At 37.8% G+C, this 43296-nt stretch carries 31 protein-coding genes and 3 tRNA genes; 17 read left to right on the top strand and 17 right to left on the bottom strand.

Annotated features, from left to right (window positions below; genetic code table 11):
* Positions 1 to 59: 59 nt before the first annotated feature.
* The 8 genes from XM47_RS04850 (at position 60) to XM47_RS04815 (ending at position 7376) form a co-directional block, all read left to right on the top strand.
* A tRNA-Glu gene (locus XM47_RS04850) sits at positions 60 to 135 on the top strand.
* Positions 136 to 194: 59 nt separating this feature from the next.
* A tRNA-Glu gene (locus XM47_RS04845) sits at positions 195 to 270 on the top strand.
* 59 nt (positions 271 to 329) lie between these two features.
* A tRNA-Glu gene (locus XM47_RS04840) sits at positions 330 to 405 on the top strand.
* 127 nt (positions 406 to 532) lie between these two features.
* Positions 533 to 3301 (top strand): ATP-binding protein, encoded by a 2769-nt coding sequence (locus tag XM47_RS04835; RefSeq protein WP_048690345.1) that lies wholly within the window; start codon positions 533 to 535, stop codon positions 3299 to 3301.
* A gap of 109 nt (positions 3302 to 3410) precedes the next feature.
* Positions 3411 to 3998: a GspH/FimT family pseudopilin gene (locus XM47_RS04830; protein WP_048690344.1), complete on the top strand. Its 588-nt coding sequence runs from the start codon at positions 3411 to 3413 to the stop codon at positions 3996 to 3998.
* Positions 3999 to 4092: 94 nt separating this feature from the next.
* Positions 4093 to 4668, top strand: coding sequence for a GspH/FimT family protein (locus XM47_RS04825; RefSeq protein WP_048690340.1), 576 nt, complete (start codon positions 4093 to 4095; stop codon positions 4666 to 4668).
* 201 nt (positions 4669 to 4869) lie between these two features.
* Positions 4870 to 6021, top strand: coding sequence for a methionine adenosyltransferase (gene metK, locus XM47_RS04820; RefSeq protein ID WP_048690338.1), 1152 nt, complete (start codon positions 4870 to 4872; stop codon positions 6019 to 6021).
* A 164-nt stretch (positions 6022 to 6185) separates the two neighbouring features.
* Positions 6186 to 7376, top strand: coding sequence for a pyridoxal-phosphate-dependent aminotransferase family protein (locus tag XM47_RS04815; RefSeq protein ID WP_048690337.1), 1191 nt, complete (start codon positions 6186 to 6188; stop codon positions 7374 to 7376).
* 19 nt (positions 7377 to 7395) lie between these two features.
* Here the strand turns inward: XM47_RS04815 and XM47_RS04810 are convergent, their stop codons facing one another.
* Positions 7396 to 7941: a SprT-like domain-containing protein gene (locus XM47_RS04810; RefSeq protein ID WP_048690336.1), complete on the bottom strand. Its 546-nt coding sequence runs from the start codon at positions 7939 to 7941 to the stop codon at positions 7396 to 7398.
* A 30-nt stretch (positions 7942 to 7971) separates the two neighbouring features.
* Between XM47_RS04810 and XM47_RS04805 the strand changes: the two genes are divergently transcribed.
* Positions 7972 to 8379, top strand: a complete 408-nt coding sequence (locus tag XM47_RS04805; RefSeq protein ID WP_048690335.1) for a hypothetical protein — start codon at positions 7972 to 7974, stop codon at positions 8377 to 8379.
* 24 nt (positions 8380 to 8403) lie between these two features.
* Here XM47_RS04805 and XM47_RS04800 read toward each other — a convergent pair whose 3' ends face one another.
* On the bottom strand, positions 8404 to 9123 hold the full coding sequence (locus XM47_RS04800; RefSeq protein WP_048690332.1) for a SapC family protein: 720 nt from the start codon (positions 9121 to 9123) through the stop codon (positions 8404 to 8406).
* A 347-nt stretch (positions 9124 to 9470) separates the two neighbouring features.
* Between XM47_RS04800 and XM47_RS04795 the strand changes: the two genes are divergently transcribed.
* Both XM47_RS04795 and mutH read left to right on the top strand, forming a co-directional pair.
* Complete coding sequence (locus tag XM47_RS04795; protein WP_149865450.1) at positions 9471 to 10310, top strand: putative RNA methyltransferase; 840 nt, start codon at positions 9471 to 9473, stop codon at positions 10308 to 10310.
* Positions 10307 to 10981: a DNA mismatch repair endonuclease MutH gene (gene mutH / locus XM47_RS04790; RefSeq protein WP_149865449.1), complete on the top strand. Its 675-nt coding sequence runs from the start codon at positions 10307 to 10309 to the stop codon at positions 10979 to 10981. Before XM47_RS04795 ends, mutH begins: the two co-directional genes overlap by 4 nt.
* Here the strand turns inward: mutH and XM47_RS04785 are convergent.
* The 9 genes from XM47_RS04785 to XM47_RS04745 form a co-directional block, all read right to left on the bottom strand.
* Positions 10978 to 12129, bottom strand: coding sequence for an HDOD domain-containing protein (locus XM47_RS04785; protein ID WP_048690329.1), 1152 nt, complete (start codon positions 12127 to 12129; stop codon positions 10978 to 10980). The two genes, mutH and XM47_RS04785, sit on opposite strands and share 4 nt — an antisense overlap.
* Before the next feature lie 88 nt (positions 12130 to 12217).
* Positions 12218 to 12799, bottom strand: coding sequence for an anthranilate synthase component II (locus XM47_RS04780; RefSeq protein WP_048690327.1), 582 nt, complete (start codon positions 12797 to 12799; stop codon positions 12218 to 12220).
* A 15-nt stretch (positions 12800 to 12814) separates the two neighbouring features.
* A complete protein-coding gene (locus tag XM47_RS04775; RefSeq protein ID WP_048690325.1) occupies positions 12815 to 14437 on the bottom strand; it encodes an ABC transporter ATP-binding protein in 1623 nt (540 codons plus the stop codon).
* Positions 14437 to 15462 (bottom strand): ABC transporter permease, encoded by a 1026-nt coding sequence (locus XM47_RS04770; RefSeq protein WP_048690323.1) that lies wholly within the window; start codon positions 15460 to 15462, stop codon positions 14437 to 14439. Before XM47_RS04770 ends, XM47_RS04775 begins: the two co-directional genes overlap by 1 nt.
* 3 nt (positions 15463 to 15465) lie before the next feature.
* The gene (locus tag XM47_RS04765) at positions 15466 to 16563 is read right to left on the bottom strand and encodes a microcin C ABC transporter permease YejB (RefSeq protein WP_048690321.1); all 1098 of its coding nucleotides are present in this window, start codon (positions 16561 to 16563) and stop codon (positions 15466 to 15468) included.
* Between the two features lie 21 nt (positions 16564 to 16584).
* Entirely contained in the window at positions 16585 to 18420 is a 1836-nt protein-coding gene (locus tag XM47_RS04760; RefSeq protein ID WP_077066476.1) for an extracellular solute-binding protein, read from the bottom strand.
* A 192-nt stretch (positions 18421 to 18612) separates the two neighbouring features.
* On the bottom strand, positions 18613 to 20397 hold the full coding sequence (locus XM47_RS04755) for a sulfatase (protein ID WP_048690319.1): 1785 nt from the start codon (positions 20395 to 20397) through the stop codon (positions 18613 to 18615).
* Between the two features lie 312 nt (positions 20398 to 20709).
* Complete coding sequence (gene recA, locus XM47_RS04750) at positions 20710 to 21741, bottom strand: recombinase RecA (RefSeq protein ID WP_048690318.1); 1032 nt, start codon at positions 21739 to 21741, stop codon at positions 20710 to 20712.
* Positions 21742 to 21816: 75 nt separating this feature from the next.
* Positions 21817 to 22350 carry a CinA family protein gene (locus tag XM47_RS04745; protein ID WP_048690316.1) on the bottom strand — a complete coding sequence of 178 codons (534 nt, stop codon included), beginning with the start codon at positions 22348 to 22350 and terminating at the stop codon, positions 21817 to 21819.
* Positions 22351 to 22376: 26 nt separating this feature from the next.
* Between XM47_RS04745 and mutS the strand changes: the two genes are divergently transcribed.
* From mutS to XM47_RS04720, 5 genes are all read left to right on the top strand, one after another.
* Positions 22377 to 25007, top strand: a complete 2631-nt coding sequence (gene mutS / locus XM47_RS04740; protein WP_048690314.1) for a DNA mismatch repair protein MutS — start codon at positions 22377 to 22379, stop codon at positions 25005 to 25007.
* 135 nt (positions 25008 to 25142) lie between these two features.
* Entirely contained in the window at positions 25143 to 25553 is a 411-nt protein-coding gene (locus tag XM47_RS04735; protein WP_048690312.1) for a MerR family transcriptional regulator, read from the top strand.
* A gap of 1 nt (position 25554) precedes the next feature.
* Positions 25555 to 26784 (top strand): permease, encoded by a 1230-nt coding sequence (locus XM47_RS04730; RefSeq protein WP_048690310.1) that lies wholly within the window; start codon positions 25555 to 25557, stop codon positions 26782 to 26784.
* Between the two features lie 169 nt (positions 26785 to 26953).
* Positions 26954 to 27811, top strand: coding sequence for a bifunctional methylenetetrahydrofolate dehydrogenase/methenyltetrahydrofolate cyclohydrolase FolD (gene folD / locus XM47_RS04725; RefSeq protein WP_048690308.1), 858 nt, complete (start codon positions 26954 to 26956; stop codon positions 27809 to 27811).
* A gap of 248 nt (positions 27812 to 28059) precedes the next feature.
* The gene (locus tag XM47_RS04720; protein WP_048690306.1) at positions 28060 to 29547 is read left to right on the top strand and encodes a sensor domain-containing diguanylate cyclase; all 1488 of its coding nucleotides are present in this window, start codon (positions 28060 to 28062) and stop codon (positions 29545 to 29547) included.
* Here XM47_RS04720 and XM47_RS04715 read toward each other — a convergent pair.
* The 4 genes from XM47_RS04715 to XM47_RS04700 all read right to left on the bottom strand — a co-directional run bounded on the left by XM47_RS04715 (position 29544) and on the right by XM47_RS04700 (position 38922).
* On the bottom strand, positions 29544 to 30272 hold the full coding sequence (locus XM47_RS04715) for a glutathione peroxidase (RefSeq protein WP_048690304.1): 729 nt from the start codon (positions 30270 to 30272) through the stop codon (positions 29544 to 29546). The two genes, XM47_RS04720 and XM47_RS04715, sit on opposite strands and share 4 nt — an antisense overlap.
* Positions 30273 to 30458: 186 nt before the next feature.
* A complete protein-coding gene (locus XM47_RS04710; protein WP_048690303.1) occupies positions 30459 to 37352 on the bottom strand; it encodes a glycoside hydrolase family 30 protein in 6894 nt (2297 codons plus the stop codon).
* Positions 37353 to 37558: 206 nt separating this feature from the next.
* On the bottom strand, positions 37559 to 38071 hold the full coding sequence (locus XM47_RS04705; RefSeq protein WP_048690301.1) for a hypothetical protein: 513 nt from the start codon (positions 38069 to 38071) through the stop codon (positions 37559 to 37561).
* Positions 38072 to 38115: 44 nt separating this feature from the next.
* Entirely contained in the window at positions 38116 to 38922 is an 807-nt protein-coding gene (locus XM47_RS04700) for an NAD(P)H-binding protein (protein WP_048690299.1), read from the bottom strand.
* A gap of 255 nt (positions 38923 to 39177) precedes the next feature.
* Here XM47_RS04700 and XM47_RS04695 point away from each other — a divergent pair, with 255 nt between their 5' ends.
* On the top strand, positions 39178 to 39990 hold the full coding sequence (locus tag XM47_RS04695) for a hypothetical protein (protein WP_048690297.1): 813 nt from the start codon (positions 39178 to 39180) through the stop codon (positions 39988 to 39990).
* Between the two features lie 154 nt (positions 39991 to 40144).
* Here the strand turns inward: XM47_RS04695 and prsT are convergent, their stop codons facing one another.
* Positions 40145 to 42916 carry an XrtA/PEP-CTERM system TPR-repeat protein PrsT gene (gene prsT / locus XM47_RS04690; RefSeq protein ID WP_048690296.1) on the bottom strand — a complete coding sequence of 924 codons (2772 nt, stop codon included), beginning with the start codon at positions 42914 to 42916 and terminating at the stop codon, positions 40145 to 40147.
* Between the two features lie 88 nt (positions 42917 to 43004).
* Positions 43005 to 43289, bottom strand: coding sequence for a putative quinol monooxygenase (locus XM47_RS04685; protein ID WP_048690293.1), 285 nt, complete (start codon positions 43287 to 43289; stop codon positions 43005 to 43007).
* Positions 43290 to 43296: the final 7 nt, after the last annotated feature.

Below are 43296 nucleotides of genomic sequence, written 5' to 3'. Positions count from 1 at the left end.
TTCTTTATGCATATAGCCTTGAGTGCATATAGTCTTATTTTTTGAGATTGCTTTACAGCGTCCCGTTCGTCTAGAGGCCTAGGACACCGCCCTTTCACGGCGGTAACAGGGGTTCGAATCCCCTACGGGACGCCATTCTTTATGCATATAGCCTTGAGTGCATATAGTCTTATTTTTTGAGATTGCTTTACAGCGTCCCGTTCGTCTAGAGGCCTAGGACACCGCCCTTTCACGGCGGTAACAGGGGTTCGAATCCCCTACGGGACGCCATTCTTTATGCATATAGCCTTGAGTGCATATAGTCTTATTTTTTGAGATTGCTTTACAGCGTCCCGTTCGTCTAGAGGCCTAGGACACCGCCCTTTCACGGCGGTAACAGGGGTTCGAATCCCCTACGGGACGCCATTTCTCTTACTACACATTAATTTGTAGTCTTACCAGAAATATCTTACAAAACTCACAGCAATCACCTTATGTAACACCCTAATTATTTTGCTATAACTAAATAACTACTTTTCTTGTTAAGTTAGTTATGAATATTAAGACACGGATTTTACTAGTTGTTTTCTTGTTGGAATTATTTGGTTATGGCTTATTAATTACAGTTAATCAAAATACTTCTTCAAAAGCCTTATCTGATATTAAGAATAAGCAAATACATGCAACTTTTGATGCCGGCTTACAAAAATTAAACAATCAAACAAAGGTATTAGAGCAACAAGTCCTATCTGTTAGTAACATAGGTCAGCAATTCTATCGTCAATTAAGTCTCTTTCCTAAAGAACAACTCACCCAACAGCTACAAATACAATTAATACAATTGTTTGAACAATATTCCGATGCTATTGGTGGAGGTATTTGGTTTGAACCGAATATCATTCAGCAACATAAATTTTTTGGCCCTTACGTATTTCGTGAGAATAATCAGGTCAAATTTAGCTGGGATTTAAGCACCCAAGCTTATGATTATCATAATCAATCTTGGTATCAGCTAGCACTACCTTCAGGTTGGCCAAGGAGTATACAAAGACCACAAAATATTTATTGGACAGAGCCCTATAAAGACGAAGCGGGTTCTGAGCAATTAATGATGACAGTCGATAGTTTTATTTGGGATGATAAAAAAACCATTATTGGCTTGGCAACAGTAGATTGGGCATTAACTGAAATCACTGATTTTTTTAGCCAAATAAAAGTTACCCCAAAATCAAACAGTTTTTTAATCGATGGTCACAGTGGAAAAATCATATTCTCTTCAGCAAACCCTGAGCTGACGATGAAGCAAGCGAGTGAAACAGACTGGGGAAAAATAGCTCTAACAGAAACCCTGCCGAACGAATTGAATATGATAGATCTGACAGAGCAACCAACATCAGACAAGGTTGCCTTCGCAATAACCTCTTCTGGCATTATATTTGGCGTTACCATTCCGTATACCGACTTAGTTGCCGAAACAAAATATGCCGAGCAACAAAATTTATGGTTAGGTATTTTAATTTCAGCAACGTTTATAGCTTTAGTCAGCTTGTCGTTACAGCAAATATTTAAACCTTTTAATCGCATTATCTCTTTGGTTAAAGATTCAATCAAAACAGACTACAGAACTGATGAACTAACCGTTTCCACAATAAAATACAGCGGAAAAAATGAATTCAGTCCATTAATTAAAGCTTTAAATAAACTATTTAATGAATTTAAAAATTACACCAAGCAAATTGAACAAAAAAATAAAAATTTAATATTAAATAAAAAAGAAATTACCAACTTAAACGAAGATTTACATTCCAAGGTTGAAGAGCTTACCGAATTACATAACGAGCTAGAAAACAATAGCGATAGATTAACCAGACAAAATTTAGCACTCAATATAGCGATAAAAAAAGCGAACAATGCTGTTGAGTCAAAGAGTAACTTCCTCGCTTTAATGAGCCACGAAATAAGAACACCACTAAATGGCATTTTAGGTATGGTTTCTTTGTTAAAAGCATCAAGCTTAGATAAAAATCAATCAGACTCTATCAGCGTGATTGAGCAGTCTGGTAATACATTATTAACTATAATCGACGACATTCTTGATATTTCTAAAATTGAAGCGGGTAAATTACACTTGTCGAGCCATAAATTCGATTTCGAAGAAGTGTGCTATCAATGTTTAGAGCTCATTCAAGCTAGAATGCTACAACAAGAAAAGTCGATTGATATTATTTTCGATTACCCTATTTCACAAACTTTTGAGCTGTATGCTGACGATGTTCGGCTGAGACAAATCCTACTAAACCTGCTTGGCAATGCGCTTAAATTTACACACCAAGGTAATATTACGTTAAAGGTAGATATTACCAATACCTTAAGAGTTGAAGTAATTGATACCGGAATTGGTATTGAAATCCAAAATCAAGCGAACCTTTTCGATACTTTCAGCCAAGCCGACCAAATGATAAGTAAAAAATACGGTGGTACTGGCTTAGGTTTGGCAATATGTAAAAAATTGATTTCTCAAATGCAAGGTGATATCGGAGTAATAAGTGCGATTAACCATGGCTCAACATTTTGGTTTGAAATCCCAATAACAAGCATTAACAGTCAACTAATCGAAACACCTAAAACACATAATAAGTTAATTATCAGAGCTAATAATCACGCGCTTAAAGAAACTTTAATGATAAATTTAAAATCTCATTTGCTAGTTAGCTCTGCAGATTCGCTATCACCCACCCAAGATACCAGCATTCTCAACATAGATAGCACGGCAACAGAAGCACAATTACAAATATCAAACGATACCGAGCTCTCACTGAAAAAGCCAATTCGTCCTCGTGAAATCATTAATAAATTAATCACAGCGGGTATAAGTACGAGTGTCACACCAAATACAAATACGACAACTGAGAATCTAAGCTATAGTCCAATTTTTGGCCATGTCTTAGTCGTTGAAGATAATCTAATTAACTTAGCGATTTGCCAAAACATGCTTGAAAAATTTGGTTTATCTCATGATTTTGCTATTAATGGAAAGGTGGCAGTAGAGAAAGCAGAAAACAATCATTATGACTTAATTTTGATGGACTGCAGAATGCCTGAATTAGATGGTTTTCAAGCAACCAAATTAATTCGAAAACTGCCTCATTTAGATAAGATCCCAATCTTGGCACTTTCTGCGAATGTCTTGGCAGAGGACGTAGAAAAATGTTTACTCGCAGGGATGAACGAACACATAGCAAAACCTATTACTCTAAGCATATTATATGAGAGGCTTTCGAACTATTTATCTAAGCAAAAAGATGTCATAAAACTCGCTTAAATAACTAAGATGTGAGAGCTATCGCACTAAATAGTTTAGAGGTCTGACGAAAGTGAATTTATTTGCCATAATGTAAAATACTGATATTTATAAATAGAGCATTAAAATAATGAAACTCATAACCGTTGTTCAGCAAGGTTTTACCTTGCTTGAGTTAATGATTGCATTAGCTTTAATTGGAATTGGATTAACATTAGGCTTACCAGCATTACAGCAAACTTTATTAGAAAGCAGAGTCAACAATGCCATATTGAGCTTAAATAAAGACATAATTACCGCTAGAAGTTATGCCGTAAGCTATGAAACAACTGTGACTTTATGTCACCTAAATACTAGTAATGAATGTGATAACCTTTGGTCAAATGGCTATACAGGCTTTATTGATGAAAATGCAGATCAAATTTTTGATAGTGCGACTGATGAAAAGTTGTTTGTGAGAGGCGCTGTGAGCACAGGTGATATCTTACAGTTTTCAGATGGAAATTCGCTGCAATATCAATTTGATGGCACAATTTCGACTACTTTTGCAGTATCTGAAATAGGTACCTTTAGATACTGCCCGGGTATTGATAATGCAATTTACTACTCAAGAGCAATTATCATCAATCAAAGTGGTCGGCCAAGGCCATCTTCAGATATAGACAATGACAGCATGGATGAAACAAGTGGTGATAACGACCATATAATTTGTAACTAGCATTGCTCCAACAGCTGAGGTCTATTTAAGCTTTTACGAAACTACTATTAGAAATAATAAAAAGATAAACGGACACTAATGATTAAGGATGATCATGACAAATAAAATATACTCAAAAGTAGGCTTCACTCTATTAGAATTAATTTTCATCTTATTGATTGCTTCATTAACCCTAACCCTTGGTATACCTAAGCTGCAAGGCGTCTTGATTGAACACAGGGTAGACAACGCAATTTATAAAATCAGTAAAGACATTGTCCTGTCCCGAAACTACGCAATTCAGTACAACACTCGAGTCACCATGTGCCATTTATCAACAACCAATGACTGTGATAAAGATTGGCAAAATGGCTATAGCATATTCTCTGATGTAAATGGAGACCAGCACTACAATGCCGCAGAGGATACATTAATTCTCATTAAGAATAACTTCCCCAGCTCTGATATTTTAATTTTTAGTGGTGGGAAAGCATTAAAATACGGACCAGATGGCTTGCTCAATGGCCAAAGTGGAACATTTCGTTACTGCACAAATACTTCAGAATCAGAGTACTTTTCCAGAGCAGTAGTGATCAATTTAACTGGCAGGCCAAGAGTTTCTAAAGATTTAAATGGTGATGGCAAAGATCAACTAAATAGCAACTCGGAAAGCATTAGCTGTGAAACATAAAAACGCTTTAGATGTTTAGACGTCTAGACGTAAAGACTTGCAAAAACTCAAATAATCACTAAACTTAGCCGAAATAATCATTAAATTTTGGCTTATATATACTTCTATTCAGCCTAATTTAACTATGAAACCCAATTTTTCAAGATATATTCCAAGTACTTAGCGGCTTTATATCGAGCGATAAAATAGAGAGAGTAAACCATGACACAACATGTTTTCACATCTGAATCAGTTTCAGAAGGACATCCGGATAAAATTGCAGATCAAATATCTGATGCTGTATTGGATGCTATTTTAGAGCAAGATCCGCATGCTCGAGTTGCATGTGAGACCTATGTAAAAACCGGTATGGTTATGGTTGGTGGTGAAGTAACAACCTCAGCCTGGGTAGATATTGAAGAAATCACGCGCAAAACTGTACGCGAAATTGGTTACACTCACTCAGATATGGGTTTCGATGCCGATTCTTGTGCAGTACTAAATACAATAGGTAAGCAATCTCCTGATATCAACCAAGGTGTTGACCGTTCTAGACCTGAAGATCAAGGCGCTGGAGATCAAGGACTGATGTTTGGTTACGCGAGTAATGAAACCGACGTATTAATGCCTGCACCAATTACTTACTCGCACCGCTTAGTTAAACGCCAAGCAGAAGTACGTAAAAATGGTACCTTACCTTGGTTACGTCCAGATGCGAAAAGCCAAGTTACGTTTGTCTACGAAAATGGCAAGCCTGTTGGCGTTGACGCTGTTGTTTTATCAACTCAACACTGCGATAGTATTTCAACAGCTGATTTGCGTGAAGCGGTTATGGAAGAAATCATTAAGCCAGTTTTACCGGCAAGCTTTTTAACCGATAAAACAAAATACTTCATTAACCCAACTGGCCGCTTTGTAATTGGTGGACCTATGGGTGATTGTGGTTTAACTGGTCGTAAGATCATCGTAGATACATACGGCGGTATGGCTCGACATGGTGGCGGCGCATTCTCAGGTAAAGATCCATCTAAGGTAGATAGATCTGCTGCATACGCAGGCCGATATGTTGCTAAAAATATAGTTGCGGCAGGTCTAGCAGAACGTTGTGAAATACAAGTGTCATATGCTATTGGTGTAGCTGAGCCAACTTCAATCAGTATTGAAACTTTTGGTACAGGTAAAGTAAGCAACGCTCGTTTAGTTGAACTCGTTCGTGAGCATTTTGAACTTAGACCATACGGCTTAATCAAAATGTTAGATTTAGAACGTCCAATTTACCAACCAACAGCAGCCTATGGTCACTTTGGCCGTGAAGAGTTCCCTTGGGAAGCAACAGATAAAGCCGAGCTGTTAAAAGCAGCAGCTAACATCTAAAACTCGCTTCTGTTGAAAAAGGCCAGCTTACTGGCCTTTTTGCTATCTAGGCTTTGTCATACTACTCTTTTTAAGATATTTTTATCCCTTGCTTGGGTTATTTATAGCTTTATATTTAACTATCAGCCAAAATTAACTAACACTTTCTGTATAGGAATACATTTTTGCGCATCTCAGTTCCAGAATTAGTCTCATTAGACGAAATCCTACCTTCCGAGCCATTACTAATGATGGGAGCTGGTCCTGTACCTATACCAAATCAAGTTGGACGAGCTAACTCTATCGTTATTAATCACCTAGGTGAGACAATGGGTAAGATAATCGAGCAAGTTAAAAGCATGTCTCGCTATGTATTTCAAACCCAATCCAAATGGATTTTAGGGGTGGCTGGCCCAGGTTCAGCGGCAATGGAAATGGCCATCACAAATTTAATTTGGGAAAACACCAAAGTATTAAGTATATGCAATGGTTTTTTCAGTGGTCGGTTAGCCGAAATGGCGACTCGAGTTGGTGCCGATGTGACCCGATATGAAATACCGGAGGGACTGGCTGCAGATCCGGATTCAGTCAAAGCCTACATAGAAAAATATCGGCCCGAAGTCATCACCCTAGTACAAGGTGAAACATCGAATACAGTCTGTAATAAGCAATTAAGGCAAATAGCAGAAATAGCACAAGCATATGGCTGTTATATTATAGTGGATGCCGTTTGTACTTTAAGTACCATGCCATTAAATATGGATGAATGGAAAATAGACGCTGTCATTACAGGTGGTCAAAAAGGTTTGTCGTCGATTCCTGGTGTATCTTTAATCGCTTTTTCCGAGAGAGCACATCACAGAATTCATTCAAGACCAAAACCACCAGCCCAATGGTGTTTAGATGCCAAACTGGCCGAAGGCTTTTGGCACCATAATGCATATCATTACACCGCGCCTGTTTCGGGTATATTAGCAATACACGAAGCTTTGGCATTAATCTGTAACGAAACCCTAGAGGCTAGGTTTGAGCGCCACCTACGCTGCTCTAAGGCGTTACAACATGGTATAGAAGCTTTAGGCTTAAAGCTTTTTGTTCAGGAAGCATCTAGATTAAATTCAGTAATCGGGATAAATGTACCAAATGGTATAGCGCAAAAAGCGCTATGTGCGCATATTTCAAATCGTTACCGTGTCGAAATCTCAGGATCATTCGGCTTAGACATTGTTCGCATTGGCCAAATGGGTGAACAAAGCCGTGCACATCACTTGTTTAGAACCTTACATGCGTTTGGTTGTGCGATTAGAGATTTAGGTGGTGATATTGACTTGCCAACGGGTATGGCTGAACTAGAAAGAGGCCTACAAAGATTTTAGTGTTAATGCACAAAATCATTTACTGATACAAACTGAGCTCATGCAATTTAAGTTCGCCAGAATGGTAACGGCTGAGCTCTTGATTACAAACTAAATACAGGCAATTTAAACTGCTTTTATCTGAAGCGATATACCTGCCTTTAAGTTTTATCTTTTTATGATATTGCTTACCCAACACTTTCAAAGCACTTTGCTGAACACAAACCAAGCTATATTTATACTCCATAGCCAAACTTTGCTTATATCTTGCGTTAGGGCTAGCACCAAGTTTAGTCGCCCAATACTGCCATAACAGACCATGTCCGTGTTCCCCCTTGGAATAGGCGATGGCATGCGCAATTTCATGCTTTAAAGTATCCAATTGAATTGATATTGGGTTGTGCTCTAAAATAAGCTCCGAAATATTAATCTGCTGTTTACCATAATGACAACTCCCCATAACGCGCTTAGTTCGAGTAAATCTAAGCTGGTAAGCAGATAAGTGAGGAAATTCGTCTTGATAAGTGCAAATAAGTTGCTCAAACTCTAGACTTATCTGGTGTTTTTTCTCACTAAGACTTAACATTTACACATATTCAAATTTAATTAGTTGGCCATGAAAAAAATTGTTCAGAGCATTTTAGAATCATCTAACCCAGAATTGCAACAAAAGCAGAAAGAAGCTCTACTCGCAATCGCAACTTTGTTTAGCCAAGTTGATGGCAAAATAAGATTAAGTGAGCAAGATTATATCGATATCTGGCTAAATGGCTTGGAGTGGAATGGTAAATTTGATCGGCAAACCACACACAAACTAATTATTACCCAAAGTCGAACTGCAATTGAAAATAACAATATTGAGAAATACTTAATATCGTTAATCGATCAATTATCAGATAGAGTATACCAAGACTTTGTCATTACTTTTGCTAAATACGTTAGTGAAATAGATGGGGAAGTTGCAACTGAAGAAAAAGAATTATTAGCCCTACTGACTAAGCTACTAAATTATGATGAACACTAAAAAGTGTTCATCATATTGTGCAAATTAAGCTGCTGTTTTAGTTTCTTGCAATAAACGGAATAAGCCATCCATTTGCTGCATAGAAGTTAGAATTGCATATGCAACCGGTAAGTAACCACGCTTACGCATTTCTAAGAAATCTTCATCTGACAGCTCGTTAAATTTAGCTTCATCAAATGCATAGAAGCTGCCCATATTAACTCTTTCACCTTCTTGATTGTTATAACCAACTGTACGAGGTAAAAGTAATTCTTTTTCTGCTAAAAATTTAACAAAAGCACGGCTTGCTGCTTCTCGGTCTAAATAAGAATTCATAAACTCTTTAACTTGCTTGATGATTTCAGTTTCTTCACCGTTTTCATCAAACAAAGGGTCGCCTTCTTCTGTATTGAACATTTCAGCTTCTTCGTCCATACAAACAACCATATTTTCATCATCGCCATTTACAGATGCTGCAGCAAATGGGTAACGACGAATAGATGCAGGTACATAGGTAGCAGTCCATCTGCCGTCTTGAATTAATAAGTTTTCTTCTTTGCGTAAACCTAATAGTGCAAGTGGATGAAATTCACCAGACTCTTCATTTTTATGGAAAATAATTGGGAAACTAGCTGAAGCTTGAGGAAACTCATGAGCTAAAAGAGGTGCAACATGAACAGTTTTAGCGAAATCGTAATTTGGTGCTCTTTTTAATTTGATGTCTTTATGAGCGCTTGAGTTGATTGGAACCAATTTTTTGAACATCTGGTTTCTCCAGTTAATATTTATAGTTGTAATCTAAATGCACCCAATATCTTACAAGTGGCTACACAATTAAAACAAAGATATGCATTTAATCAAACAATTCAAGGGGGAGATTAATAAAAAGTTAAAAATAATTTCTTCAACGACAATAAATATCTCAGCCAAGCCATCATTTTTAAGTAAACTAAATCAATATAAACTCTCTCCTTGTTATATTTATACCTTATTTACTCTTCATTCCAAACCAAGGTGTAGATTTACCGGCGACTGTAATTTTTAATCTGACTTTTGAGAATTAACTAGATTCATTTACAATAGACTTCCTTATTATCGATAAAGCCTAGCCTGTGTCTAAAAATCTTATGCTCAACTGCCCTATTGATGGCCTAATTCTGGAATGCGATAACAATAGCTTAAAATGCGCCCATGGCCACAGCTATGATAAAGCGAAACAAGGCTACATAAATTTACTCACAGTACAGAACAAACGTTCTAAATCGCCTGGCGATAGCAAAGAAATGGTTGCTGCACGACAATCATTTTTAGCCTCAAATATTTACAAGCCAATCAGTGAAAAGATAAACCAAGTTGCTTTATCTCACACTGAAACATTAGCGACAAATATTCTAGATGCTGGGTGTGGTGAAGGCTATTACTTAACTCAATTAGAACAAGCGGCAAAAAAAGAAGAATTAGAGACGAATTTACTTGGATTAGATATTTCGAAATTTGCAATCCAAGCCGCAGCTAAAAAGTCCAAAAATATTCAGTGGCTTGTAGCTTCAAATAGACAAATTCCAATTGCAGATCAGAGTTTAGATTTAATTTTATGCATTTTCGGCTTTCCGGTATTTTCTGAATTTAAGCAAAAGTTAACAACGAACGGGAAAATATTACTGGTAGAAAGTGCTGAAAATCACTTAATTGAATTACGAGAACTAATTTACCCAGAAATCAAACCTTACCAACAGAATAATTATCAAGAAGCGTTAGATCTTGGGTTAACTTGGGGTAAATCTGATACGCTTAGTTACCAAGTTGAATTGAACAAGGAGCAACTTGCTGAATTACTCATCATGACACCTCATATACACAGAGCCAATAGAGAGAAATTAGAGCAAGTGAAAAAGTTAGATAAATTAGCCCTGACCATAAATGTCAATTTTAGACTGCTACAAATAAAATGATCAAACCTTTACCACCGCAATCAGAGCTAGAATTATTCGAGAGAGCTCAAGCAATATCAGGCTTGAGCCTGGCTCAGCTTGCCCAAGCAGCCGGTGTAGACGTACCGAAAAACCTTAATAGAGATAAAGGCTGGACAGGACAATTATTAGAATGGCATTTGGGGGCTGATGCGGGTTCAAAGCCAGTGCCTGATTTTGAGGATTTAGGGATAGAATTAAAAACTATACCGATAGATATTCACGGAAAGCCTCTAGAAACAACCTATGTTTGTGTTGCCCCGTTAACGAACATCACGGGACAAACCTGGCAATCAAGTCCAATTAGAATAAAGTTAAATCGAGTTTTGTGGATCCCTATTTTAGCTGAACGCCAAATTCCAGTGACAGATAGAATAATAGGCTACCCAATACTCTGGTCACCATCAGAAGAAGAAGATAGGAATCTACAGGCTGACTGGGAAGAGCTGATGGATATGATAGCTTTAGGTAGAGTCAATCAAATCACAGCGAAAACGGGTGAATACCTGCAAATAAGGCCCAAAGCAGCGCACAGCCGCATTAAAACAGCAGGGATAGGACATGATGGTAAAATGGTAGAAACGCTGCCAAAAGGTTTTTACTTAAAAAAGAATTTTACCCAGAAAATTTTATTAAATATTGTTAACTCTTAATGTTGTTCAATTCTCAAATTCAGTCTTAATAAACTTAATTTATTTAGTTCACTGATTTCTGTACTCGTCAGTAAATTTTCTTTAAAGTAAATTTTCGCTTCATGTTTAGCGATTAAAGAGTGTTTTTGCAACATTTTGTAACGTGAATAGCTCACACCTTGAGCAAGTGTTCTGGTGAGTGGGTCATAATCTTTAAACGGAGTGCCACTTGAAAACTGCTCTAATGCATCAACAAATCTAAGCCGCTTTAAGTTAAACCTATCAACAAGTTTGGCGCTTAATTTTGCACTGTGCTCCAACATTATATTTCTTAGCGTAGCTGGATCAGGCTCCAGCTCAACCAAAGCATCGTGTTCAGTTTTATCTCGACTTTCTCTTGCTTCTAATAATTGACGCTTCCATTCATTATCAAAACTTCTCAGATATATTCTGACTAATGCTGATTTTCCTAAATCATGAAACATACCGGCACAAAAAGCTGAAGTGGTATCTTGCTCATTAAGTTGCGCCAATTTACGACATGATATTGCTGCACCTATACCTGATTCCCACAGTTTTCTTTTCATTAACCTAAAAGGCTCTGTACTATGAGGGATCCATTTGCGCAACGCAAAACTTGGCACGACTAGCTTTAAATTTTCAATGCCGATATAACTTAAAGCTGTTTTTACCTTATCCACTTTAATATCACTTTCAGGCTTACGGTAAACAGGTAAATTAACGAACTTTAGCATATCGGCCCCCATCCATGGCAAGGTGGAGATTAATGGCTCAATCCGGCCGATAGAGGCGGCTCTGACAGATAAGATATCAAGAATAGCAGGAACAGCATCATGAATGGCAATCACATCATTATAAATAGTTTCTATATCATCCAGCTGTTCAGAGACAAGTTCTACCACTTTTTTATTGAGCTTTTCTGATTTAGCCTGCTTTAAACTCTCTTTAGCGATAACTTCAGCATCGCGTTGCTCTTTTGCTTCTTGCTCAATATCAAGTAATAAACGAGTTTCTTCATTAGTTTCTTGGCTAAAAACGTCTGCTAGATTTGGAATATTTAAACTATTGTGCTGGCGAGCGAAATCGTAACTTAACAATAAGTCATGAAATCGAGCATCAATTAAATCGGAATACCTATCTTGCGGCATTAATAAAATAAACCAGAGAGTTGAAAGTGTTACCCAAGTTTAGCTCAAGCAAAATAGAACTCCAATTGATATAAAATGAACTCGTTAACTAGTCGAGCTTTATGTTAATAAAGTTAGCTAAAATTTTATGACCAAACTCAGACATAATTGATTCAGGATGAAACTGCACCCCATATAAGCCTTGGGTTTGAGATTCAAGCGCCATTAATATCTTCTCAACACCTTCGTAGCACCAAGCCGTAGCAGTTAAATTTTCGGGCAAGTTTTTAGTTTCAACCACTAATGAGTGGTAACGAGTCACTAAAAAATCTCTGGATATTTCATTAAACAGGCCTTTGCCTTTATGTTCGATCAACGCAGTTTTACCATGCATAGCTTTTGGTGCTTTAATAATTTTTCCACCAAAGGCTTGAGCAATACATTGATGACCTAAGCAAACACCCAATATAGGCGTTTTTCCAGCGAAGTGTTTAATAACATCAACCGAAATTCCAGCTTCGTTTGGCGTACAGGGGCCAGGTGAAATACAAATATGACTCGGGGCAAGCGCTTCAATTTGTTGAATATTAATTTCATCATTGCGCACCACTTTTACTTCGACACCCACTTCTTCAAAGTAGTGAGCCAAATTAAAAGTAAAAGAATCGTAATTATCTATTAATAACAACATTGATGATTATTTTCTCTAATTTAAAAAAGCAGTCTTAATTAGGGTTTGAGTATACTCATGTTTTGCTTGAGTGAACACAGTTTCGCAATCCCCAAATTCAATAAGTTTACCTGCTTTCATCACCATAACTTGATCACAAATCGCTTTTACAACTTTAAGGTCATGACTAATAAATAAATAACTTAAATTATTTTCTTTCTGAAGCTTTTGTAATAAAGCTAAAACTTGAAATTGCACTGTCCTATCTAACGAGGACGTAGGTTCATCCAATATAATAAACGTAGGCTTCATAACCAAGGCTCGCGCCAGTGCTATTCTCTGCCTTTGACCACCAGAAAATTCGTGTGGGTAGCGGTTTCTAAATTCGGGATCAAGCTCAACTGATTTCATAGCATCAATCACGGCTTGCTCACGCTCTGTTTTAGTCCCTATATTATTAATTTCGAGTCCTTCCGCAATAATCTCACTAACCAACATCCGAGGACTTAAACTGCCGAAAGGGTCTTGAAACACAAATTGAATATCACGTCTTAGATTTTTCAGCTGCAGCTTATCTAACTGAGCAATTTGTTCTGCTAAAAATTCGATATTCCCTTCGCTATCAATTAATTGAGCAATAGCTTTGGATAAAGTAGTTTTACCGCTACCACTTTCACCAACAACACCCATGCAAGAGCCTGATCGCATTTTAAAACTAATACCATCTACCGCTTTAACGTGATCAACAACTCGGCGGAAAAAGCCTTTCTCGACCGGAAACCAGACTTTTAAATCATCAACATTAAGCACAGTTTCACTACTTTGGTTAAACGCACAAAATTGATCTGAAGGCTCTGCATTAATAAGCTTTTGGGTATAAATATGCTGAGGAGCAGCAAATAATTGCTCGGTATGATTTACTTCTACTAATCGGCCAAATTCCATTACCGCCACTCGTTCAGCGTAAGATTTTACTATGGTTAAATCATGACTAATTAATAACACTGCCATATTGGTTTCTTGTTGCAATGCTTTAATTAAATCTAATATTTGCGCCTGTATCGTCACATCTAATGCAGTGGTAGGTTCATCTGCGATTAATAACTCTGGCTCGTTAATCATAGCCATGGCGATCATAATTCTTTGCTTTTCGCCGCCCGAGAATTGGTGTGGGTAATCGGCTAAGCGAGCTTCAGCATTGCGGATACCCACTTTATTTAACCATTGCAAAATAAGGGGACGACTTTGCTTTAAGCTTTTACCTTGATGAATCGATAGGGTTTCACTTAATTGTTTTTCAATCGTGTGTAATGGGTTTAACGACATCATGGGCTCTTGAAAAATAACCCCGACCTTATTCCCTCGCCATTGTCTTAATTGTGCTTGGCTCGCACTCAGTACAGATTCACCACTTAATGAAATATCACCTGAGAGATACTCAACAGGAGGCTCTTTTAACAGCCTCAAAATAGACATAGCTGTTACTGACTTACCGCTACCACTTTCACCGACTAATGCCAGCATTTCACCTTGGCGAATATCAAGCGAAACATCATGCACTACATGATTTAACTTATCACCTTGGCGAAAGCCAATATTCAATTTGTCGATGCTAACGACACTGCTTTTTTCAACTGTATTTGCTTGAGAATTTGTCATTAATAACTCGTCCTAGGATCAAACGCATCACGAACGCCTTCACCAATAAACACTAACAACATTAAAATAACCCCCAACGAACCAAATGCGGTGAAACCTAACCAAGGTGCTTGTATATTTGCTTTACCTTGAGCTAATAACTCACCTAATGACGGTGAACCTGGCGGTAAACCAAAGCCTAAAAAGTCAAGCGAGGTTAAAATAGTCACAGATCCAGAAAGCGCAAATGGTAAAGTTGCCATAGTTGCCACCATAGCATTGGGTAAAATATGTTTAAACATGAGTCTACTATCAGACATGCCCATAGCTTTGGCTGCTGTGACATATTCTAAATTTCGACTACGTAAAAATTCGGCTCTGACAACTCCAACAAACCCCATCCAGCCAAATAGCATAGTGATAAATATCAACCAAGTGACATTAGGTGTAATGAAGTTAACCAATATGATCAGCATAAAGAGTTGAGGCATACCGCCCCAAATTTCCATAAATCTCTGCAATAACAAATCAACCCAGCCACCATAAAACCCCTGGATAGCACCTAAACTAATCCCGATAATGGCCGACGCAATTGTGACGGCAAAACCAAATAGAATGCTTAATCTAAAGCCATAAATAACACGCGCAACTACATCTCGTCCTTTATCGTCTGTACCTAAGATATTTTCATCCGTTGGTGGACTGGGCGCTGGTGAAGGCAAGTCATAATTAATTGTTGAATAACTAAATGGAATTAAGGGCCAATAAATATCCCCGCCGGCTTCAGAAATCAGCTCTTGGATATATTCATCTCTATAATCCGCCTCAAATTCAAACTCGCCACCAAAATCGGTTTCCGCATAATCTTTTACAATCGGGAAATAGAGCTCCCCCTGATAAGTCACTAAAATAGGTTTATCATTCGCTATAATTTCTGCGCATAAGCACAATACAAATAACAAACTAAATATCCAAAATGACCAATATCCACGTTTATTAGCTTTAAACCTAAGTAACCTTTGTTGATTTATTTGACTTAATTTCATCAATTACCTCGACTCAAAATCTATACGAGGATCAATCACCATATACATAACATCGCTTAAAATATTGAGTAACAGCCCAACGAGTGTGAATACATATAGGGTAGCGAAAATAACCGGATAATCTCGCTGTACTGTGGTTTCATAAAATAACAAACCTAAACCATCGAGAGAGAAGATAATTTCAATAATCAGCGAGCTACCAAAGAAAACCCCAACTAGCGTTGCAGGCAGGCCAGATACAATAATTAACATAGCATTTCTAAAAACATGCTTATACAAAATTGCTTTTTCAGTTAATCCTTTTGCTCTCGCTGTCATTACGTATTGACGGTTTATTTCGTCTAAAAATAGATTTTTAGTCAACATAGTCAAACCAGCAAAAGCACCAATAACGGAAGCAATAATAGGCAGTGTCATGTGCCAAAAATAATCGACTATTTTGCCACCTAGCGAAAGCTCATCCCAATTGTCCGAAGTCAAACCTCGAAGTGGGAACCAATCAAAAAAGCTACCACCAGCAAACAAAATGACCAAAACAACAGCGAATAAAAAGGCTGGAATAGAACTCGCCGCTAAAATCACTGTGGTTGTCCAAACGTCAAATTTGCCACTGTGTTTAATTGCTTTTTTTATACCCAAAGGGATAGAAACTAAATAGATAATCAAAGTCGCCCACAATCCCAAAGAAATTGAGACAGGTAGGCGCTCAACAATTAACTCAAAAACGCCTTTACCGCGAAACAAGCTTTCGCCAAAATTAAAAGTCGCATAATCAGTAATCATGTTCCAAAAGCGCTCGCCAATCGGTTTATCAAAACCAAAGCGCTTTTCAATTTCAGCAATTTCTTCTTCGGTTAAACCATGCCCACCTCTATATTGAGCGTTGGCTTCAGCAGTATCGAGTTGGTTCCCAACTTGGTCAGAAGCGCCGCCACCTAAACGCTCCTGCATAATATTCATATCGCCTAAGCCTGCTTGGTTCGCGATATATTGATCGACAGGGCCGCCTGGGGCTAACTGGATAATAAAAAAGTTAATTGCAATTATTGCAAAAAAGGTCGGTACAACTAATAAAAGCCGCCTAAAAATATATGCAATCATAGTTTTCTAATTAGTATTCGCTTAGTTTTTCTTAATCGTGCTGGCTTTGGTTTCATCGTACCACCAAGTGTCTGCACCTAAATCATACTTAGGAACCGTGTTTGGTCGAGAAAACTTATTCCAATATGCGACGCGGTATTTAGACAAATGCCATTGAGGGATAGAATAGTAATTCCACAATAAAATACGGTCAAACGCTCGAGCATATTGGGTTAATTGCACTTCATCTTGTTGTAGCTCAGCGATTTTATCAACTAGGTTATCTATCATAGGATCGTTTGCCCCAACCCAGTTATAAGTAGAATTTAAATAACTGGTATGCCACTGAATTTTAAGTGACTCTGTCGGATAGCCAGCAAATGCTCGGCTGATCATGTCAAAATCACGCTCGCGCACTCGATTAATGTACTGAGAAGAGTCAGATACCAGACGAATATTCATTTTTCCGCCAATTTTCTCAATATTTTGTTGAAATGGTACGGCCACCCTCTCAGTTGAAGCACGGAACAATAGCAATTCAAACTCAAACTGTTTACCATTTTTATCAACTAGTTTTTTGTCTTTAAGTTGATAGCCAGCTTGCTTAAACAGTCTAAGCGCACTACGAATTTGGTTACGAATATTACCTGAACCATCGGTTTTAGATAATTCAAAAGCTTGGCTAAATAACTCAGCAGGTAATTTATCTTTATACTGATTTAAAATATCCAGCTCCTGACCTTTAGGTAAACCAGATGAGGCATAATCCGTATTCATAAAATAGCTATAATTGCGCTGGTAATCACCATAGAAGAAATTTTTATTCGTCCATTCAAAATCAAACAAGTAACTTAGTGCCAATCTAACTCTTCGGTCTTGAAACTGAGGTTTTTGCACGTTAAACACAAAGGCGCTATTACCAGTTGGGACTTGATGTGAAATTTCTTCTTTTACAATATTGCCATTTTCAAAGTTGCCGCCCTTGTATTGGGTAACCCAATTTTTAGCCACATTTTCTTGTTTGAAGTCATATTCCCCTTTCTTAAAAGCTTCAAGCAAAACCGTTTCATCAAGGTAATAATCAATTTTTTCAAATTCAAAATTTAATCGACCTGCATTAGTTGGGTGCTTAACCGCCCAATAATTTGGATCTATCTGATAAGTAATTTGCTTGCCCATTTGGTAATCAAATACCTTGTATGGTCCGCTTCCTAGAGGTGGACTTTTAAAAGGTTCAGAAAAATCTTTATCTTGATAATAATGCTGAGGGAAAATTGTTGTATCCGCTAACGCAACCATTAACGCCTTGTCTTTTTTAGGCAAGGTGAACTTGACTCGGCTATCATCTAAAGCTTTTACCGTTACGCCTTCAAAATATTTTTTAAATTGAGGAACACCTTGGGTGTAAAAAAGATTAAAACTAAATTCAACATCGTGCGCAGTGATCGCTTTTCCGTCTTGAAATTTTGCCTTAGGGTTTATGTGAAAAATTGCCCAGCCATAGTCCGTTGGGTATTCAATATATTCAGCAATTAAGCCATATAAGACTTGGATTTCATCGTCATTCGATGTCATCAAGCTATCAAATAACCCGTCGATTCCTGAAGGAGAACTACCTCTTTGCGCGTACCGGTTAAAGTTATCAAAAGTACCTTGAGTTGCGGTTTTAATCGTTCCGCCTTTAGGTGCATTAGGATTAACATAATCCCAATGTTTAAAATCAGCTGGATACTTAGCTTCACCGCGCATAGCAATAGCATGTGATTTAATGATTTTAACTTGGTTTTGAGAAGAGTTTGTCGCTGAACTATGAAATGAAAAAAAAGTAGATAAGCTAATTAAGCAAGTAAAAAGCAAGTGTGTTCGCTTTGACATCATAAAAAACCCTAACGATGATTAATTTTTATTAGACCCCATTAATATCGACTTATGATTTCATTTGCAATCGAAAAGTTCAATAAATTCAATTTGAATGATTCTTTTTAAATATTTTTTTGAATGATAAAAACAACAAAGCTCAGCCTATTATGCTGAGCTTTAAAACATAAAGAATAACTTCAGTGACTCAAACTAACAGGGATCTGGCACAATTTCTGGGTTATTAGATACCTTTTTGCCTGCATCCGCAAAATCTGGTCGGACTTGATATACATAATTGACACCACTTGTGACAGTATCATCTATATATTTCACCGTATCTTTGTCGACAGTAACTAAATTGCCATAACTAGCTTCGCCAACGACTTTACGTCTTATGATGTAGGCAATTTCGCCTGATTTATCACTCCAGCTTAACTCTATGCTACACCCAAATTTTTTTGCAGTTAAATCTGTAATATTTTCTACTATGACAGGCTCTATTTCCCCTCCCGTATCACTATCTCCAGTGCCGACTGTATCAAACCCAGGGATCCCATCTTCCTTGGCATTAACCCAAGCCGCAAGTTCTGCCTTTAACTCTGCGGTTATCGTTTCGTAACCAAGTTTTCCGTATAAATTTGTCCATTCATTGGGATCGTTCACTATGTCATAAAGCTGACTTTGATTGCCGTTATCGACCAAACGCCATTGGTTGGTTTTAATGATTAATGTGCCGTTGTAACGAATCACAATAGGCTTAGTCCAATTGGGATCATTTGGCTCAGCGAGCAATGGCGATAAGCTATTACCATTCACATGTGCAGGTATAGCTAAATTAGCTGCGTCAGCCAGAGTTGGGTATAGATCTAACATGCTAACGACCTTGCGGCTAATTTCGCCATTACCTTTAGCATCAGGATCTTTCACTATCATAGTGGTTCGATTTGCTTGGTCGTGCAGTGCAAATTTCCCCCAATGTTCTTTTTCACCTAATGCCCAACCATGATCACCTGTAAATACAACAAGCGTATTATCAGCGTACGGACTGGCTTCTAACGCATCGAGTATTAGGCCAACGTTATAATCTGCATATGACATATTAGCTAAGTAAGCTCGGATCCCTTCTTTCCAAACATTTTGTTGCTTAATTTCAGCAAAAATATGCGAGCCGTTTTTATTCGGAATATCATCCAAATCATTCGCCAAGTAACCTTGTGGTAAAGGTAAATCGTCGGGGTTATACATATCAAAGAATTGTTTAGGCGCATTCCATGGTAAATGCGGTCTGAATAAACCAAGGGCAAAAAAGAAAGGCTTATCACTATGTTCTGAATTAGCATAGTTTTTGATTTTTTCTGCAAAATGCAAAGCGAGTTTAGTATCATTGGCATCTTCTACTGCTGCATCTGATCCACTCCATTTAACTAACCCGCGTGTATCTGCTTGAGATTGCCACAGATAATGAGATCCCCCTGGCGCCCCTGTGCCTTGTGTATACAAATCTGACCAATTGTTTGGGTCTGTATCATCTGCGCCCATTTTACCTGGATGATATAACTTACCGCCACCATATACATAATAACCATTATCTTTAAAAAATTGGTTCATAGTTACAACATTTTCATGACCTGGAATATCTCGAATAAAAGCATGGCTGTTGCCATCAAGATCTGTATTCGTTGGGCTTAACCCTGACCATAAAGCTTGCCTTGATGGTTCACATACAGGTGAAGCAGAAGAAGCATCAGCAAATAACACACCTTGGTTAGCTAATTTATTTATATTAGGCGTAATAGCTTGATCATAGTAACCAATAGCGGGTAGCCAGTGATTAAAATCATCCGCCATGATAAATAATACATTTTTAGGCTTGGTTGACGTTTCAGGCACAGGGGTTGAAGATTTTGGCTCTTCAGAAAAATCCAGTTTGCTGTCTGCACAAGCTTGTATCATCAACAAACTAACAGTCACTACACTTAGCGTTATTTTATTCATTATTTTGCCTAGCTCATTATTAAATTATCTAGGTAAAATAAACCGCCTTTATCCAAGAGCAAAGGTAATAACTAGAAACTTAACACTTTGTAACATCAAGCAATATTTATTTACCTAACTCAGTGTTTTTGTATCTAAATCGACTTCACTTAGCCAATTCTAAATCTTTATAAAATCATTCAGCTTTGAGTTTTCTCCCAACAAATTGATCATTTAATTTACTCAAAAGATCAACAGCCCCTAGTTCAGAAACAAAAAAACCAGCAAATATGCTGGTTTTTGGCTTTAGTTCGATGAACTTATTACAAGATATTATTCTTCCACTGGCGCAACTAACTCTTCAGTATCAGGCACAGCTTTAAGTAATAAGCGATCTCGAATGATAGATTCAATTTCATCTGCAATAGCTTGGTTTTCAGTTAAGAACTTCATAGAGTTCGCTTTACCTTGACCAATCTTATCACCATTGTAGCTATACCAAGCACCCGCTTTATCAACCAAGCCCTCTTTAACACCTAGGTCTAGTAACTCACCTTGCTTAGAAATCCCGTTACCATATAAAATTTGGAATTCCGCTTGTTTAAATGGCGGTGCAACTTTGTTTTTAACCACTTTAACTCGGGTTTCGTTACCAGTAACTTCATCACCATCTTTAACTGCACCTGTACGACGTATATCTAAACGAACAGAAGCATAGAATTTAAGTGCATTACCACCTGTTGTGGTTTCAGGGTTACCAAACATAACACCAATTTTCATACGAATTTGGTTAATGAAGATACACATGGTATTCGATTTTTTCAGATTTGCCGTTAGCTTACGTAATGCTTGTGACATTAAACGCGCTTGTAAACCAACGTGCGTATCACCCATTTCGCCTTCAATCTCGGCTTTAGGCGTTAATGCAGCAACAGAATCGACAACAATCAAATCAACTGCACCTGAACGAACTAACATGTCGCAAATTTCTAGTGCTTGCTCACCTGTATCAGGCTGAGAAACTAATAGCTCATCAATATTCACGCCAAGCTTCTCTGCATAAACAGGGTCTAGCGCATGCTCTGCATCGATGAAAGCACAGGTTTTACCCATTTTTTGTGCTTGTGCAACTGTCTCTAGAGTTAAGGTTGTTTTACCAGATGACTCAGGACCAAAAATTTCAATAACACGACCACAAGGTAAACCACCTATACCTAGTGCGATATCTAATGACAAAGAACCAGTAGAAATGCTTTCAATATCAAGCGCTCGGTTATCACCTAGCTTCATGATAGAACCTTTACCAAATTGACGTTCAATTTGACCTAATGCCGCACCTAAGGCTTTTTGCTTGTTATCGTTCATAGTTATTCCGTTCAAAGTCGTATTTGTTAAGTTGATTTAAAGTATACTGTTTACTCATACAGTATCAAGATTTTTTTAAATTATTTTTTGTTCAGAGTTATTTGCAATTTCAATCGCTTTTTCCAACGCATATGAGATGGCCTGATCTCTAACCTGCTTTCTATCACCAGAAAATACATGATGACTTGTTAGTACTTGGCTTTCTGAATTTGAAATTGAATTTACTGGATTAAATAAAAAACCAAAGTGAACTAAACCTACTGGTTTATCTGGGGTTGCACCGCCTGGTCCAGCGATACCACTCGTTACTATCGCTAAGTTAGCCCCACTATTTTTATATACTCCTTGTGCCATTTCAGCTACGGTTTGTGAACTAACTGCGCCAAATTGTTCTAGCGTACCTGCTGAGACCCCCAGTTGAGTTTGCTTTGCTTGATTACTGTATGTAACCCAGCTCTGATTAAAATATGCTGAGCTGCCAGCAATTTCAGTGATAGCATAAGCAATTCCGCCTCCGGTACAAGATTCTGCGGTTGCAATTGTTAGGTGGTTTCGCGTTAAAATAGCCCCTAACATTTTTGATTGATTTTCAATTTTTGACCAAAGCATATTTTCTTTTTTGAGTTTCCTAATTTATGACATCAGATATTTATTCAGAACAACAACGAAGTCAACACACACCTATGATGCAGCAATATCTGAGATTAAAGTCAGATTATAAAGATATTTTATTATTTTATCGCATGGGCGATTTTTATGAGTTGTTTTTTGATGACGCCAAAAAGGCATCTGAGTTAGTGGATATTTCCCTCACTCACAGAGGAAAAACCGCAGGCAAGCCAATCCCAATGGCTGGTGTACCATACCATGCAGTTGACACCTATTTAGCGAAATTAGTGCAGCTCGGCGAATCCGTTGCTATTTGTGAACAAATAGGCGATCCAGCAACCAGCAAAGGGCCAGTAGAAAGAAAAGTGGTTCGGGTTTTAACCCCAGCAACCATTACAGAAGAATCACTATTAGAAGAAAGGCGCGATAATATTTTAATGGCGGTTTGCCAAGCGTCTGCTAACAAGAGTTCTGGTAAACAAACGGCTCAATTTGGTGCTGCGACTTTAGACATAACATCAGGTCGATTTGAAGTCGTTGAACTAGCAAGCAGTGAAGCATTACAGGCGTTTTTGCAGCAAACCCAACCAGCAGAGCTTCTCTACCCTGAAAGTTTTGCCTCATATAACTTAATCAGTGACATCAAAGCAATTAAACACAGACCAGATTGGGACTTTGAACCCGACACAGCGCTACGCCAACTTTGTAAGCAATTTAATACCCAAGATTTAATGGGCTATGGCATAGCATCAAACAATATTGCCATTGCCGCTGCTGGGGCAATTTTACAATATGTCCAAGATACACAAAAAGCGGCTGTGCCACATTTACGTGGTTTAAAAACTATTCAATTGGAAGACAAATTATTTTTAGATGCGATTTCAATCCGAAATTTAGAATTGTGCCAAACTTTATCCGGAGTTAAAGGCCATTCACTATTGTCAGTTTTAGACAAAACGGCAACGCCTATGGCAAGCCGATTACTCCAGCGCTGGTTAGTTCAACCTACGTTAAATACCCAGGTACTAACCGCAAGGCAAGATATAGTCGAAAGTATTTTGAATACCGATTTACATACTGAGCTAAAAGCAGAACTCAAACAAATTGGCGACATAGAACGCATTATTTCACGTATTGCCATTCGCTCAGCGCGGCCTAGAGATTTTTCAAGGCTTAGAAATGCCCTATTTATTTTACCAAGCCTAAAACAATGTTTATTAAGTTCTAACGAACCTACGCTTGATTTAATGCAGCAGAAACTACATTTATTTTCAGATATAGCGCAGCACCTTGAAAAAGCCATTGTCGAGAACCCGCCAGTGATTGTCAGAGATGGTGGCGTATTGGCAGAAGGTTATAGCCCAGAATTAGATGAGCTGAGACGTTTAAGTAAAGGCGCAAGCGATATACTGGATCAAATAGAAGCTCGCGAAAAAGAACGAACCGGCATACCGACTCTGAAAGTAGGTTATAACAAGGTACATGGCTTTTTTATTGAAATAAGCCGAGCACAATCAGATAAAGCACCGGTTGAATATATTCGTCGTCAAACACTTAAAAATGCAGAACGATTCATTACGCCAGAATTAAAAGAATTAGAAGATAAAGTTCTGAGCGCACAAAGCAAAGCACTCGCTTTAGAAAAACAACTTTATGAAGCTTTATTTGATTTATTCGATCCGCAAATTGCAGAACTTCAATTACTAGCGGATGAAATATCTCAGCTAGACGTACTCAATAACTTTGCTGAACGTGCAGATACCCTAGGCTATAACAAGCCTGAGTTTAGCAATGAAATTGGTATTCATATTTCGGCAGGTCGTCATCCGGTTGTTGAAAATTTAACGGACGCTCCGTTTATTGCAAACCCAGTCGAGTTAAACCAGCAAAGAAAAATGCTGGTTATTACAGGGCCAAATATGGGTGGTAAATCCACCTATATGCGCCAAACCGCATTAATTACCATTATGGCTTATATTGGCTGCTATGTACCTGCTGACAGTGCCACACTTGGTCCTGTTGACCGTATATTTACTCGAATTGGCGCTTCTGATGACCTTGCCAGTGGACGCTCAACATTTATGGTTGAAATGACAGAAACGGCAAATATTTTAAATAACGCCACCGAAAAAAGCCTGGTTTTGATGGATGAAATAGGCCGCGGCACCAGCACTTATGATGGTTTATCTCTTGCTTGGGCTTGTGCTGAAAATCTAGCTTCCCAGCTAAAATCACAAACCTTATTTGCTACCCATTACTTTGAATTAACTAGCATGGCTGAGCAATTTAATAACGTGGCTAATGTGCATCTAGATGCGTTAGAGCATGGCGACAACATCACCTTTATGCATGCAGTACAAGAAGGCGCAGCAAATCGTTCTTTTGGTTTACAAGTTGCGTCTTTAGCAGGTGTACCTGTTTCTGTTATTCATAAAGCCAAACGTAAATTAGCCGAATTAGAAATGGGCTCTGTACCAGTTGGCTCAACAGAACATGCTGGAATAAATACAGAAAAAGCACAACCTCAAATTGATTGGCTAAGCGCAAACCACCCGCTAGTTGAAGAAATGCAAAGCTGCGATCCGGACAGTTTAACCCCAAGACAAGCGTTAGATTATTTATATCAATTAAAAAAATTAGCGACTGAGTGTCAATAACCTTAATTCGAGATAAATAAATTAAGCTATGTTTACAAGAAATTATCATAAGCTCACAAGTAAAGCTTGACCTGTGAGTAGCTACCAGCTTTATAGTGGTTTATAACAATATAAAGCTGGTACAAAGGGGCATGCATGACTGTTTCAGAATTAGCAAATTATTGGTTAATCAAGCCTGATACGATTAGATACTATGTCAAAATTGGTTTACTAAAACCAAGTAAAAATCCGCACAATGGCTATAAACTTTTTTCGGAACAAGAACAAAATAAATTAGGGTTTATTTTGCAAGCCAAATCGCTGGGCTTTACTTTATCCGATATTAAGCAGATTATAAATCAAGCAGACTCTGGGCTTTCTCCTTGCCCACAAGTTAAAGAAATTATGGCTAAGCGCTTATCCGAAACTGAAGCTAAGCTGAAAAAAATGCAAGCTGACTTTTTACATATGAAACAAGCCTTAGATAGTTGGCAAGAACAAGCAGATTGCCAACCAAGCGGTGAACAAATTTGTCATTTAATTCAAAACTCTTTCGTGGAGAAATAAAATGAATAAGTGCTGCGGAGACAATCAAACAAGCGAAACTGAATCAGTTTCTAACTGTACGAGTTCGGCCAAAAAGATAACATCGTGCTGCCATCCTACATTTGAGGTTAGCCAAGCTAGCCAAACATCTGCCGTAAAGGCCAAAACTTCATGCTGTGGTCAAGACGCTGAGGCGACAAATCAGAATAATGCTTCTTGTTGCCCGACAAACAATAAAAATAGAATTGATTGGCTGCTATGGGGTAGCGCCATATTTGTGAGTGTCACTTACCTTATATATTTAACCCAAGACATTAGTCCATTTACTCTACCCACTTGGCTCATAACAATGGCAGATACGTCTTTTGAAATGTTTAATGCTATGTGGTGGGGTGTCATTTTAGGGGTTGTGTTAGTTGGTTGGCTCAATCGAATTCCTCGCGAAATGATTATTTCCGTGCTGGGTAAAGGCCATACTAAAAAAGGTATTTTTAGGGCGACACTGGCCGGTGTGTTACTAGATTTGTGTAATCATGGCATTTTAATGGTGGCCATGAAATTATATGAGCGAGGAGCAAGCTTAGGCCAAGTAATGGCATTTTTGATTGCGAGTCCATGGAACTCTTTTACCCTAACTTTAATTTTAATCGGTCTAGTTGGGCTAAAATTAACCTTACTATTTATTGTTTTTTCTATGTTAATCGCATGGCTGTCTGGCTTTATTTTCGACTTGTTAGAGGCCAAAGGTAAATTGCCTTTAAACCCAAATATGCTAGATATAGCACAAGACTATCAACTCTCAACCGAATTTAAACAACTCACCCGCAATGCTGATTACTCCCTAAAATCCATTTATCATTTAATCTTAGATGGGTTATCTGGCGCCGTTATGGTTATCCGTTGGATTCTATTTGGTGTCGTCATGGTGTGTTTGATTCGCGCTTTCGTCCCTATGGATGTTTTTCAAACTTGGTTTGGTGCAAGTTCTGCTGGTTTATTACTTACCCTAGTGGCTGCAACCATAATCGAGGTTTGCTCTGAAGGCTCAACCCCAATTGCAGCGGATTTGGTCAATAGAGCTAATGCACCCGGTAATGCTTTTACTTTTTTAATGGCAGGCGCATCAACTGATTATACTGAAATAATGGCAATAAAAGACACAATGAAAAGCTGGAAAATAGCGCTATTCTTACCTTTGGTAACTGTGCCTCAAATATTATTGTTAGCTTGGTTATTAAACCAATATGCTTAGGCGTGTTTAGAGCTAAAGACAAGGGATTAGCTAACGTTTCATCCCGAGTTCGAGCTAAATATTTTCGTATCCACTTTAAGATTATAAAATTAGCACTTTATAATCTTAAATTTCATGCGACAATATAACTAATTTCGATGATTGCCCGTTTAGATTTAGAGAACCTTGCATGACAGCACAAATTATTGATGGCAAGCAAATTGCCTTAGAAATTAGACAAACCGTTAAATCAGCTGTAGCTGAACGAACTGCTTCAGGTAAAAAAGCACCTGGTTTAGCCGTTGTACTTGTTGGCGCCGATCCGGCTTCTCAAGTCTATGTTGGCAGCAAGCGAAAGGCCTGTGAAGAAGTTGGTTTTGTTTCCAAATCTTACGATTTACCTGCAGACACAGATCAACAAACGCTCATTGAATTAATCGATAAGCTAAATGCAGATAAAGAAATTGACGGCATTTTAGTGCAACTTCCTTTGCCTGAAGGCTTAGACAGCACGATTGTTATTGAGCGAATTGCACCAGAAAAAGATGTCGATGGCTTCCACCCATACAACATTGGCCGTTTAGCGCAAAGAATTCCAACCCTAAGACCTTGCACACCTAAAGGCATAGTCACTTTAATTGAAAGTACTGGGCAAAATTTACATGGCTTAGAAGCAGTTGTAGTTGGCGCATCAAACATAGTCGGTCGCCCTATGTCTTTAGAGCTACTACTAGCTGGATGTACAACAACAGTGACTCATAGATTTACCAAAGATTTAGAAAGCCATGTACGTAGAGCCGATTTGCTCGTCGTCGCAGTCGGTAAACCAGGCTTTATACCTGGGGACTGGATTAAACCAGGTGCAATCGTGATCGATGTGGGTATTAATAGATTAGACAATGGTAAATTAGTTGGTGATGTTGAATATGCTACAGCAGCTGAAAAAGCGTCATTTATTACGCCTGTTCCAGGTGGTGTTGGCCCTATGACAGTTGCAACATTAATCTCCAATACTTTACAAGCCTGTGAAGATATGGAAAAAGCCTAAAACGCTAATATATTCGCAGCTTTCATCGCACTGAAAGCTGCTAATTCACATATTAATTTGTTTTAAATCAAACTTTAAACTTTCAACTACCCAATCTATCAAACAAGGTCTACACTAATATTTACTCCTAAATACGGATGAGAGTAATCATGATTAAAAAGTTAGTAAAAACGGATTTTAGCCACCTATTTATAATTTACACAAGTATCCTCTTACTCTGCATTGTTGCGTTTTGCATTGGCATCAGCATGCTAGCGACAAGTGCAATTCAAAATAAAAAACAAGATTTTATTGAGTTCGCTAATGCTCAATATTTACATGCAGCCTCAACTATGAAGAAGCAGAATGCGATTTTAAATGGTTTAACAGCTTATCTTGATACTCAAGAGCAGCTTACGCTTGAAGAATTAAAAGTTTATTCAGATAAAATTTTAATAAGACACCCTGAAGTTTACCAAATCCAATTTGCTCACTTTTTTCCAAACAGTCTGTTAAATACGCAGGAAACCTTATACCAAGAACAAAATTCCAATTTTGAGGTGAAAATTTTCGATCCAACCCAAGGCTTAATCAAAGCACCAAAAGATATGCCTTGGTATGTACCTATTGTGTATGTTGCAGCCAGAGAAAAAATTCCAGTTGAGCAAACTGGATTAGATTTAAAAACCATCCCCTTTATATATGAGGCTATAGAGCAAGCAATAAAATTAGAGAACCGTTCAGCGCTCAGTATCCCATTTGAAAATTTTGAAGGCGATCAAGTGATTGTCATGATGCAACAATCAGAGGGCTTAACCCAAAGCGACGAAATATTTTTTGCATTTATCATTGTAGATACTCAAATACTACTCAACCAAACCCAGTACAAAAAATTTCCAACCAATGTAGCAATTTACTTAGGTGAAGAAATTACTGAGGACTCATTACTCTTAACCAAACAACAACCTAATAACGAGTCTAAGCATTTCTTATCATTCAACCTGCCAAGCTTTAACTACCATAGAGACTTTATCCTAGGTGATAAGCAAATAAATGTAGAATTTAGTTACCAGCTTGATCCAAGCATATTCGATTATCGCTTATTTGGTTTATTTATTGGCTTGTTTGTAATCTTAATGATTGCCTTTATCGGCATGTTTTTTAATAGACTCAAAGTGGAAAAATTAAAAGCGAGTCAATCTCAAGAGCTCTACCAATTAGCAAATTTTGACAATGTCACTCAACTTGCGAATCGAAATTATTTTTTTAATGCCTTTAGCCATGCGCTAAATATTGCCAGTCGTCATAAAGATCGAAAAGTATGGCTGTTATATCTAGATTTAGATGGCTTTAAAGCCATAAATGATAATATAGGTCACGATGCTGGTGACGAGATTTTAAAGCAAGTTTCAGCTGAGTTACTAAAGATAACCAGAAAAGGAGATACGGTTGCTAGGCTCGGCGGCGATGAATTTACAATCGTTCTTGAAAACAGGACTGATCAAGCAGAAATCACTCCGTTAATAGATAGAATTAGAGACTCGATTGGAGCTATCTCCCACTATAAAACGATTCAAATCGACTTAGGTGTCAGTATTGGCATTGCTGAATTTTCTAAGGATGGAAATACGATCACTCAATTAATGAATGTGGCCGATCAAAGAATGTACAGAGACAAAAGGCTAAGAAAATCATCAGCCAATAACGATGAGATACCGCACCCAAATCAGTTGAGTGCGGTTAAAAGTATCAGTTAAGCAAAGTAAGCTTCTAAATCGTCGCTACCACCTATGTGCTTGCCATCAATAAACACTTGAGGCACTGTCTCTCTACCGGTAACGGCTTTTAAGCTAGTTAAACCTATATCATCGTTGAACGAAATTTCCTCGTATTGATAACCTTTCTCTGTCAACAAAGCTTTGGCTTTAGCGCAGAAAGGACAACCTGGTTTAGTAAACAAAGAAACGGATTTAGGCGCACTCGCTTCTGGGTTTATGTAGTTAAGCATAGTGTCAGCGTCAGAAACCTCAAACGGGTCACCTTCTACTTCTGGCTCGATAAACATTTTATCAATGACACCATTTTTAACTAACATAGAATAACGCCAGCTTCGCTTACCAAATCCTAAATCTGATTTATCAACTAGCATGCCCATTTTTTCATTAAATTCGCCATTGCCGTCAGGTATTAAGGTTAGATTTTCGGCTTCTTGATCTTTCGCCCAAGCGTTCATAACAAAAGTATCATTAACTGACATACAAACAATTTCATCAACACCATTTTGTTTGAATACACCCGCTAACTGATTAAACCTAGGTAAGTGTGTTGATGAACAAGTTGGAGTAAAAGCACCTGGTAAAGAAAAAACAATAACAGTCTTATCTTTAAATATTTCGTCTGTCGTAATTTTCGAGAATCCTGCATCAGTTATTACAGGGAACTCAACATTTGGAACCGGCTGACCAGATTTATCTTGCAACATAAATAACCTCTTTGGAATTAATAGAATAATTTAACTAGGTTTAGTATTGACCAAATTTTGCAAGATGAGAAATGGCTCTATTAGATATAGACAATCTATTTTTTAGATTAAACCTGATATACAGGCTTTGGTGTGCCATGCAGGCATAAAAAATAGATTGTCTAAATGTTTTACAAAGGATTAAGTTTATTCGTCTACTGTAAAATCAAAATTATTGTTTTGTCTAAAGTAAGTTATATCTAGCAAGCCTGGATGAGCCGATAAACCAAGCAACATAGGCATTAACCCTAGCATTTCAATTTGTTCACTACGCCAACTCGTATCATCAACCGCATGTCGCCAAGGTATTTCAATACTATTGAAGCCTGTATCAAGTAAACCAAAATCAGCATTTTGCCAAGAGAGTAAATCTTCTAGCGCCGTCATATTTGCTGGTATAAAGCCCGCTATCGTAGGTGCATGCACAACTAATTCTCTAGGCGTTTGTAAGTTATAAAAAGCAGCTTCACTTGTGTTGTTTTGATCCGTGCCATAACCAAAGCCCCAAATATAACTGAGCTGGGCTTGCTCCTGAGCCCAGTACGCTTTTTCCGCTAACGCATGATCAGCATATAACAAACGATAATTAGCCGAAGTCAAAATTGGATTAATTAAAAAATAATTCAATTGATGTATGGTTGGCGATATCGCGACACCAAACTCATCTGCAGGTAAGTTAATCGCATCGTAAAAAGTGATATTAAATTGTTTACCCGTTTCGTAATATCTTTGCCATACACTTTGCGCATCTATATCACCTAATTGATTCATCAACCACACCAATAGCATTTGCTGATTATATGGGCCCTGTGATTCGATACTTTCGCCCGCAGCATTTTGAATGCTGGTCACTGTGCCAGAATCACTATTTAACACTAATCCGGTTAAATCGACCAAGGCAATAATATCATCTACTTTTTGATTTATTTCTCCCGCATTAGCTGGCATAGCTTGCTGTACAAATTTCAAGCTAGCAACTAAGTAAGCGGTTTCGATCGTACTGTACTCATCAATCAAAGCTGAGCCATCGGTTGTCATCTGGCTCGCAAATATACCTTGGCTATTCTGTGCTGCCACAAAACCCTCTACCTCACCTAATAGAGCATCTAACGAGGCTTGGATTAAGTTAATATTATCAGCCCACTCCATTTGATGCTCAATCGCTAAGCTAATTAAACCAAAGCCTGTCGCGGAAGGTGTAATAGCGGCATCTTGAATGCCTGATACTTTGTAGTTTTCGCGATACAAACCAGAAGCATCCCGCATTTGCGCAATTAAACTAACGACATCTTGAGTTAACGAGTTAGCGGAAAAAATCTGTTGTAAATCAACAACCGGAGAGTTATCACTATCCCATACAACTGTCATCATAGACTTAGCTGCCAACTGGAAAAAGACAGTCTGCCCCTGCCAATTTAAATCGAAATCTTGGGTTAAGTTACTGGTATTCGCGATCACGACAACAATAGTGTTATCTGGATTTTTATAAGCAAAAGTTTCGAGTACATTCGGCAAACTCGTTGCATCAATTCGGACTGCTTTGTCTTGTAAAAACTGACTAAAGTGACCTATTGCGTAATACTCAGCGTTTTCAGTCACGCTGTCGCCAGTGGTAATTGTCATTAAACCACGACAATCAGAGCAGCCACCTTGATGCGGGCCAAAATTTTCATCTAAAGCTAGGCTATCAAAAAAGACGGCACTCGCGCCGCCAATAAAACTAGGCATGATAATATCAGCACTAGTGTCAGTTAAGTATTCGCCAAAACTACGTCCATCGTTTTGATTGCGGCAAGAGGTAAGATAAACGTCTTTAAAACGCTCATCGTTCGCTAGCATAGCGCTAAAAGCTTTAGTGTAATCAAGCGCGCCATTGTCGGCTTGATAGCATTGAAACGCAAAACCTCGGCTCCGGCCAAATATAAAATCTCTTGCTAAATAGCTTAAACCCGCTTTAGCAATATCTTCATCTAATTGGCTGTCAAAATCTGTAAAATTACCATCCCATAGCCATAGTTCAGTAGAAACCGAATTCTGGCTTAAAGCAGGAAATAAGAAATCAGTAAAAAACAAAGCATAATCATCGTTTTGCCAGAGCATTGATGGAAAATCGCTTTCTAAATGAGGTTGGTTTTGAAAACTAAAGCTAGTGATATTAATACCCTGATCTGCATAAGCAGAAAAATATCGAGCCAAATAATCTGCGTAAACAGGGTAAGAGCCTATTTCTAAGCTGCCTCCGTTTAATGATTTATTATCCTTCATCCAAGCTGGCGCACTCCAAGAAACCGAGTTTAAATGTATATCTGGTTGAATATTTTGAATCGCTTTAATGCTAGGTATCAAATAATCGAGATCATTGTCTATCGAAAACAAGTCTAAGGTCGGATCGGTTAAAGGTTCTGGTCTGTCGTTGTAACTGGTTGCCGCTCGCGCAACAAATTCACCTAATCCTGCAACAGGTAGGCGCAAGTATTTCAGCCCAATCCCAGTTTCCTGATCAAACAATTGAGTCAAGATTTGCTCTTGACTTGCTGACGCATTAATTAAGCTTGCAGCACTGTCAGTTAGCGCAGCACCAAAGCCTTTTATTTCTTGATAAGTATTGGTATCGCTAATGTCGATTTGATTTGTTGCCGTGCCTAAACCAACTCTCAGTTCAGATTCTTCTTGCTCTGCCAATAAAGCATTTTTGTCTGCTGTAGTTAACCAAACTCTAGCGGTATTGACTAAGCTGGGGTTGATTGTGTGGGTATAAGTTTCAGACACTCTAACTAGCTCTCTGCTAGTTGCGGTTAGGTTAAATTCAGTTTGCCCAACTTGATTACATGGCATACTAAACTCGAATGCATCCCCTTCTTCCAGTTGAGCAATTAAACTACCCGATGCATTAGCAACTGTGATACTTCTGTTATCGGCCTCAGCATCTTGCTCAAGCTCTATAGTATAAATAATAGATTGTTCACCCAAGGCGCAGCTGCCAGAAACAGTCTCAGGCGTCGCTAATGTATCAAGATGAATCTCCCCTAAATCCAGAATTTGAGTAGATTCAACAAAACCGTCATCAACAAATCCTTGAATAATTAGGCTTTGCTCGCCCTTACCAGACGTGCTAATAAGTCCGCAAGCATTCGTCGCCAAATCGAGTGTTTTAAAACCAGAGGATGAAAATTGATAGGCAGCTCGGTAAGTTAATGCATCGCCGTCTGAATCTGTGCCTGATAAGCAGACTTGTAAATCTTGCCCATCTCTCACTTGATTGTCATATTGTTCAATATCGAAGGTATTTATCGTTAAAACGGGTTTCGAATTTAGTGTATCAGCAACAACATGACTGTAAACTAATGAGTTTTGCACTAAGTTTCGACTCGTCGTTCTAATCACAAAATCGACAGCTTTAACGGAACCACAAGATAAACTAAAAGTTCCTACTGTGATTTGTCCCATAGATGCTAAAACTTCAGAAGTGATAGCATCTACTGCATCAATGCTATAAATATCCCCTTCAGCATCGGCTGCGACATTGACCGAGAAAACACTTTCGCTGTCGCCGGCTCTACAACTGCCACTACCGCTAATAGCAGTTTGGATTGTATCTTCATGAATAAAGCCTAAATCGAGTGTATCAGCCCCCGTTGCGGTGCCATCTGTGGTAAAACCTTGAACCACTAAACTATGCGAACCTTGACCAGTTAAATCTATCGTGCCACATAAATTAGTTAAGGTTAGAGTTTGCAGAGCTTGATTATCGAATCGGTAAAAAAGCTGAGTCACTAAGTCTTCACCATCTGCATCATTAACCGTTGCACAAATTTCAACGCTTTGCTCATCTCTCAATAAGCCGTTGAATCTCTCTGGTGTATTATTAACTGCAAGCGTGATGGTTGGCCTTGTATTATTTTCGTTGGCAACCACATGGGCATAAATTAGAGATTGAGTCGAAATACCTCTTGCGGTATTCCTCACCACAAATTCGGTTCGACCATTGGTATTACAAGGTAAAGAAAAACTGCCTTGAGTTTGGCCTGCGGCAAAACTTCGTATCAGAGCGTTCGTTGCGACATTGTAAACTTCAAGCTGATTTATATCGCCTTCGATATCAGCGGCAACACTAATATCGTAAGTCCTGTCGGCATCGCCAATTCGACAATTTTGATTTTGACTATATGCGAGCTGCACTGTATCTTGATGAATGCTATAGGTACCTGTTGCTGTTGCCGTGTCTTCTCCATCTGACGTCGTCGCTGTGACAGTTAATATTTTCCCGCCTTGATTATCCGTATTGATAACCCCACAACTATTATTTAATGCAAGTGTTTGAGTTGCTTCATTATCGAATTGAATTTCAATACTAGAAGATAAGTTATCCCCATCTAAATCACTCGCGGTTAAACAGACATTAAAACTTTGATTATCACGAATCAAATCTGTGTATCTAACTGGATCGGTTAACTCAAAACTCACAGTGGGAGGGTTATTATCTGGTGCGACAACTTGGTGCTGATACACAAGTGAAAATGTCGTTAAACCTCTACTTTCGTTTTTTATATAAAAGCTTTCAGAACCTAAATTTTGACAAGATAAACTAAATGCGGATTGACCAGAAGTTAGGCCTAAACTTCGCTCTGGGGTTAAACTATTAATGAAAACGACGGTTAAATCACTGTCATCACCTTCAGGATCATCTGCGGTTGTGACTAAATACTCTAAACTGCCACTCCCTTGTAAACATTGATTCGAGCTAGTTTGAGCGATTTGGATTTGATCTTGGTCTATATCTGCAATTTTTTGCACCAAAGCTTGAGTGGTTTCACCATCGGATGCCTGCATATCAATAGATAAGCCTTGGTTGCCTTTATTAACCAAATCAATTTGGCTACATAAATTAGAATCTAAAACAAAATCTACAGGACTTTGTTGTTCAAATTGATAACGCCCCGTTAAATTAACAGCTTCGCCTTCAGGATCGGATACCGTAAAACAAATCTCAAGTAATTGCTTATCTCTAAATAATGGGAAGTCACCATCAGTTAAATTAATTTGAGTCCCAGTTAAACTGTACTCTACTTTGGGAGGTAAATTAGGTGCAGGCGTGACATTGTGATTAAAGCTTCTAGAAAATACAGTCAAACCACGACTTTCATTTTTAAGCCTAAATTGAGTTTGACCAATTTGGTCGCAGGCAAGGTTAAAATTAGCTGTAGTCACAGAGCCTAGATCACCACCCGCAATCAACTGGTTTGTGGTCGCATCCAGTACCTGAATATAGTGCTCATCTCCTTCTGTATCTGGACTAATAGAAACAGTATAAGTTAACGCAGGATCGCCTTCGGTACAGTTGCCATCAAGCGTAGTCGCAAATTGAATTGTATCTGCATGTATAAAGCCTAGATCCGTTACCTGACTGACATTGGTAAATACGTCACGAACATCTGAATATAGCCTTAGCTGCTGTCCGCCACGCCCTTTAGTGTCAATTTGCGCGCAATCATTGGTAAAGGTTAAAAACTCTTTAGTGTTATTATCCCACTGATATTCAACATAATAAGCCGGAGCTGCACCTGCAAGCCAATCAGCTTGAGTTACAAATTCTGGCTGATCTCCATCAACATCTTGTGCATTTGCGCAAATGTCTAAAACAATATTATCTCTATACCTCAAATTAGCTAAAGGTGTTTGCGCTATTGTCAGTTCAATACTTGGAGCTTGATTGGGTATTTCAGTGACCGAATGGCTATAGCTAATACTCTCAATCGTTTGTGTCCTACTTGTCGTGACTAGCTTATAATTGAGTTGGCCTATTTGGTCGCATGGCAAACTCAAGTTAGCCGTTGTGACTTGTCCAAACTCTTTTAGTACAGATAAATCAGCTGTATTGATTGCACTAACTTGATAGCTATCAAATTCTGTATCTCGAGCAACTGAAATACTAATATTTTGCTCACCACTACCAATAATACAAGTTGAATTTTCTGCTTGAGCAACTGACAAATTATCTTGATGAATCATGCCAAGCTCTCGCCTAGCGCGGACTGTATTTTCGCCATCAGAAACATCGGCAATCAAGGTAACCGTTTGGTTACCCAAATTACTTGTATCTAACTCCGCACAATTTAATTGAGAAGCTATTGGAGTGCTTACCCCCGCGATCTCGGCACTAAATTGGTAAGTTAAAGCTTCTTTTTCTGGATCGATTGCTGTGACACAAAATGAGATAAGCTGAAAATCACGTATTTTAGATAAGTGATACAAAGTACCTGTCGGTAAATTATTAAATACAGCAATAGGCGCTAAATTAGCTGAGGTGTTAGGGTTAAAGGTAACTTTAATATTGCCCGGTGCACTTAGATTATTTTGATTATTTACCCCTTTACAACTCGCAGATAAAATATCGCCTTCTTTATAAATGCCATTATTAATAATATTAACGACAGCACCTGAATTTTGCTCTGATAACAGTAAGCCATTTTTGTAAATCTTAACTAGATTAGATAAGCCTAAATTATTACTACAACTAGGCAAGCTAATGCCTAAACCCGAATCAGAAATATACAAAGCTTGATCTTGCGCGAAATCGCCAGGGTTCAGCATGTTCAGTTCATAATTCTTAAGACTAAACTCTAAGCTATCGGTGAAACTAGCCTGCCCCTCAAAAATCATACTTGCTCTAACCGCAACCGAATCTAGCTCAATACTGCTAATATCTAGCGTAAAAGTTTGCGCTGCTGTTGTCGTTAGGTTCTGCCAAGTATTACCCGAATTAGTCGAAAATTGTCCAACAAAACTCGCGTCTTGTACACTGCCTTGAGTCAGTGAAATAGAAAATTCTAAGCTACATTCTGAAAAATTAAACAGCTGGTTTTGTTCGAACTGACAGATATCAGGCAATAAATTGCCATCAAAATTTAAATTAGAGTTTAATACCGGCGTGATCTTGCCAGTATCAGGATCACTAGGTTCTCCGGTATTAGCAGTACTATCGCCACCACCACAGGCCGCTAGGCTAAAGAGAATAATAAAGAGAGCAAAGAGTCGAACCACACGAAACTCCAACTAAAACGAAAAAATGCAATGATTAGTTTTATTCTAGTCAAGCTTAGTGCCAAAATTGACTTAGGATCCGTTTATCTTTGTTTACTGCCGTGGGAATAGAGCAGATAAAGCAAAATTTAGACTAAAGCCGAGCTGGCTATCCATAACCTTCTGCATGGTTAATAAAATAGCCTATTCAGACATTAAAGCTTCGCTTACTCTCTAACAACGACTTTTTCGACTTCTTTTTCAATGACAGACGCAAAAACAATAAAAGAAGAAGCGAGCATGTTACTGCGCTTTTGTTGTTCCGGTTCAAGCGAAATAGGCGTCATAGCATAAGACTGAATATAATTTCCCTGATAACTTGGCGCGCCATTCACTATGCTAGTTTTTGTCACGCTTTCAAATAACTCAGCATTAGCATTAATGCGAGCAAAACACTGCTGCTTGTTATCTAGGTGAGCGGAAATATTGATTGAACCCGAAACAAACTTAGCAAAATAGTTTTGATAGGCTTTAGATGAATCCGTTAATTCCGAACCATACCTTAATTTATATTCACCAGTACAAGGATACTCGTCTTCAAACAAACTATTTACACCATCACTCACACTTACTTTTACGAATTGCTCTGTTACCCAAATAACTTCACCTGGCTTTTTCGAAGCGCAAGAAAGTAAGACTAAGCAAGTAACAGTGCACACGAATGATTTAATTAATTTCATCGAATTCCTTAAATAAGGTCCACAACCTTTTTATCAAAAACAAACTATAAAGCATCCGCAGCACAATTAAAAACAAATGAATACCCAGCCGCAATTAATTTGTCAGATTTGACCTGCTTACCTGTAAGATCGCTTATTGTGTTGTTAAACACCATATTTTTAGTATTTGCCGCAGCTTGATAGAAATCTAATTTAGTTATCCGCTGAGGACTAACAATATTATAAATTTGATTCCAGCTATCTTTGCTTTCAAAGCTTATTAAATGCTGAATTGCCTCAACCGCATCCGTTTGATGCAGCATATTTGCGGGCGCAGATTTACTGACACTTTTCATCTTAGCGATAAAACGACTAGGATGACGCTCTTCATTAAACAAGCCCCCTAAACGACAAATTAACCAATCACCTTTAAATTCTTTTCTCAGGTGCTCCTCAGCATCCAATAAAATTTCAGCTTTATCATTATGTCGGCTGGCATCACCTTCATAGGCAACTGAAATATGCTCGGGGTAAACAGCAGTAGAGCTTGTCATGACAAGTTTTTTTACACCTAATAAATTCGCTATTTTGATTATTTTTTGCCATCGAGTTAAATATAAATGGCCTTTCTGCTGCCGAAATTGAGGTGGGATGGTAACAATGAGAATATCACAGTGAAAAAAATCATTAACTCGCTCATCATCGTTCAATGCATCTAGGTCAAGCAAATATGTAGATAACCCCATATTTTTACAATTATTAACCCCTAATTGAGACGTTTTACTAACACTCACAGTGTAAAACTCTCGTTTAAGCTGAGTTGCTAATGCTAGCCCCAACCAACCTGCACCTAATAATGATACTTTTCTCATTCATACCTCTATTGATATAATTAGCTTTTTAAATCTAATTGCAGTTTACAGAACTGGCTTTCCTTAGCAACTAAACCATAGCTAAGTGTCAGGATCCTTAACACCAGAGAATTCAACAAGCAAAGAAATGAAGCAATAATTTGATTTTAAAGACAAAATTAAAAATGGATCGTTTTTTGCTTATTGTTAATTAGAAAAAATTTTAATTAGATATCCTGAGCCTTAGTGCAATCAGGAAATTTTAGGAAGAGAATAATGATGCTTAAGAAAATTTCAAAAAGCTTTCTTGCTTCTGCAATTTTGGGCTTGAGTTTCCAAGCTTCTGCTTGGGAATGGACTATGGATTTCGACAAATACTACGATAACTCAGGCAATGAACAATATATTAAATCAGGACAAATTATTGATGACGAGTACTCATCAGGTTATGTTTTTGATGAAGTATCTGGCCAAGTAGTTAATGTGGGCGTTGGTGCTACAATAACTGTAGAAAATCCAAATAGCGATGATGATATAGCGGTTGCTTTCAACACTGGGGCAGATATAGCTGGTGAAGCAACCTCTCACGACAGCGATTTAAAAGCAGCGTTTAATCACTATCAAACTGGTTCTGCTAACCAGTACAATGCTAGTGGCGAAAGAGATAATATCCTAATCATTCAAGAAGACGGTAGCACAGGAACATGTGGCTCAGAATATTGTACAGACGTCGATGATGAAGGTAGTCAACCTGGAGGCCAAGTATTTATTGCATTTAATAGCTTAGTTACTCTAGAGTCAATCAATTTCTTTGATATTGAAGAGAAGCCGACTTTCATTACTGCTTACAATGATGACGCCAATACAAGTAAAGTATTTACAGTTCCAGAAATGGGGAATAATAACTGGGGTGCAATTGACTTAACCCAATACGCTGCAAATAGAATTGCAATTTATTTAGGTGGTTCAGGTGCTTTTAGTGATCTAAAACTAAGTAAGATTGCGACTCAAGTTTCTGAGCCTCATACTATTTTAGTATTAATTATGGGCTTAGGCTTAATCGCTTATAGACGAAAGTCTCTCATCTAATATCTTTGTAAAGTTATTTTGTAAATAAAAACCGATGTACTCATCGGTTTTTTTGTTTTGAACTCTAGGTTATACACTTGCTTGATAATTTACATATATTAATTTTGCTCATTATCAAACCTTATACAAGATTTGTTTCAAAAACATTAAACAACTAGATGCTTCCAGCCAATGCTGAAATTTTAGTCTTTAAACCTTCTGAAGGGTTGTACTGACTAGCTTTACTTAAATAACTTTTTGCCTCATTTACACGATTTAATTTATTGAGCACAAATGCTAGATGATAATTAACATCAGCTTGCCTTGGAGCCTTTAAATAAGCAGCTCTCAGTTGAATAAGAGCATCCTCATACTTACCTAGATTAGCAAGTACCCAGCCAAATGTGTCTAACAATATTGCAGACTCATTGGATAATTTAGCTCTTTCAATATACACCAGAGCTTGGTTCGGATCTATTTCAGCCAATGAAGAAGCAAGATTATTCAACAATCTTGGGTTCGTAGGATCATTGACAAGTAGGCGCTGAAGAATAGAAACAGCATCTTTATTTCTTCCTATTTCCAATAAGATATCGGCCTTTATACTCTGGTAATCCATCTTTTTAGGGTTATTTTGTATAATAGCAGTAACATAATCTAACGCTTGGTTATATTGCCCTAACTTTCTTAATAAGCTTATCTTTTGTTTCGATAATAGATCTGTATTCTTTTTCTTTATTTGAGATTCCACTAAACTCAATGCGGTTGAAAAGTTTCCGGAGTGTAAGTTAATACTTTTCTCCAATTCCAGCCTGTGCATATCAGTTAGCAAGTTTCCTTTTTTATGTAACTCTTTCAATGCTGCTCGACTACCCGCTTTACGCAACAAGTACTGTATCTGCGAATCAGCATATTGTGCTGGTTCTGCCTTTAAAAAAACCAATCGATTTAGAGTTTTCTCTGCCCCTTCTAAATCCTCAATAAAAACTTGATACTCTAATACTCTAGATAACTTTTCAGGGTTATTTAAGCTTAAACCATACAACACTCCAGCCCCTCTTCTAGCCGAGTTTAAGTTACCAGAATCTATATCAATTTTAATTCTAGCTTCGATGACGAAAGCGTTTAGAGGTGACTTCTCATTTAAAAGTTCTGTGTACTTTTCAACAGCATCAAAATTATTCGAGATTAAATTCGTATTTATTAGACGTTTTAAAATCGAAATATCGTCACCAGAAGACTTTGTTAATGCCTCTTCCAGTCTTTGATTCGCTTTAAAATAAGAACCTTCGTTCAAATGAATTTCAACTAAGAGTTCATTGGCTGAATAGTCAAACCCATTCAACTCAATTAAAGTCTCTAACAATTCTTTTGCTGAGTTCGTATCTTTGGTTAACACATAGATTCGGGCTAGGTTGATAGCTGCTGGTTTGTAACCAGGCTCTTTCTGTAAAATTTGCTCAAATTCTCTTTTAGCTTCTTGGATAAAAGAGTTGCTCATTAGACACGCTGCGTAAAAATTTTTTACAGAAACGCTAACCTCTTGGTTAGTATCAATTAAGCGTCTTGCTAAAGCCAAAGCTTCTTGCTTCATTCCTTCTTCTAAATAAATATAACCCAGAAGTAACTCAACTCCGCCTGCCGATTGAAGTTTTTTTAGCTTCTGAATAGCTTGCTCCTGTTTCCCTTGATGAGCATAAGTAACAGCAAGTAAACGATTTAAAACTACATCGTTAGGGTATAGCGAAAGGCCTCGATTAAGTATAGTTTCAGCTCGAAGGTATTGTTTCTGTTTAGCTAATGCACTCCCCATTACCTGATAGTATCGAATATTCTTCACTTGATTGGCTTGCCATTTATCTAACAATGATTGAGCCGCATAATAATCGCCGTCATCTAACTCGATTTGAGCCATCATTAACGCTAAATCAAGGCTATATGGATTTTTAAGCAACAATTGGTTTATATAACTTCTTGCATTTTCTGACTGGCCGAGTAAAAAGTAACTAATTGCATTTATCATGCTGAGTTGGTGATTTAAAGCAACTTGCTTTGAGTCCAAAGCTGATATTTTGTCACTTAATTCAGCCAATATACTATGCGCTTCAGCATTTTTATTTTGTCTTAAAAGTAATATTGCTTGATAATAATCATTTAAAGGGTCGTTCGGCCAGATCTGCTTCAATTGATTAACTTGTTCGAAAGCTAAATTTAGTTCTGATTGTTGTAAATAAATCTCAATCAAAGTATGTCTTGCTATTTGGTGTTTGGGATTGAGTTGAATTGCTTTAATATATTTGGCAATTGCTACTTTTAGATCACCCTTTATTTTAGATATTTCAGCTAATAAAAACCATGCTTGAGCATTGTTTGGAGAATCTAGCAATATAGCTTCTAATTCAGATTGAGCCTTATCAAATTGCTGCATGTCCATAAGTAAGCTAATCTCACTTAAAATAGCGCCTTCATGAAAGGGAACCAACTTTTTAGCTTGTTCAAATGCATCTTTAGAAAGCGTTTTTTTACCTAATTTCTGGTAGGCATTCCCTCTTAATACATAGATACTTGCGTCCAGCTGTTCATCCTGTCGAGTTGGTTTAATCTCTTTAATTATTCTCGTGTAATCTGCGACAGATAGCAAAGCGTTACCATACTCAATCGCAAATAAACTTAAATCAACCCTAGAAGCTTTAACCAAACTAAACTCTTTCACAGCTGCTTCCGCTTCACCATTAGCTAAATATATTTTTCCTAACAAGATTCGGGCAGAGACATTATTATAATCCTGCTGCAATGCGTTTTTAAGTTCGATAACCGCGGCTTTGCTTTCACCTTTGTGATGAAATTGAAGGGCATTTTCGTAATATTCTGATGAAGTTTCAGCTATTGCCACTGCTGCAAATAGAGTCGCACTTAAAGCAATAGCCAGAGGTCGTTTATTAAACATAAATAGCAAATAAGTTATAAATATAAATTAGCTACATAATACAGTGAAATTAATCGATTTCATTAAAAAGCTAGATTTAGGTGAAAATTTAGCAGCGCTGCCAAACTTTCACTTCTTTTGATTCAACCCAATCACCCACTGTTTGAATAAATTCGAGGTAATGCTTACTTTCTAAATGTTCTTGGAAAGCCATTTCGCTATTGTACAACTCATATAAAAAGAAATGGGTAGGTTGTTCATGGCTTTGGCAAACATCAAAGTGGACACAATCAGGTTCTTCTTTTAGAGACGACTCAGCGTTTTCCAAGATAGCATCTAAAAACGCAACTAAATGACTCGGCTTTATAACAAATTCAACCGTTACTACATACATATATATA

This window comes from Catenovulum maritimum (assembly GCF_001050375.1).
Taxonomy (GTDB): domain Bacteria; phylum Pseudomonadota; class Gammaproteobacteria; order Enterobacterales; family Alteromonadaceae; genus Catenovulum; species Catenovulum maritimum.
The sequence above is the reverse complement of the archived record's forward strand: the minus strand, read 5'-3'. Positions and strand labels throughout refer to the sequence as shown.

Coding starts and splice junctions, on each gene's coding strand:
- XM47_RS04830 (WP_048690344.1), top strand. CDS start 3,411: ATGAAACTCATAACCGTTGTTCAGCAAGGTTTTACCTTGCTTGAGTTA.
- XM47_RS04800 (WP_048690332.1), bottom strand. CDS start 9,123: ATGTTCAAAAAATTGGTTCCAATCAACTCAAGCGCTCATAAAGACATC.
- XM47_RS04735 (WP_048690312.1), top strand. CDS start 25,143: ATGACTGTTTCAGAATTAGCAAATTATTGGTTAATCAAGCCTGATACG.
- XM47_RS04785 (WP_048690329.1), bottom strand. CDS start 12,129: ATGCCGCAAGATAGGTATTCCGATTTAATTGATGCTCGATTTCATGAC.
- XM47_RS04755 (WP_048690319.1), bottom strand. CDS start 20,397: ATGAATAAAATAACGCTAAGTGTAGTGACTGTTAGTTTGTTGATGATA.
- XM47_RS04700 (WP_048690299.1), bottom strand. CDS start 38,922: ATGAGAAAAGTATCATTATTAGGTGCAGGTTGGTTGGGGCTAGCATTA.
- metK (WP_048690338.1), top strand. CDS start 4,870: ATGACACAACATGTTTTCACATCTGAATCAGTTTCAGAAGGACATCCG.
- XM47_RS04835 (WP_048690345.1), top strand. CDS start 533: ATGAATATTAAGACACGGATTTTACTAGTTGTTTTCTTGTTGGAATTA.
- XM47_RS04805 (WP_048690335.1), top strand. CDS start 7,972: ATGAAAAAAATTGTTCAGAGCATTTTAGAATCATCTAACCCAGAATTG.
- recA (WP_048690318.1), bottom strand. CDS start 21,741: ATGAACGATAACAAGCAAAAAGCCTTAGGTGCGGCATTAGGTCAAATT.
- XM47_RS04705 (WP_048690301.1), bottom strand. CDS start 38,071: ATGAAATTAATTAAATCATTCGTGTGCACTGTTACTTGCTTAGTCTTA.
- XM47_RS04780 (WP_048690327.1), bottom strand. CDS start 12,799: ATGTTGTTATTAATAGATAATTACGATTCTTTTACTTTTAATTTGGCT.
- mutH (WP_149865449.1), top strand. CDS start 10,307: ATGATCAAACCTTTACCACCGCAATCAGAGCTAGAATTATTCGAGAGA.
- XM47_RS04810 (WP_048690336.1), bottom strand. CDS start 7,941: ATGTTAAGTCTTAGTGAGAAAAAACACCAGATAAGTCTAGAGTTTGAG.
- XM47_RS04760 (WP_077066476.1), bottom strand. CDS start 18,420: ATGATGTCAAAGCGAACACACTTGCTTTTTACTTGCTTAATTAGCTTA.
- mutS (WP_048690314.1), top strand. CDS start 22,377: ATGACATCAGATATTTATTCAGAACAACAACGAAGTCAACACACACCT.
- XM47_RS04745 (WP_048690316.1), bottom strand. CDS start 22,350: ATGCTTTGGTCAAAAATTGAAAATCAATCAAAAATGTTAGGGGCTATT.
- XM47_RS04715 (WP_048690304.1), bottom strand. CDS start 30,272: ATGTTGCAAGATAAATCTGGTCAGCCGGTTCCAAATGTTGAGTTCCCT.
- XM47_RS04825 (WP_048690340.1), top strand. CDS start 4,093: ATGACAAATAAAATATACTCAAAAGTAGGCTTCACTCTATTAGAATTA.
- XM47_RS04765 (WP_048690321.1), bottom strand. CDS start 16,563: ATGATTGCATATATTTTTAGGCGGCTTTTATTAGTTGTACCGACCTTT.
- prsT (WP_048690296.1), bottom strand. CDS start 42,916: ATGTTTAATAAACGACCTCTGGCTATTGCTTTAAGTGCGACTCTATTT.
- folD (WP_048690308.1), top strand. CDS start 26,954: ATGACAGCACAAATTATTGATGGCAAGCAAATTGCCTTAGAAATTAGA.
- XM47_RS04775 (WP_048690325.1), bottom strand. CDS start 14,437: ATGACAAATTCTCAAGCAAATACAGTTGAAAAAAGCAGTGTCGTTAGC.
- XM47_RS04730 (WP_048690310.1), top strand. CDS start 25,555: ATGAATAAGTGCTGCGGAGACAATCAAACAAGCGAAACTGAATCAGTT.
- XM47_RS04685 (WP_048690293.1), bottom strand. CDS start 43,289: ATGTATGTAGTAACGGTTGAATTTGTTATAAAGCCGAGTCATTTAGTT.
- XM47_RS04720 (WP_048690306.1), top strand. CDS start 28,060: ATGCTAGCGACAAGTGCAATTCAAAATAAAAAACAAGATTTTATTGAG.
- XM47_RS04695 (WP_048690297.1), top strand. CDS start 39,178: ATGATGCTTAAGAAAATTTCAAAAAGCTTTCTTGCTTCTGCAATTTTG.
- XM47_RS04770 (WP_048690323.1), bottom strand. CDS start 15,462: ATGAAATTAAGTCAAATAAATCAACAAAGGTTACTTAGGTTTAAAGCT.